62 protein-coding genes and 1 tRNA gene (2 of these 63 running past the window's edge) are annotated in these 57671 nt (G+C 42.8%); 9 read left to right on the top strand and 54 right to left on the bottom strand.

Annotated features, from left to right (window positions below; genetic code table 11):
- Window positions 1-795: the 3' end of a hypothetical protein gene (locus tag ACRN9H_RS02170; protein ID WP_432312263.1), read on the top strand. 900 nt of this gene lie to the left of the window's left edge; the window shows 795 of its 1695 coding nt (coding positions 901-1695); the start codon falls outside the window, past its left edge; it ends in the stop codon at window positions 793-795.
- Window positions 796-849: 54 nt separating this feature from the next.
- Window positions 850-1158, top strand: coding sequence for an EscU/YscU/HrcU family type III secretion system export apparatus switch protein (locus tag ACRN9H_RS02165; protein WP_220775088.1), 309 nt, complete (start codon window positions 850-852; stop codon window positions 1156-1158).
- Between the two features lie 67 nt (window positions 1159-1225).
- On the opposite strand, the gene ACRN9H_RS02160 is transcribed toward ACRN9H_RS02165, so the two are convergent.
- The 50 genes from ACRN9H_RS02160 to ACRN9H_RS01915 form a co-directional block, all read right to left on the bottom strand.
- Complete coding sequence (locus ACRN9H_RS02160) at window positions 1226-1624, bottom strand: DUF2802 domain-containing protein (RefSeq protein ID WP_220775087.1); 399 nt, start codon at window positions 1622-1624, stop codon at window positions 1226-1228.
- Window positions 1625-1843: 219 nt separating this feature from the next.
- Window positions 1844-2338, bottom strand: a complete 495-nt coding sequence (locus ACRN9H_RS02155) for a chemotaxis protein CheW (protein ID WP_432312262.1) — start codon at window positions 2336-2338, stop codon at window positions 1844-1846.
- Between the two features lie 7 nt (window positions 2339-2345).
- The gene (locus ACRN9H_RS02150; protein ID WP_432312261.1) at window positions 2346-3347 is read right to left on the bottom strand and encodes a chemotaxis protein CheW; all 1002 of its coding nucleotides are present in this window, start codon (window positions 3345-3347) and stop codon (window positions 2346-2348) included.
- Complete coding sequence (locus ACRN9H_RS02145) at window positions 3331-4122, bottom strand: ParA family protein (RefSeq protein WP_263189583.1); 792 nt, start codon at window positions 4120-4122, stop codon at window positions 3331-3333. The genes ACRN9H_RS02150 and ACRN9H_RS02145 overlap by 17 nt, the downstream gene beginning before the upstream one ends.
- 61 nt (window positions 4123-4183) lie before the next feature.
- Window positions 4184-4681, bottom strand: coding sequence for a membrane anchored protein in chemotaxis locus (locus ACRN9H_RS02140; RefSeq protein ID WP_432312349.1), 498 nt, complete (start codon window positions 4679-4681; stop codon window positions 4184-4186).
- 13 nt (window positions 4682-4694) lie between these two features.
- Window positions 4695-5822 carry a protein-glutamate methylesterase/protein-glutamine glutaminase gene (locus ACRN9H_RS02135; protein WP_432312260.1) on the bottom strand — a complete coding sequence of 376 codons (1128 nt, stop codon included), beginning with the start codon at window positions 5820-5822 and terminating at the stop codon, window positions 4695-4697.
- A 20-nt stretch (window positions 5823-5842) separates the two neighbouring features.
- A complete protein-coding gene (locus ACRN9H_RS02130; protein WP_432312259.1) occupies window positions 5843-8020 on the bottom strand; it encodes a chemotaxis protein CheA in 2178 nt (725 codons plus the stop codon).
- A 15-nt stretch (window positions 8021-8035) separates the two neighbouring features.
- Window positions 8036-8773: a protein phosphatase CheZ gene (locus tag ACRN9H_RS02125; protein WP_220773025.1), complete on the bottom strand. Its 738-nt coding sequence runs from the start codon at window positions 8771-8773 to the stop codon at window positions 8036-8038.
- 13 nt (window positions 8774-8786) lie between these two features.
- Window positions 8787-9170, bottom strand: a complete 384-nt coding sequence (gene cheY / locus ACRN9H_RS02120; protein ID WP_076496686.1) for a chemotaxis response regulator CheY — start codon at window positions 9168-9170, stop codon at window positions 8787-8789.
- A 47-nt stretch (window positions 9171-9217) separates the two neighbouring features.
- Window positions 9218-9931: an RNA polymerase sigma factor FliA gene (locus ACRN9H_RS02115; RefSeq protein ID WP_432312258.1), complete on the bottom strand. Its 714-nt coding sequence runs from the start codon at window positions 9929-9931 to the stop codon at window positions 9218-9220.
- Complete coding sequence (locus ACRN9H_RS02110; protein WP_432312257.1) at window positions 9924-10805, bottom strand: MinD/ParA family protein; 882 nt, start codon at window positions 10803-10805, stop codon at window positions 9924-9926. Before ACRN9H_RS02110 ends, ACRN9H_RS02115 begins: the two co-directional genes overlap by 8 nt.
- Window positions 10806-10809: 4 nt before the next feature.
- The gene (flhF, locus tag ACRN9H_RS02105) at window positions 10810-12195 is read right to left on the bottom strand and encodes a flagellar biosynthesis protein FlhF (protein ID WP_432312256.1); all 1386 of its coding nucleotides are present in this window, start codon (window positions 12193-12195) and stop codon (window positions 10810-10812) included.
- A gap of 11 nt (window positions 12196-12206) precedes the next feature.
- Window positions 12207-14306 carry a flagellar biosynthesis protein FlhA gene (flhA, locus tag ACRN9H_RS02100; protein WP_263189592.1) on the bottom strand — a complete coding sequence of 700 codons (2100 nt, stop codon included), beginning with the start codon at window positions 14304-14306 and terminating at the stop codon, window positions 12207-12209.
- A 263-nt stretch (window positions 14307-14569) separates the two neighbouring features.
- On the bottom strand, window positions 14570-15700 hold the full coding sequence (gene flhB, locus ACRN9H_RS02095; protein WP_432312255.1) for a flagellar biosynthesis protein FlhB: 1131 nt from the start codon (window positions 15698-15700) through the stop codon (window positions 14570-14572).
- Between the two features lie 18 nt (window positions 15701-15718).
- Entirely contained in the window at window positions 15719-16516 is a 798-nt protein-coding gene (gene fliR / locus ACRN9H_RS02090; RefSeq protein ID WP_432312254.1) for a flagellar biosynthetic protein FliR, read from the bottom strand.
- A 4-nt stretch (window positions 16517-16520) separates the two neighbouring features.
- Window positions 16521-16790: a flagellar biosynthesis protein FliQ gene (gene fliQ / locus ACRN9H_RS02085; protein ID WP_076496679.1), complete on the bottom strand. Its 270-nt coding sequence runs from the start codon at window positions 16788-16790 to the stop codon at window positions 16521-16523.
- A 16-nt stretch (window positions 16791-16806) separates the two neighbouring features.
- A complete protein-coding gene (fliP, locus tag ACRN9H_RS02080) occupies window positions 16807-17553 on the bottom strand; it encodes a flagellar type III secretion system pore protein FliP (RefSeq protein ID WP_220773032.1) in 747 nt (248 codons plus the stop codon).
- Window positions 17550-17978, bottom strand: coding sequence for a flagellar biosynthetic protein FliO (gene fliO / locus ACRN9H_RS02075; RefSeq protein WP_432312253.1), 429 nt, complete (start codon window positions 17976-17978; stop codon window positions 17550-17552). The genes fliP and fliO overlap by 4 nt, the downstream gene beginning before the upstream one ends.
- 30 nt (window positions 17979-18008) lie before the next feature.
- Entirely contained in the window at window positions 18009-18389 is a 381-nt protein-coding gene (fliN, locus tag ACRN9H_RS02070; protein ID WP_220773034.1) for a flagellar motor switch protein FliN, read from the bottom strand.
- Window positions 18390-18400: 11 nt separating this feature from the next.
- On the bottom strand, window positions 18401-19429 hold the full coding sequence (gene fliM / locus ACRN9H_RS02065; RefSeq protein WP_432312252.1) for a flagellar motor switch protein FliM: 1029 nt from the start codon (window positions 19427-19429) through the stop codon (window positions 18401-18403).
- Window positions 19430-19478: 49 nt separating this feature from the next.
- Window positions 19479-19994, bottom strand: coding sequence for a flagellar basal body-associated protein FliL (gene fliL / locus ACRN9H_RS02060; RefSeq protein WP_432312251.1), 516 nt, complete (start codon window positions 19992-19994; stop codon window positions 19479-19481).
- A 101-nt stretch (window positions 19995-20095) separates the two neighbouring features.
- A complete protein-coding gene (locus ACRN9H_RS02055; protein WP_432312250.1) occupies window positions 20096-21478 on the bottom strand; it encodes a flagellar hook-length control protein FliK in 1383 nt (460 codons plus the stop codon).
- A 245-nt stretch (window positions 21479-21723) separates the two neighbouring features.
- Window positions 21724-22170, bottom strand: coding sequence for a flagellar export protein FliJ (gene fliJ / locus ACRN9H_RS02050; protein WP_432312249.1), 447 nt, complete (start codon window positions 22168-22170; stop codon window positions 21724-21726).
- 29 nt (window positions 22171-22199) lie between these two features.
- Window positions 22200-23537 (bottom strand): flagellar protein export ATPase FliI, encoded by a 1338-nt coding sequence (gene fliI, locus ACRN9H_RS02045; RefSeq protein ID WP_263189605.1) that lies wholly within the window; start codon window positions 23535-23537, stop codon window positions 22200-22202.
- 13 nt (window positions 23538-23550) lie between these two features.
- Window positions 23551-24534: a flagellar assembly protein FliH gene (gene fliH / locus ACRN9H_RS02040; RefSeq protein ID WP_432312348.1), complete on the bottom strand. Its 984-nt coding sequence runs from the start codon at window positions 24532-24534 to the stop codon at window positions 23551-23553.
- The gene (gene fliG, locus ACRN9H_RS02035) at window positions 24521-25567 is read right to left on the bottom strand and encodes a flagellar motor switch protein FliG (RefSeq protein WP_432312248.1); all 1047 of its coding nucleotides are present in this window, start codon (window positions 25565-25567) and stop codon (window positions 24521-24523) included. Before fliG ends, fliH begins: the two co-directional genes overlap by 14 nt.
- Entirely contained in the window at window positions 25560-27239 is a 1680-nt protein-coding gene (gene fliF, locus ACRN9H_RS02030) for a flagellar basal-body MS-ring/collar protein FliF (RefSeq protein WP_432312347.1), read from the bottom strand. The genes fliG and fliF overlap by 8 nt, the downstream gene beginning before the upstream one ends.
- 45 nt (window positions 27240-27284) lie before the next feature.
- Window positions 27285-27620 carry a flagellar hook-basal body complex protein FliE gene (gene fliE, locus ACRN9H_RS02025; RefSeq protein ID WP_028761191.1) on the bottom strand — a complete coding sequence of 112 codons (336 nt, stop codon included), beginning with the start codon at window positions 27618-27620 and terminating at the stop codon, window positions 27285-27287.
- 230 nt (window positions 27621-27850) lie between these two features.
- Window positions 27851-29194: a sigma-54-dependent transcriptional regulator gene (locus ACRN9H_RS02020; protein WP_432312247.1), complete on the bottom strand. Its 1344-nt coding sequence runs from the start codon at window positions 29192-29194 to the stop codon at window positions 27851-27853.
- Window positions 29187-30269 carry a sensor histidine kinase gene (locus ACRN9H_RS02015; RefSeq protein ID WP_432312246.1) on the bottom strand — a complete coding sequence of 361 codons (1083 nt, stop codon included), beginning with the start codon at window positions 30267-30269 and terminating at the stop codon, window positions 29187-29189. Before ACRN9H_RS02015 ends, ACRN9H_RS02020 begins: the two co-directional genes overlap by 8 nt.
- A gap of 109 nt (window positions 30270-30378) precedes the next feature.
- The gene (locus tag ACRN9H_RS02010) at window positions 30379-31812 is read right to left on the bottom strand and encodes a sigma-54 dependent transcriptional regulator (RefSeq protein ID WP_432312245.1); all 1434 of its coding nucleotides are present in this window, start codon (window positions 31810-31812) and stop codon (window positions 30379-30381) included.
- Between the two features lie 284 nt (window positions 31813-32096).
- On the bottom strand, window positions 32097-32507 hold the full coding sequence (fliS, locus tag ACRN9H_RS02005) for a flagellar export chaperone FliS (RefSeq protein WP_076496663.1): 411 nt from the start codon (window positions 32505-32507) through the stop codon (window positions 32097-32099).
- Window positions 32508-32513: 6 nt separating this feature from the next.
- Window positions 32514-32834 carry a flagella biosynthesis chaperone for FliD, FliT gene (locus ACRN9H_RS02000; protein ID WP_432312244.1) on the bottom strand — a complete coding sequence of 107 codons (321 nt, stop codon included), beginning with the start codon at window positions 32832-32834 and terminating at the stop codon, window positions 32514-32516.
- A 27-nt stretch (window positions 32835-32861) separates the two neighbouring features.
- A complete protein-coding gene (gene fliD / locus ACRN9H_RS01995; RefSeq protein WP_432312243.1) occupies window positions 32862-34232 on the bottom strand; it encodes a flagellar filament capping protein FliD in 1371 nt (456 codons plus the stop codon).
- Between the two features lie 46 nt (window positions 34233-34278).
- Window positions 34279-34662, bottom strand: coding sequence for a flagellar protein FlaG (locus ACRN9H_RS01990; protein WP_432312242.1), 384 nt, complete (start codon window positions 34660-34662; stop codon window positions 34279-34281).
- Window positions 34663-34802: 140 nt separating this feature from the next.
- Window positions 34803-35621, bottom strand: coding sequence for a flagellin (locus tag ACRN9H_RS01985; RefSeq protein ID WP_432312241.1), 819 nt, complete (start codon window positions 35619-35621; stop codon window positions 34803-34805).
- Between the two features lie 213 nt (window positions 35622-35834).
- Window positions 35835-36656, bottom strand: coding sequence for a flagellin (locus ACRN9H_RS01980; RefSeq protein WP_076496658.1), 822 nt, complete (start codon window positions 36654-36656; stop codon window positions 35835-35837).
- 104 nt (window positions 36657-36760) lie between these two features.
- Window positions 36761-37972, bottom strand: a complete 1212-nt coding sequence (gene flgL, locus ACRN9H_RS01975) for a flagellar hook-associated protein FlgL (protein WP_432312240.1) — start codon at window positions 37970-37972, stop codon at window positions 36761-36763.
- 11 nt (window positions 37973-37983) lie between these two features.
- Window positions 37984-39909, bottom strand: coding sequence for a flagellar hook-associated protein FlgK (gene flgK / locus ACRN9H_RS01970; protein WP_432312239.1), 1926 nt, complete (start codon window positions 39907-39909; stop codon window positions 37984-37986).
- Between the two features lie 40 nt (window positions 39910-39949).
- A complete protein-coding gene (gene flgJ / locus ACRN9H_RS01965; RefSeq protein WP_432312238.1) occupies window positions 39950-41107 on the bottom strand; it encodes a flagellar assembly peptidoglycan hydrolase FlgJ in 1158 nt (385 codons plus the stop codon).
- A gap of 17 nt (window positions 41108-41124) precedes the next feature.
- Entirely contained in the window at window positions 41125-42216 is a 1092-nt protein-coding gene (locus tag ACRN9H_RS01960) for a flagellar basal body P-ring protein FlgI (protein ID WP_432312237.1), read from the bottom strand.
- 11 nt (window positions 42217-42227) lie between these two features.
- On the bottom strand, window positions 42228-42902 hold the full coding sequence (gene flgH / locus ACRN9H_RS01955) for a flagellar basal body L-ring protein FlgH (protein WP_220774620.1): 675 nt from the start codon (window positions 42900-42902) through the stop codon (window positions 42228-42230).
- Window positions 42903-42913: 11 nt separating this feature from the next.
- Entirely contained in the window at window positions 42914-43702 is a 789-nt protein-coding gene (flgG, locus tag ACRN9H_RS01950) for a flagellar basal-body rod protein FlgG (protein WP_432312236.1), read from the bottom strand.
- A gap of 10 nt (window positions 43703-43712) precedes the next feature.
- The gene (gene flgF / locus ACRN9H_RS01945) at window positions 43713-44456 is read right to left on the bottom strand and encodes a flagellar basal-body rod protein FlgF (RefSeq protein WP_432312235.1); all 744 of its coding nucleotides are present in this window, start codon (window positions 44454-44456) and stop codon (window positions 43713-43715) included.
- Between the two features lie 173 nt (window positions 44457-44629).
- Window positions 44630-46012, bottom strand: coding sequence for a flagellar hook protein FlgE (gene flgE / locus ACRN9H_RS01940; protein ID WP_432312234.1), 1383 nt, complete (start codon window positions 46010-46012; stop codon window positions 44630-44632).
- 89 nt (window positions 46013-46101) lie between these two features.
- Complete coding sequence (gene flgD / locus ACRN9H_RS01935; RefSeq protein WP_432312233.1) at window positions 46102-46836, bottom strand: flagellar hook assembly protein FlgD; 735 nt, start codon at window positions 46834-46836, stop codon at window positions 46102-46104.
- A gap of 24 nt (window positions 46837-46860) precedes the next feature.
- Window positions 46861-47277 (bottom strand): flagellar basal body rod protein FlgC, encoded by a 417-nt coding sequence (flgC, locus tag ACRN9H_RS01930; protein ID WP_076496648.1) that lies wholly within the window; start codon window positions 47275-47277, stop codon window positions 46861-46863.
- A 2-nt stretch (window positions 47278-47279) separates the two neighbouring features.
- Window positions 47280-47684 (bottom strand): flagellar basal body rod protein FlgB, encoded by a 405-nt coding sequence (gene flgB, locus ACRN9H_RS01925; protein ID WP_432312232.1) that lies wholly within the window; start codon window positions 47682-47684, stop codon window positions 47280-47282.
- Window positions 47685-47827: 143 nt separating this feature from the next.
- Entirely contained in the window at window positions 47828-48667 is an 840-nt protein-coding gene (locus tag ACRN9H_RS01920; RefSeq protein WP_432312231.1) for a CheR family methyltransferase, read from the bottom strand.
- A 98-nt stretch (window positions 48668-48765) separates the two neighbouring features.
- Window positions 48766-49686 carry a chemotaxis protein CheV gene (locus ACRN9H_RS01915; protein WP_076496646.1) on the bottom strand — a complete coding sequence of 307 codons (921 nt, stop codon included), beginning with the start codon at window positions 49684-49686 and terminating at the stop codon, window positions 48766-48768.
- A 205-nt stretch (window positions 49687-49891) separates the two neighbouring features.
- Here ACRN9H_RS01915 and flgA point away from each other — a divergent pair, with 205 nt between their 5' ends.
- From flgA to ACRN9H_RS01900, 3 genes are all read left to right on the top strand, one after another.
- A complete protein-coding gene (flgA, locus tag ACRN9H_RS01910; RefSeq protein ID WP_432312230.1) occupies window positions 49892-50599 on the top strand; it encodes a flagellar basal body P-ring formation chaperone FlgA in 708 nt (235 codons plus the stop codon).
- Window positions 50600-50672: 73 nt separating this feature from the next.
- Window positions 50673-50996 (top strand): flagellar biosynthesis anti-sigma factor FlgM, encoded by a 324-nt coding sequence (gene flgM / locus ACRN9H_RS01905; RefSeq protein WP_220773859.1) that lies wholly within the window; start codon window positions 50673-50675, stop codon window positions 50994-50996.
- Window positions 50997-50998: 2 nt separating this feature from the next.
- A complete protein-coding gene (locus ACRN9H_RS01900) occupies window positions 50999-51424 on the top strand; it encodes a flagella synthesis protein FlgN (RefSeq protein ID WP_220773858.1) in 426 nt (141 codons plus the stop codon).
- Between the two features lie 122 nt (window positions 51425-51546).
- Here the strand turns inward: ACRN9H_RS01900 and ACRN9H_RS01895 are convergent, their stop codons facing one another.
- Window positions 51547-51996, bottom strand: coding sequence for an LPP20 family lipoprotein (locus tag ACRN9H_RS01895; protein ID WP_076496642.1), 450 nt, complete (start codon window positions 51994-51996; stop codon window positions 51547-51549).
- Window positions 51993-52625 (bottom strand): FlgO family outer membrane protein, encoded by a 633-nt coding sequence (locus ACRN9H_RS01890; RefSeq protein WP_432312229.1) that lies wholly within the window; start codon window positions 52623-52625, stop codon window positions 51993-51995. Before ACRN9H_RS01890 ends, ACRN9H_RS01895 begins: the two co-directional genes overlap by 4 nt.
- A 270-nt stretch (window positions 52626-52895) precedes the next feature.
- Between ACRN9H_RS01890 and ACRN9H_RS01885 the strand changes: the two genes are divergently transcribed.
- The 4 genes from ACRN9H_RS01885 to ACRN9H_RS01870 all read left to right on the top strand — a co-directional run bounded on the left by ACRN9H_RS01885 (window position 52896) and on the right by ACRN9H_RS01870 (window position 55808).
- Window positions 52896-54062, top strand: coding sequence for a flagellar assembly protein T N-terminal domain-containing protein (locus tag ACRN9H_RS01885; RefSeq protein ID WP_432312228.1), 1167 nt, complete (start codon window positions 52896-52898; stop codon window positions 54060-54062).
- Between the two features lie 55 nt (window positions 54063-54117).
- Window positions 54118-54193, top strand: a tRNA-Arg gene (locus ACRN9H_RS01880).
- A 50-nt stretch (window positions 54194-54243) separates the two neighbouring features.
- A complete protein-coding gene (locus ACRN9H_RS01875; RefSeq protein ID WP_432312227.1) occupies window positions 54244-55548 on the top strand; it encodes a motility associated factor glycosyltransferase family protein in 1305 nt (434 codons plus the stop codon).
- On the top strand, window positions 55545-55808 hold the full coding sequence (locus ACRN9H_RS01870) for a hypothetical protein (protein ID WP_432312226.1): 264 nt from the start codon (window positions 55545-55547) through the stop codon (window positions 55806-55808). The genes ACRN9H_RS01875 and ACRN9H_RS01870 overlap by 4 nt, the downstream gene beginning before the upstream one ends.
- A 330-nt stretch (window positions 55809-56138) precedes the next feature.
- On the opposite strand, the gene ACRN9H_RS01865 is transcribed toward ACRN9H_RS01870, so the two are convergent.
- Both ACRN9H_RS01865 and pseI read right to left on the bottom strand, forming a co-directional pair.
- Entirely contained in the window at window positions 56139-56759 is a 621-nt protein-coding gene (locus ACRN9H_RS01865) for a pseudaminic acid biosynthesis-associated methylase (protein WP_432312225.1), read from the bottom strand.
- A 27-nt stretch (window positions 56760-56786) separates the two neighbouring features.
- Window positions 56787-57671: the 3' portion of a pseudaminic acid synthase gene (gene pseI, locus ACRN9H_RS01860; protein ID WP_432312224.1), read on the bottom strand. It continues 165 nt past the right edge of the window; the window shows 885 of its 1050 coding nt (coding positions 166-1050); its start codon lies beyond the right edge, outside the window; its stop codon occupies window positions 56787-56789.

Below are 57671 nucleotides of genomic sequence, written 5' to 3'. Positions count from 1 at the left end.
GCGGGCGCACTGCCTACGGAGGCATCTCCCCATCATAGCAGCTCAAATTTAGTATCAGAGCTATTTAAGAATATGCCACATTTAGGATTACCCCCCTTAAGTCAATTAAATGATTTAGATTTTCTTAAGGCAAATATTCTTGGGCTTGCGAGCCTAAATCTCGCCTCTCCGCAACTAAATCAAAATTCAACCTTTATGAATGCCAGTGCAATTAGCTCACTATTCCAACTCATCCTAGGTTTTACAGCAAATAATAATTCAGTATCAATGAGTAAAAAACTTGCGGATTATCTAGAGCAGTTACAGTCTAAAGTTGGTTTATCAACTAAACAGCTTGGCCAACTAGGCAAAGCCGGCGGTCTAGAGTCCATAGCGCAATTTGCTTCTAACTTACATCTATACCCACAGGCAAGTACTGAAAATACAGGTAATTTAGTTTGGTTTTTTGCATTACCCTACAGTATCAACCAACGGCATGAACAGCTAGAAGGGAAATTTGAACAAGAAAGCGACCCAGATGATGCAGAAAAAAAATCGAGCTGGCGCTTACAACTCAAATTTAACCTAGCACAAGGCCCTTTACTGATCGCTGCACAACACCAGAAACAGAAATTGGATATTCAGTTCCAGGGCAACAACCAAATACTTCTCAATAAAGTGGATAATTATTTGATGCTTTTAAGTCAAAAGTTAACACAATTAGGCTTTACCCCTGGCGAACTAACGACACAAATAGCGCAAGTTCCGGCAACTTTACTGCCTGGAGATCACTTTCTGGTAAAAACAAAAGCCTAACCGTTACTATATGATTATAAATTTAGAAAGATGAATAAGCATGAGGGTTAAAGTATGAGTGAAAACAATGAGCCTAAACAAGCTGTAGCGCTAAGTTACGATGGTCGTAATGCACCTAAAATTGTAGCTACTGGCGAAGGTTTAATTGCTGAAGAGATCATTGCAATAGCCAAAGCTAACGGAGTATTTATCCATCAGGATCCACATCTCAGCCGTTTTTTACAATTATTAGAATTAGGAGAGGAAATTCCTAAAGAGCTTTATCTTCTTATCGCTGAACTTATCGCATTTGTGTATATGCTAGATGGAAAATTTCCCGAACAATGGAATAATATGCATCAAAAAATCGTAGAGCAAGCTTAACACTTAATAAAATAAAGCTAACTTGGATAGTTTAACTTTCACTCGATAAAGTTTAACGGCTTGCTGATTACTTTCGATGTAAACGGATCAACAACTCAGCCTCAGCTTTAGGTAGTTCGCACTCTTTAATCAGCTCATCAACACCAGCACCCAGCGCAACCATCTTCATCGCCCGCGTATAGAGCTTTGCCTGTGGGTCCTGTTGCGTTGACTCTTCTATTCGTTCAGATTGTTGTAGCAAACGCTTTTCTAATTCAATCACACGGCGGCCAACACCTATTGTGCCACTGCGTAATTCTTGCAACTCACGTTTAAATGACTCTCGCTGACGATCGCCTTCTTTAACTAAGACAGTTAATGCCTCAACTTTATTTCTTAGTTTACTCAGCTGTTTTTGTAAATAAAGAACTAATCCTAAGCACGCGATGACATAGACTAACGCTGCGATCAAGAATTCATCGCCCATTAAACATCCTTATACTCACTAATAGCCGTCAACTGACAGATATCATAAGTGAGATTTCAATCTCAAAGTGTTGCACTCGAAGTACTTTACTTGATTGGCCAATTGATGATTTATCGAATAAGAATAAATCCACATATATAAATCACAAAAAAACGAATACACACCAACTAACAAAAGAGCTGAATGCAATGATAGTATTCAGCTCTTTATCGCCATTGACTAGAGTTGAGTCAACTCGACCCACTCTTCATCTGACAATAGTTTATCAAGATCAACCAATATCAGTAATTCATTATCACGATTACTCACACCTTGAATAAACTTAGCGCTTTCTTCTGTGCCAACGTTGGGTGCATTGTCAATTTCAGAGCGACGCAGATAAACCACTTCGGCAACGCTGTCGACTAAGATACCAATAACTTGCTTTTCCGCTTCGATAATTACAATTCGAGTTGAATCGTCGACTTCAGCAGGTTGCAATCCAAAACGCGAGCGGGTATCGATAACCGTCACAACATTACCACGTAAGTTTATGATACCGAGTACGTAATGCGGAGCGCCTGGCACCGGAGCAATTTCCGTATAACGTAATACTTCCTGTACCTGCATCACGTTGATACCGTAAGTCTCATGATCCAACTTAAAGGTAACCCATTGTAATACTACATCATCTTTACTTGCAGCGACTGCTGCTACATTTCTTGTATCTTTCATGTTTACCTCAACCAATTGAGTCCTGACAGCCTAAACCCGCATTGAGCATTTCAACTAAGGCTTGTACGTGTAAAATGCCACACATCTGTTCTTTCACTACACCTGCCAACCAAGGACGTTTACCTGCTTGACTACGCCAATTGACCTGCGATTTATTAATTTTTACCGCATTAACTAAAGACTCACAAGTTAATCCCCAGTTACTTCCTTCTAATAATACAAGATATTGATAATTTACCGATTGTGCCAGTTTATCAGTGTATTTTTCTGGCATAACCCACGCACAGGTATCGACGATATTTAATTGTTGTTCCCTATACGTCTGCACCCCTAAGAACCATGCCGGACGGCCAAAAATGTGGTTTATCCGTTCAAGCTTGACTATGCCACCAAGGCTAACCAAAGGCACCGCCAGAGTCAGTCCCGCGACTTGAAAAAAGAGCACTTGAAACTCATCATCGAGCACTTCTTGTAAGTCTTTTGTCACACTCGGTGGCGTAATACCTACCTGAGTTTCAGGTTCTATATTTTGCTTATCAACAGCTTCAATAATGACAGGCTGAATCGGCGTAATATCAGGTACCATTTTAGCTTTAAACTGTACAATATCTTCAGTCGTGGATTGTGCAACTTCTACAGCTTGTGGCGCAGAATCGAGCATTTTAGCTTTTAATACTGGTGCTAATAATTTCTCGAGCGCTTGCTTATTCACTTGGGAAGCCATAGCGCTTATTGGTGAAACAAACTCATTTTTTATTGGTAGAGTCTTTGATTGTAGTTGTATTTCAGGTGTAACTGTATGCTCTATATTTTTCAGAACAACACTGCGACCGTTTTCAGCCAAAATAGCAGCATCAAGTAAAACATTTTCTGTTTGATTAACTGCGGTACTCTGATTAGATTCTACGTTTATGGCGCTTTGAGGCGAAACAACGCAATTTGAATCGTCATCTTCTTGCAGCAATAATGCGAAAAAATCAAAAACAGTTTCATCAACCGATTTTGACATGGCCAAACTCCCCAACTAATAAGAAATCTAATAACCTTTCATAAGCTTTTACACCACGACAACCACTGGCATAATGCGATACGGGTAAATGCGCTAAGCTAGCATCTCTAAACTTAGTGTCTACAGGGATCACATCTTGCCACAAGGTCAGACTGTATTCAGCCCCAAGGACTTGTAAAGCGGCTGGAGACGCTTTAGTACGTTTATCGTACATTGTTGGCACAACCGTGTAGCTGTAGCGTGTGTTTTTCGAGCGGCCCATCAACTCCATTGTCTTAACCATTCGTTCCAGCCCTTTAATAGCCAGAAACTCAGTCTGTACTGGAATAATAATATGTTGACTAGCGGCAAGCGCATTGACCATTAACACCCCAAGTACGGGCGGACAATCCACAATAGCCACATCATAATCATCGGCAACTAGCGCTAATAAATTACGTAGAACTAATCCCATTCCCTCTTGATGACCTAAGGCCCTATCTAAAGTGGCAAGCGCCATCGTAGCCGGCAATAAATCTAAGCCATCAACGAGAGTAGGCACAATATGAGATAACACCAGTTCTTTGGAAAGACTTTTATGTGCAAGAAAAACATCAAATAATGATCCTGCAACCTCTTCAGAATCAATACCTAAGTAATAACCTAATGAAGCATGTGGATCTGTATCTATCATCAGAACACGCTTACCGCGCTTAGCTAAAGTGCCCGCTAAGCTCGCAACCGTTGTGGTTTTACCGACGCCACCTTTTTGATTAGCTATAGTCCAGACTTTCAAAAAATGCTCCAAAAATTATATTCAAATTTTTATTAAAATCTTTAAAATGAGTGCTTAATCGCTATTGGCCCTCTCTGGTTGTTACTCGAATACCACCATTGGGTAGGCTAATCACTTTAACACCATCAACATTTTCAGTAATAACAATGGCGTTATTGGGTTCGGCTTGCTTTAACTTTACGTCAGGTATTTGAAGCTGTTTTGGAACTGAAAACTCTTGAGTAGAATTCCCCTTGCCTGCTTCTACTTCTGAAGTATGCTTTTCTAGTAAAGATGGAACCGCATTCTTTGCAATAGGTGCTGGCCCTATTGTCATTGCTTTATGTCCATCTGACGCGGCTTGTAACATCAGCTGAGTTTGCTCAGGATGAGAAGCTAGCCAAGTCGCAATCGTTTCTGCTTGACCGTCGGGCACCATTAACAGCACCTGACTCGATTCTAATCGTGTCACATCTGCACGCAACAAACTATTTTCATGACGATAATCTAGACTTAGCGCACTAAGGCATAAAATAACAATGCCCATTAACACCATGATGAGCACAATATTTGTGCTCATCGGGGCTTGATTCTTAGCCACGAGCGGACTCTTTTAAAATTGATTCAGCCATATTATCTAAAGCAATAGATTGGGTCGCTATGCCTGCACTAGCAACAGCCTGCGGCATTCCATAAACAACGCAACTGGCTTCATCTTGAGCCCAAATGGTGGCACCTGCAGATTTCAACATACGAGCCCCCTCTCTTCCGTCCGCTCCCATACCGGTTAACACCACGGCAAGTATATCGCCACCAAAAGCTTTAGAAGCAGAAGCAAAGGTAATATCAACACAGGGTTTATAATTCATATCCGCACTACCAGCGAGTATTTTTAATCGACCAGTTGCCCCTGCTCGTTCAATCATCATTTGCAAACCGCCCGGCGCTAAATACGCGCAACCAGGCTTTAAAACGTCACCATTAACGGCTTCTTTCACTTCAATGTTGCATAAGCCGTTTAGACGACTCGCAAATGCTGGAGTAAATGCAGCAGGCATATGTTGAATTAATAAAATAGGATGTGGGTAGTTTGCTGGAAATTGTGTGAGTATTTTCTGTAACGCAACTGGCCCGCCAGTAGATGTGCCAATTAATAACAATTTATACTGCTTACCACTGGCTCGAATCGATGCCGTAGGTGAAGTACGCACTGGCGGTGTAACAGGTACTGGAGCGGCGATGTTTGAAGTCCTTAAACCGCTTGTTGCCGGACGTGAGGCTGGCATTGGTGCCACCACGGCTCGTGCGACTGGCCGAAATATTCTGCGGCGTCCAAGGGCTTTAACTCTTTGTTGCAGCAATAAAATAGCATCATCTTTATTGGTTGCGATATCTTCAAAACGTTTAGGTAAAAAATCTAACGCTCCCGCATCTAAAGCATCTAACGTCGCCCTCGCCCCATCATGGGTCAGTGAAGAAAACATCAAGATAGGTGTAGGGCATTTAGCCATAATCTCACGAACCGCTGTGATGCCATCCATGACGGGCATCTCAATATCCATAGTGATAACTTGAGGATTGAGCTCAGCCGCCATCTTCACCGCTTCAGCCCCATTTGAGGCCGTCGCGATAACTTCCAGTTCAGGATCTTGGTTGACTATTTCACTCACTCGTCGTCTAAAAAAACTTGAGTCATCAACGACTAATACTTTAATGGTCATTCCATTCCTTAGCGTGGAAATTAATTTCTACTTTTCGCATAATGCTTTAATAAACCAGGCACATCTAAGATCAGCGCAATACCACCATCCGATGTAATCGTCGCGCCTGCCATTCCTGGCGTGCCTTGTAACATAGCACCAAGAGGTTTAATAACAACTTCTTCCTGCCCAATTAAGCCATCAACCACAAAGCCAATTTGCATCATACCTAATTGAACTATTACTACATGGCCATGGGTTTTATCGCCATGTTTAAAAGTGGTCTTCTTTTTATGTAACCAGTGCTCCAAATAGAACAATGGTACCGCTTTATTTCGGACGATGACGGTCAGTTGCCCATCAACAATATTAGTTTTAGTCAGATCGAGATGGAATATCTCGTTAACACTAGATAAAGGCAGTGCAAATACTTGTTTGGCAACATCGACCATTAACGTTGGCATAATCGCCAATGTTAACGGCACCTTAATCTCAAGTATTGTGCCTTTGCCTTTCATCGAATCAATATGCACCGTACCGTTAAGCTGAGTAATGCGCGTTTTGACCACGTCCATACCCACACCACGGCCAGAGATATCGGATATTTCGACTTTAGTTGAAAAACCAGGTGCGAAAATCAGATTATAGGCTTCATTATCGGTCATGCGTGCGGCAGAGTCCTCATCAAGCACTCCACGAGTTATCGCAATTTGTTTCAACTTTTCAGGATCCATACCTGCACCATCGTCTTCGATTTTCAGCAGTATATGGTCACCTTCTTGGCTTGCAGATAAAGTAATAGTTCCCGTTCTTGGCTTACCACTGGCTTCGCGCTCATTTGGCATTTCAATGCCATGATCGACCGAGTTACGCACTAAGTGGACAAGTGGATCCGCAAGCGCTTCTACTAAGTTTTTATCTAGGTCGGTTTCCTCTCCGACCATGATCAAATCAATTTCTTTATTAAGTGTCCGTGCTAGATCGCGTACTACCCGTGGAAAACGACCAAACACTTTCTTGATCGGTTGCATACGCGTTTTCATTACCGCACCTTGTAAATCGGCGGTAACGAGATCTAAATTCGCTAAAGCTTTCGACATTTCCTCATCATCACGACTGATGCCTAAACTAACGAGACGGTTTCGCACTAATACCAGCTCACCGACCATATTCATGATCTGGTCAAGCCTTGCCGTATCGACTCGTACAGTCGTTTCACCTTGGGACACATTCGATGATGCAGCTTTGGCTGGTGCTTTATTGACAACGGCTATTTCAACTTTAGGCTTTACCGCAACAACACTTGCCATAGCAGAAGCCGCTGGTGTGATTACCGCTTTCACTTCAATTGTTGCAGTTTTTGTTTCAACTTTAGTAGGAGTGCTACCTTTACCGTGCAGCTCATCGAGTAACCGCTCAAACTCTTCATCGGTGATTTCATCCGCATCAACAATAGATTGAGGGGAAGGTGTAGAGGCAACCTTTGGCGCGATAGTGACTTCCGTTTCAGCTTTAAATTTACCAGAACCGTGTAACTCATCTAGCAATGCTTCAAACTCATCATCAGTTATGTCACTACTTGATACGGCTGATTTAATTGAATCATTAGACTTCACCGCAGTGGTGGCCACAGCATCAACTGCAGCGGGGCCTTTGCCTGAACCATGAAGAGCATCTAACAATGCTTCAAACTCAGCATCATTAATGTCATCAATAGAAGATGAATGAGAGGAGATATTAACAGCTACATCTTGAAGAACAGTCGACTCAACGTCAACTACGGCCTCTGGCTCTAAGGTTGCTGCATAAGCGACTTCAGAGGCCAAAGGAGCTCCAGAACTTAGCATTTTCAATCTTGCCAACAAACCAGATTCTGCAGGGTCTTGTTGCTCACCCTGCTGGGTTTGCGCAAACATAGTATTAATGGCATCAACAGCTTGTAAAATAATATCCATCAGCTCGGCATTAACACTACGCTTGCCTGTTCTCAATAGATCGAAGGTGTTTTCTGCTTCATGACAAACGTCAACCATAGGGGTTAAACTGAGAAATCCTGCGCCGCCTTTGACAGTATGAAATCCTCTGAAAATGGCGTTAAGTAAGTTAGTGTCGTCAGGATTATTTTCAAGCGCAACAAGCTGCTCTTGAAGCAGCTCTAAAATCTCACCCGCTTCGACTAAAAAGTCCTGGAGTATCTCTTCATCTACATCAAAGGCCATCAAATTGACTCCCAGTTAGAAACCCAGACTAGACAGAAGATCATCCACTTCGTCTTGACCCGTTACGACATCCTGACGAAGCTCGGCATTCATTATCGGGCCTTCTGCTTCAATATTATTTTTATGAGCAATCTGATTATCGATCATAGGCTGTTCACCAAATACCGTCAGCATAGAAACCAGATTACTTTCTACTTCCATAACCAGATCAATAACACGGCGTATCATTTGCCCAGTTAAGTCTTGAAAATCTTGTGCCATCAAAATTTGATTAAGCAACTCACGTAATCGAGTAGAGTCATTCTCGCTGCGAGTCATCAGATCTTGTACGTCATAACAGAGAACTTTAAACTCATTTAATGCTATCTCGCGACGCATTAATCGATCCCAAGATGGCATAACCTGTTGGATATTTGCAGTCAGCGCGTTTGCTAAAGGCAAACACTCTTCTACCGCATCCATCGTTTTATTAGCCGCTTGTTCGGTCAAATCAATAACGTAATTTAAACGTTGTTTCGCATCGGGAATTTCTGTACTAGCTAATTCAGCAAGACGATTATCAACTTGAAAATCCATCAATGCGCTATGAAGTTGTCGAGTGAGTTTTCCTACCTCCTCAAACAATTCCCTTTGCAGTGGAACAGCAAGCTCCCGAAATAAATCATCAGCCTGACTTTGCTCACCTGCACTTAATAATTCAACAAAGTGCTGAGCTTGTTCGAGCGTAATGAGCCCTGATGTTTGTGACTTCATAGCTCATCCTTGCTCAAGCGAGTCGTTCGAATATTTTATCTAACTTCTCTTTCAGCGTTGCCGCAGTAAAAGGCTTAACCACATAACCATTCACACCCGCTTGAGCGGCTGCAATGATTTGTTCACGTTTTGCTTCAGCAGTCACCATTAATACGGGTAAATGCTTAAGCGAATCATCTGCGCGAATTGCTTTTAACAGGTCAATCCCTTGCATGCCGGGCATATTCCAATCTGTAACAACAAAATCAAAACCTCCCTTTTGCAACATAGGCAAGGCGGTTGAGCCATCGTCTGCTTCTTGGGTGTTATTAAACCCCAAGTCTCGCAACAAGTTCTTGATGATACGCCTCATTGTTGAAAAATCGTCAACAATAAGAATCTTCATATTCTTGTCCAAGGTTTCCTCCGGTGAGCCGACATAATGTGCTCAATTAATAATTATATTTATGTCCACTGCTTGAGCTTAGCTTTCAATCGCAGCATTGCCTGACTTAATATCTGGCTAACCCGTGATTCGCTAACCTCAAGAATGGCGCCAATTTCTTTTAAATTCAATGCTTCATCGTAGTACAGGGATAACACTAATGCATCTCTCTCTGGCAATAGTTTAATAGCCTCAACTAACGCTGTATGAAATTGAGTCTTAGCTAATGTTTCAAATGAATCATCATCAGACCAATCAGTGTCGGTCAGTATATCCTGAGATACACCTAAATCTTCTATCCCTATGATTTTACCAACAGAAACATCGTTAAGAATATGATGGTATTCATCGAGTGTCATATCAAGTTTTTCTGCAATTTCCGTGTCGCGTGCATCACGCCCCAGAGATTGTTCTAACTCACCCATTGCCTGTGCGACCATACGATTATTTCGATGAACGGAACGCGGAACCCAATCGCCACGACGAATTTCATCGAGCATAGCCCCACGGATCCTTATGCCGGCGAAGGTTTCAAACTTTGCACCCTTGTCACCATCAAACTTGGACGATGCTTCTAATAACCCCATCATCCCAGCTTGCAGTAAATCATCTAACTGCACGGATGCAGGTAGCCTAGCGAGTAAATGATGCGCAATTCTTTTAACCAACGGAGCATACTGTTCAACGATAGATGATTTATTGTCTAAACAAGTATACGCTGCGGCTTTATTCACTCGTTTTTTCCTCTTGAAAATCTGGTCGTTGTACTAAACGTTCAACGAAAAACTCCAAATGCCCACCAGGTTGCTGCGGAACGGGCCAGCTCATAATTTTATTCGCTAATCCTTGATAGGCAATTGCCGATGGTGACTTAGGATAAGCTTCAACCACAAGCTTTTGTTTACGTACTGATTTACGAAGATTTTCATCAAATGGAATCGTTGCGACTAACTCAAGTGCGACATCTAAAAATCTATCCGTCACTTTGCTTAGTTTAGCAAATAATTCCATACCCTCACGTAAACTACGCACCATATTGGCAACTATTTTAAAACGGAATACGCCATGCTCACGACTTAATATTTTAATCAGAGCATAAGCATCGGTGATTGAAGTAGGCTCATCACATACCACAACTAATACATCCTGCGAAGCACGTGAGAAGCTGAGTACCATATCTGAAATCCCTGCGGCAGTATCCACAACCAGAATATCAAATTGAGTTCTCATCTCGCTAAAGGCACGAATCAATCCCGCATGCTGTGCGGGACTTAATTCTACCATTCCTTGCATTCCTGATGTTGCGGGTACGATCCCAATTCCCTTAGGACCACGTACAATAATATCGTCAAGCTCAGCATCACCAGAAAGGACGTGCGATAAATTACGCTCGGCGCGAATACCTAGCATGACATCGACATTGGCGAGGCCAAGGTCAGCATCAAGCACCAATACACGCTTGCCTTTTTCGGCTAATGCCACTGCAGTATTAATGGAAACCGTGGTTTTACCAACACCACCTTTACCACCGGTTACTGCAATTACTTTCACTTTTTCGTTGTAGGGTTGATTCATCATACGTAAACCACTTGCTTGATCCAGGGTCATAAATCTACTCAAATGCACAGGCCATATTATCTGACCACGCTGTGTCTTGTAATAATTGTTGTTCTGTACTATCTAACGCTTCGAGCGCCTGCTGGGCTAAAGTCAGGGTATCCGCCACTTTCATATCTTCAGGAACTCTTTGTCCATCAGTAACGTAACTTAATGGCAATCCATTTTGGATCAACACGCTTAATGCCCCTGCGAGTGACACAGATTCATCAAGCTTTGTAAGAACGACACCAGATAAAGGAATGCGTTTAAAATGATTAACAGCATCTTGCAGCACACGGCGCTGTCCTGTGGCTGACAGTACCAGATAACTGCGAATTGGTATCCTGCTATTTGCAGTTAAATTATCAAGTTGCTGGTAAAGGCGCATATCTCGCTGCCCCATGCCAGCCGTATCGATCAAAACGAGCTTGCGATTACGAAATTGATAAAGAATTTGTTCTAACTCATTTAGATCATGAGCTTGCTTTACTGGACAGCCCATTATTTTGCCATAAGTTGCTAATTGCTCATAGGCACCAATACGATAATGATCAGTGGTGATCAAGGCGACATGCTCTGCGCCATGGTGAGCCGCAAAACGTGCAGCAAGTTTAGCTAAGGAAGTCGTTTTACCAACACCTGTTGGTCCAACTAATGCAACAACCCCGCCCTGCCTCACAATATCATCGCCTTGATTATCTAACATATTGGCTAGGCTTTGAGGTAAGGCTCTGACTAATTCTGCTGGCGTATAATGTTGGCTGAGCGCCGCTAATTTATTTGCTACGGCTGGAGAAAACTCGGCCTCGAGTAACTTGGCCTCAAGCATAGCACCAACGGGATCAATACGCTTTTTATGCTCCGTCATTAAAGAAGACACCTGATGCGTCAATAAATTACGCAGTGATGCTAATTCGTCACGCATAGCCTCAATATCAGCGGTCTGCTTTTGAGAGGTTTGTGGTTTTTTATCAAACATAGCAGGTGGTTCACGCCGCTCAGGTTTAGTCGCTGTTGCTGGCGCTTGTAAGCCTTTTGCCCATGCGGGTAATTCAGCGTCAGCTTGCTGATGTGACATTTGTTGATTCAAACGGCTTTGTTGTTTTTCTAATAAAGCCTGTAACGAATCTGCCGGTGCAGCTGGCTTAGCACGGGTTTCAACCCGAACCGGCTGTTTAGCCCCTAATGAGACAAGATCATCACTCACGTCCATAAAGGTCGGCGCTGGCGCAGTTAACGCAGCCTTAGCTTTAGGTTCGTCATAGTCAACTGCGGCGACAATTTCAATACCACCGTTAACTTTTTTATTCGACATAATGACGGCATCTGAGCCGAGTGTTTCTTTCACTTGGGCCAGTGCAGCGCGCATGTCTTTGGCAAAAAATCGTTTAATCTTCACTTATGCGTCCTCTACTGACCCACTGCAGATACAATACGTATTTGCTTCTCATCAGGTATTTCTTGGTAAGAAATGACTCTCAGATTAGGAATAGTATGTTTAACAAAGCGTGACAGCGTCGCGCGTAACATACCTGACGTCAACAATATGGCGGGTTGTCCGACCATTTCTTGCTTCTGAGCAGCATCAGCAAGTGACTGCTGCATACGCTCTGCAAGACCAGGTTCGATATTTGGACCATCTCCACCTGTCGCTTGCATTGACTGATGCAACATCTGTTCCAACTCTGGCGCCAACGTTATGACGGGGATTTCTAGCTCTGGGCCTGAGATTTCCTGAACTATCATGCGTTTCAATGCTATACGCACTGCAGCAGTTAACACTTCCGTATCATTACTCTTGGTGCCGTATTCTAACAAAGTTTGTACTATTGTGCGCAAGTCTCTGACCGAAACACCTTCATTTAATAGGTTTTGCATCACTTTTACGACATGTCCTAACGGCATAATGTCGGGGATAAAGCCATCAACAAGTTTAGGTGAGTGTTTTGCAAGCATATCCATCAGTTGTTGGACTTCTTCATAACCGAGTAACTTAGCAGCATTATTTGTTAGCAATTGACTAATATGGGTTGCTACAACCGTTGCGGCATCAACTACGGTATAACCTAATGTTTGTGCATGCTCACGCAATTCTGGCGCTATCCACACCGCCTCTAAACCAAATGCTGGATCGCGCGTTTCGATACCATCCAGTTTTCCATACACTTGACCAGGGTTGATGGCTAATTCGCAGTCATGGCGAATATCAGCTTCTCCTACGACAACTCCCATTAACGTAATGCGATAGGCATTGGGAGATAAATCTAAATTGTCACGAATATGCACAGCAGGGACCAAGAAACCCAATTCTTGAGAAAGTTTTTTACGCACACCTTTGATGCGGCTAAGTAACTCGCCACCCTGTGCTTTATCGACTAGCGGTATAAGACGATAGCCAACCTCAAGACCTATAGTATCAACATGATGTACATCATCCCAACCCAGTTCCTTCGGTTCTGAATTTTGTCTTTCAATGGGGCCTGATTTAACCTGTTCTAAAGCGACAACGCGTTTAGTCTCATTTCGCTTATAGACAAAATATGCAGCACAAGCCGTTAACACCGCGAAGCTTAAAAATGCCATATGCGGCATACCTGGGACAATTCCCATGACAAACAGTACACCTGCAGCGATACCCAATGACTTATGACTGTCAAACATCTGACTCATCATCATTTGGCCCATATCGCCGGATTCATTTTGACGGGTAACCATTAGTGCCGCGGCAATAGAGAGTAAAAGGCCCGGTATTTGTGCGACGAGTCCATCACCAATCGTCAACAAAGTATAAATTTCGACGGCTTCAGTGAAACTCAAATCATGCTGCACAATCCCGATAATAAAACCACCTAAAATATTGATCACAAGAATCATGATCCCAGCGATTGCATCACCTTTTACAAATTTTGAAGCACCGTCCATCGCACCGTAAAAGTCGGCTTCACGAGTCACTTCTGCCCGGCGAATTCTCGCTTGTTCTTGGTTTAAAGTACCGGCGTTTAAGTCGGCATCAATTGCCATTTGCTTGCCAGGCATAGCATCCAAGGTAAAGCGTGCACTCACTTCAGCAATACGCCCCGCACCTTTAGTGACAACGGCAAAGTTAATAATAATGAGGATAATAAATACAACTAAACCAACTGCATAGTTACCACCAATCACGACAGACCCGAAGGCTTCGATAACCTTACCGGCCGCATCACCACCATTATGGCCTTCGAGTAATACCACTCGAGTTGAGGCTACGTTTAGCGCAAGGCGTAATAGAGTTGCAACTAATAGCACTGTCGGAAAAGCAGCAAAATCTAACGGTCTATCGGTATAAATAGCTACAAGTAAGACGATAAGTGCGAGTGCAATATTAAAAGAGAAGAGTATATCGAGTAAAAATGGGGGAATGGGCAGCACAATCATGGCTAATGAAGCAAGCACAATCAAAGGCGTACCAATGCCTTTGAATGAACTCAGTTTCATTTGTTTTACTTGACCAAGAGTCGCTTTAACATCCATTCGCTATAACCAAAATTTTGACATGTAACAATCGAAAAGCAAAAAATGAGCCAACAAAAACACCGACTGAGTTGAAATTGATATAAACATAACTGACAGACTAAATTATCGGCAAAAATAGATGGGTAGGCCCGCAGAAATAGCTTTAAAAACAGTGCAGAGAGTCATACGACACATAAGGCTTAAGCATTGGTAACGCTATCGACATCTTGAGTGTTACAACTCACCCACTATGAGTTATTTGCGCTATTCACTTCAAAAAATTAATATTTTAATTCATCAGGAATAGGCTGATTAAGTGGAATAGGGATAGGTTTACGGCCACGGCCTTTCTGATACTGTCGTAACTGGAATACATAAGCCAAAATCTGTGCAACCGCGGTAAATAAGCCTTCAGGAATTTGCTGATCTATCTTAGTGGTATGGTAAATTGCTCTAGCAAGCGGCGGCGCAGAAACAATGGTAATATCATGTGAACGCGCAATTTCGCGGATTTTAAAGGCAACATCATCAACACCTTTAGCAATCACAAAAGGCGCTGCTGAACGCTTCACATCATATTTAATAGCCACAGCAAAATGCTCAGGGTTGACCACAATAACATCGGCATTCGGCACTTCAGCCATCATGCGTCGTTGCGCTAATTCACGCTGCATTTGTCGAACTCGTCCTTTAACCTCAGGCTTACCTTCGGTATCTTTATATTCATCCTTGACTTCTTGCTTGGTCATTTTAAGCTGTTTGTTGTGATTCCAAATTTGGAATGGCACATCAATAACAACAATAAATAAAATCGAAGAACATAACAGAATAAACATCCAAATCAGTAAATCTAAAGCATGGTAGACGTTGCCCGGAAGATGGTCACTAGACAACAACATAATATCGTTAAAATAGTAACTTAATAAAAAGTATGCCGAAAAAGCCACGACGGAAAACTTAGCAATACCTTTAGTCAGTTCAACTAATGCTTGCACACCAAACATACGTTTAAAACCCGCTATAGGGCTCATTTTACTGGCTTTAGGCATCATTGCCTTAGTCGAAAAATTAATTCCTCCGAGTAAAATATTCCCGATAAATGCCACAACAACAATCAATAACATAATTTTAGCCATCGGCCAGGCTATTTCGCTTGTAACCACGCCCCATACATTGAACATTTCATTTGTATCAAAAATTTGCGCCCTATCCATGGTAAATACGGTTTCAAACACCCGAACTAAGCTGATGGCTAGACTTGGGCCCAACATATAAAAGCCACTGGCAGCCGAAATTAATACTGCCGCAGTTCCCAGTTCTTTTGAGCGAGCAATCTGGCCTTTTTCCCGCGCCTGTTCTAAACGCCTCCCTGTGGGTTCCTCACTACGTTCGCCACTTGATTCTTCAGCCATTTGCAGCTCCTAATATCATCAGATAAGGCCATCGGCGTTACATTGCAAACTGAGCATATCGCAGAGCAAAAGCTGAGCGGTAGACCAAACCTCATCAAAATGAGCCATGACAGGCGTTAAGGTTAACCAAAGAATAAATAGCCCGCCGATCATAGTGATCGGAAAACCAATAGAGAAAATATTTAATTGCGGCGCGGCGCGGGTCATCACACCAAAGGACAAGTTCACTAATAATAAGGCAATGATTGCCGATATCGACATAGTTAACGCTGCGCCAAACATATACGAACCCCAGTCAGCTAATGCCCGATAACTGGTAAGAGTTAAACCTTGATTGGAAATAGGTAGCGTTTCAAAACTTGCGACCAACATACGGATCATTAACAGATGACCATCGACGGCTAAGAAAATCAACGTCGCAAGCAATAGAAAAAAGTTACCAATGACAGGTGTTTGCTGCCCAGACCCAGGATCAACCATAGAAGCAAAGCCTAAACTGGTTTGCATACCGATAATCTGCCCTGTTAATACAAATACTTGCATCACCATCTGAGTAACAAACCCCATAGCGACACCAATAATAATTTGCTGAGCCGTAATAAATACAGCTCCTAAAGAGAATAATTCGACGTTCTCAACAGGAGGAAGAATAGGAGCAATAGAGAAGGTAATCGCCATGGCTAATAATAAACGCACACGGGCAGGTGTGGTTGCAGCGCCAAATACCACCATCACCATCAGCATACTCGCCACCCGAAATAAGGGCCAAATATACGCTGCAATGGTTTGGGTTATGGTATCGAGCAACACCTCCATTTTATTAGCCTATCACTTGCGGAATGCGATTAACCATCTCGATAAAAAAGTCCATTAGGGTTTGAACCAACCAATGACCCATAAACATTAAACCGAACAGAGTGACTAATAATCGAGGTAAGAAACTTAAGGTTTGCTCGTTAATTGATGTCGCAGCTTGGAATACAGCAACGATAAGCCCAATGCCGAGTCCTGGTAGCACAATAGCCGACACCATCATTACAATAACGGCGAGTGCCTCGCGAAAAATATCAATTAGGGCTTCTGGACTCATGCGTATTTCCCTTTGGCTACCCGAAACTATTGGCTAATGTCCCAAGGACTAAGCTCCAACCATCAACGAGAACAAATAGCATTATCTTAAACGGCAGAGACACAATCATAGGAGAAAGCATCATCATACCCATGGCCATCAGAATACTCGCAACTACAAGATCTAATACCAAAAACGGCACAAAGAGCATAAAACCAATTTGAAAAGCGGTTTTTAGCTCACTGGTTATAAATGCAGGAATAAGCACACTCATAGGCGCTTCTTCAGGGGACTTAATCCCTTGATAACCAGAAATTTCAATGAACGTTTTTAAATCCGTCGTTCTGACTTGACCTAGCATGAACGCCCTAATGGGTTCTTTACCTTTATCAAATGCTTGCTGTAACGTTAACTGCTCTTCGATATAGGGCTTTACACCTTCGTCATAAATTCGGTCAAACACGGGCGCCATAATAAAAAAGGTCATAAACAAACTCATACCAATTAAGACCTGATTAGAAGGAGTTTGTTGTAAACCAATGGCTTGACGCAAAATAGAGAGGACAATAATAATCCGCGTGAAAGAGGTCAACATAATCAGCATCGCGGGTAAAAAGCTTAGCGATGTCATCAGCAGTAAAATTTGCATGGTAACCGAATATTCGGTTGAACCGTCTGGCCCCGTTGTGACAGTCACTGCGGGTAAAACACCATCAGCAGCCCATGCCGATGGCATAAAGAGCAAAATGATGAACCCAACTAACGCCAGAATACGTGTTGTCATTGTTTTGATTTCGCCTGACGTAGCCGACTCGCAAAAGAGTCTGACTCGATGTGGATTGGCTCAGCCAGCTTATCTATCAAATTGACCTGCTGTGCACTAACACCAATTAAATATTGTTGTGCCCCCAGTTGCACCAACACTATCCGCTCTTTCTGTCCAAGAGACGTCACTGCAAGCGTTTTTAAAACACTATTATTGGCAGGAACAAGATTAAAACGTCTTAATAAATATGCCAGAGTAAAAATTAACAACAAAACAACAATTAAGCCACCTAACATACTCGCCAAGGTCGCTATCTGCGAAGGCTCATGTAATGATGCAGCAGAATTAGCGATATTAGTAGTATTTGGCGTGTTATCAGCCAGTAAGCTAGTTCCTTCAGCCTGCGAGGCTACGGCTAAACTCAGTATTACCGATGTATTCATCAAAAAATCCAACTCGATTTATCTTCACTATTATTTAAGCTTTTTAATGCGCTCAGTCTGGCTGATAACATCGGTTAAGCGAATACCAAATTTATCGTTTACCACCACCACTTCACCATGAGCAATCAATGTTCCGTTGACCATCACATCCAGTGGCTCACCAGCAACCCTATCTAGCTCGACTACAGAACCTTGATTCAACTGCAATAGATTACGAATACTGATATAACTACGACCCACTTCCATCGAAATAGTCACGGGAATATCTAAAATCGTATCTAGCTTTGCTGCCTCAGCTTGACTAATCGGCCTTGAATCGTCTACCAGCTCATCAAGCTTAATTGCGTTAGCTTCTTCTAGTGCTTGTTCTGCCATTGCTGCAGCCCAATCATCGTTATCTTCTGTGCTCATCTTACTTCACCCTATAATTCTGATATATCACGAGTTTTATTTTTTCGTGTCACTAATTGCAACTCGGATTTGACGGTTTCTGGACGCGGGATTTTTTCACAAATCTTAAGAGCTAGATTATCTCTAGAACGCCCCATTTTACAACGGTACGTTGGTAAGTCTTCGATTCTCATCATGATATATTCTGGTAACTCAATTGGAATAATATCACCCGCTTTAAAATTCATCACATCCTTAAGAGTCACTTCATGTTCAACAATGTTGGCATCAAATCCGACCTTAACATCCATTATTTCATCGTGTAGCGCTTGGGACCAACGCATGTCAGTATCTTGTTTATCACTCTGTACCCCCGCATCGAGTAACTCTCGAATGGGCTCAATCATAGAGTAGGGCATGGTTATATGAAAATCCCCCCCGCCGCCATCGACTTCAATATGGAATGAATTGATGACCACTACTTCTGTAGGACTGACGATGTTTGCCATGGCTGGATTAACTTCTGAGTCCAAATAATCGAACTCGACATCCATTACTGGCGCCCAAGCTTCTTTATAATCTTCAAAAATAATCTTCAGTAATAATTGTACAATTCGTCTCTCTGTCGGCGTGAATTCTCGACCTTCAATTTTTGCATGGAAACGTCCATCACCACCAAAAAAGTTGTCGACGAGAATAAACACTAATCGCGCTTCCATAGTGATCAGCGCAGTCCCTTTTAGTGGGCTAAAACGCACCATGTTTAAGCTTGTAGGAACGAATAGTGTATGAACGTACTCTCCAAATTTGAGCATTTGTACGCCGTTAATGGATACTTCAGCAGCACGACGCATCATATTGAACATACTGATCCGTAAGTGACGGGCAAAACGCTCATTAACGATTTCCAACGTGGGCATACGCCCACGTACTATTCGATCTTGCGAAGAGAAATCATAGGACCGTGCATCCTCAGGGGAGATGTCATCTTCATCGTCATCGACGTCATCGACTCCGTGTAAAAGCGCATCAATTTCGTCTTGGCTTAATAAATCACTCACTATATTGCCTTCGCCTCTTTAGATTTCTTACCGACTGACAGTACAGTTGTTACTGCATAACAAAGCCGGTGAATAATACTTTTTCGACCACTTTACGCCCCGTCACTGACTGCAGGGTATTTTGCACACTCAAAAGTGCTAGCTGGCGTAATTCATCTTTACCCGCTTGCGTACTGAGCCTCTGAACGTTGGAACTACTAAACGTAGTCAACAGTGCATCTTCAATTAACGGAATGTGTTTTTGTGTCAGCACTTCATCTTCAGTTCCGCGTACCATAAGTTGAACCTTAATCTCAACTAAGCGGGCTCTATCTGAACCGGGAAGATTGAATAAAAAGGGACGTGGCATAGGAACATAAGCGGCAACCCCTGCCCCACTTGGCACTTCTGTTTGTACAGCACCCTCTGCGGGAATGGCCACATCTTCTGAACTGCTTCCTAGAAAAAACCATAATACGGCAGCGATAATCAACAGAACAACAAGTCCCGCGCCTACGATAAAGAGTTTTTTCTTGCTTTTCGATTTTTCAGTGCTTTCCAGCTCTAACGATTCTTCCTTAGGCATTCACTATTCTCTTCAATTTAGGCGAAAACGTATTACGTTTTACTATCTTTATCAAAACGTAACTACATTATTAGTGCGAGTCATCGCTATAGGTTACCTGCTTAAGCGTAATAATCTATACCTGAATTTATACTCGTGGTTTGATTTAACACTAAATTAAGTTCTTCTGCTGAGATTTCATCCACATCAGCATGATTTGAACCTTCTCCATCGCCAAAACCACCTTCTCGACGTTGGCCTTGGTCCCCTTGGAAAACATGACTGTCAGCTAATTGCATACCTTGTTCTTGTAATAATTCACGTAGTCTTGGCATGGCTTGTTCAACCAAATCGCGAGTTTGTGACTGAGTTACATGAAACTGCACTTGGGTTTGATCGCCATGTACTTGTATTTTCACCAGCATATGGCCTAATTCTGGCGGATCGAGTCGGATCTCGGCGTGTTGAATACCTTGGCTTACCATAGTAATCAACTGCTGTCTCATGACGGGTGAAAACCGTTGAATCATCTCTTGCATTTGATTCTGCTGTTCAACACCTTGGCGTAAGGACAATTGTACCGGCACAGTTTCTTGACGGCTCAACTGCGAAAGTGATAATCCCTGGGTTGATGATGTAGGCTTAAGATCTGAGAAAGCACTGTCATCGTCCATGGAGTTGCCGTCTCGTGGAGTCTCCATAGCAACAATCAATTTAGCATCTTTAAGTAATAAATTTGCCGCTGCATCAGTATTCATATCCGCATCAAGAGATTTTTTTGGTCCTGTCTCCGTTTTGGATACCTCAGATGCAACGGGAGAACCTAAGGTATCAAACTCAAAAGTATTTGCCGATGTAGTGCTATTAGCGGATTTGAGACCAGTAAGTGCCGAGTCATTAGCCATTGGTTTTGCGATAGTGACTTGATTAATCAGATTGTCTTGAGACTTATCAATAGCACTATTGATATTTGTTGCCACTGACTGGTTTTTCGTATATTCATTGCTTAATATCATCGAGTCATCGATTACATCACTTATATTCTGGGTATCAGCAAGCGCATTGGTGCCTAATGGTGATATCAATGAAGGATCTGCTGATAACGCCAGTGACTCATTAATATTTTGATCATCAGAAATTACCGTTTCAACATCAATTATTGCACCTTCACCTTCAGTGTTCAAAAACGCTAACGGCAACACATCTCCCTCTGCTGCCGTTTTCTTCATGTCATTTGCCATACCGATTTGAGCAAAGATGAGGCTAACATCGTCACTATCCGTTAATTTATCTTCATCTAGGGATTTATCTTGAGATGTAATCTGCGAAGACTCATCTAGATTGACCGATGTTTTTTTAGATGACAAAACAGCGTTCGAGTTAGCAGTAACGGAAGAGAGTGTAGATGAAAAGTCTTCATTATTAGACTCTTGTGAAGATATCTTCGCGGAGTTGGCCGCAGCATTTCCTGTTTTACTCAACAGGATATTGGTCATTTGTTGCATAAGCACTCCCAAACATTACCCATGCTTCACTGAAAACAGCTAGGTAGAAACGTCAATTTATCGCTGCGATTGCAGAGGTATGGCATAGACCCAAGCAAATAAGATGCCAAAGCGTTAACGTTTACGGTGCATATCGTATGATTGGAGACAATTCATTCGAAGTGTAAGTTTATAGCCTGATATAAACAACAGCTTGGCTCAAAACCAGAGTTAGCACTCACTGAATGAGCAAGCGTAAAATAAGCCTAGCGCTGATGACGACGGAAAAACTGTTGAGAAGCAAATTCATCAGTCATTTTTTGTTCGCGTTTTTGCTCAACAACTTGGCGCTTTTTCTCTTTACTGGCTAATAGTAATTCCACCGCTTTACGTTTTTTCTGTTTTTCTAACCAATGCTGTTGTCTATATTCCTTTTGCATTTCCCCATCGGCAACGACACGATTTTGCTGAATAATAGCATCGTCAATCTGTCGAATAAAACGATGAAATTGGTGATAGTGATTAGCGCTAATCGCCTGCCCTTGCTGGGACTGCATTTGTTTCATGTAGTCTAAGCGGTAGTTATTGAGTGCACTCAGTTGATTCAGGCGTTTTTGACACTCTAACTGCGCTGATTTAAGCAACAAGGCCGCTTGTTCTTCGGCATCATTGGCTAACTTTAACACTAACAACAACGGATCGGCGTTAGCCATAATTCACCTCAATTAGTTCAAGCTAGCCATTATTTACATTGCGCGGCAAGTTGCCCGAGCATGAGTTGGCTATCGGCAAAACTGAATGCATCGCGCATGGTTTGTCGCAAAAAAGCATTCATTGCCGGCTGTAATCGTATCGCATTATCGATGCGGGGATCGCTACCTTGAGCGTAAGCCCCAATGGAAATCAAATCTCGATTTTGCTGATACAAAGAATAGGTTTGTTTAACGCGGCGCATCGCTTCCAAATGCTCATTGGAAATGACCATAGGCGCGACTCGGCTAATGGACGCTTCAATATCTATTGCGGGATAATGGCCGGAATCGGCAAGTGAACGTGATAATACAATATGACCGTCGAGAATTGCGCGAGAAGCATCGGCAATGGGATCCTGTTGATCGTCACCTTCGGTCAGCACAGTATAAAATGCCGTAATTGAACCTTGGCCAGGGCCACCGTTTCCGGCGCGCTCAACTAAACGCGGCAGCTTAGCAAACACTGACGGCGGATAACCTTTCGTGGCAGGCGGCTCACCGACAGCCAAAGCAATTTCGCGCTGCGCTTGGGCATAACGAGTCAAACTATCCATGAGTAACAAAACGTTATAGCCTAAATCCCGAAAATATTCGGCAATTCTAGTCGAGGTTTCACAGGCACGAAGGCGCATTAACGGCGAGGTATCTGCAGGTGCTGCGACAACAACGGATCGCGCTCGGCCTTTTTCTCCGAGGATCTCTTCAATAAATTCTTTGACTTCGCGGCCACGCTCGCCCACCAGTCCAACCACAATAATGTCAGCAGTGGTGCCACGGGTCATCATGCCTAAAAGCACACTTTTACCCACGCCAGAACCCGCAAATAAGCCCATACGCTGGCCTTTGCCCACGGTCAACATAGCGTTGATCGCACGCACACCCACATCGAGTGGTTCGGTAATGGCACGGCGAGATAAAGGATTAATCACAGCGCTATGTCGCGGTGCTTGTTGATCGGTTTGCAGCGCCCCTAAACCATCTAACGGCACACCGTTACCATCAAGCACGCGCCCTAATAGTGATAAACCTACATTGAGTCCGGTTTGCTCACCCAAAGGCACCACGCGCGCACCGGGCAATACTCCACGCAATTCTTCTATGGGCATTAAATACAAAAGTTCACCATCAAACCCAACGACTTCGGCAATTAATTCACCAGCCATGGTTTCAATAGAACATAAACTGCCCACCGGTGCCCGGCAACCACTCGCCTCTAGAGTTAAACCCACCACCCGCACTAACTGACCACTGGCCACGGCGCGAAACGGAGGAACTTTATCGGTATGACGATTGAGTTTATTCAATAGTTGATGTTGGCGATTTAGCATGTGCTCCGGCATCCTATTTGGTATCTAAATGCTCACCTGTGTTCGAGGCTGATAGCATATCCTTAGCGTCTTGGTTAACCGTATCGACAGTTTGGTTATCTGCATCATTTACAGTTTGATCATCTGTAGACTCCATCGCCTCAGAAGTAACCACTTGTTTAGCGGTATTTTCAGACTCAATAGTCTCCTGAAGTTGATGTTGTTTATCACTCAAATGCATATGTTGGTTGCGTAGTGACTCGAATACGGTATCAATGCGTGATGAAAGCGTTAAATCAACTAAAGAGCGATGACTACTAAGAATACAATCGCCAGCACTTAAAGTCGGGTCGACTTCAAGTTCCCATTTGCTACGGGTCAATTGAGCGGTGGAATAAAGTTGTTCAACAAGAGTCACATCGTCAGAATGCAAGCGAATGGTCACTGCTTGCTCCTTAATCGGAAGCGATTCTACGCCTAAGCGCAGTGCAGAAAGCACTTGTTCTGGATGGGTTTTTAATTCGTGACCTATGACCGATTTAGCTAATGTCATGCTCAAGTTAAGTAGGGAAAGTTCAATATCGCCATCGAGTAATTGCAATGGTTTTTCAAATTGAGTTAATAAGGCTTCAAACCGTGATAATAATGTTTTAGCTTGGGCTAAGCCGGTTTCTAATCCTTGCTCATGCCCTTGGGTGAGCCCTTCGGTGTGCCCCTGCTCTAAGCCTTCTAAGCGGCCTTTTTCTAACCCTTGTTCATACCCTTGCTGCTTGCCCTCGGTAAAGCCTTCTTCTTCTGCTTGAGCACGAATATCTTCAATCTCAGCCATGGTTGGCGGAGCCACACTCTCAACGGTTGTTGGCTTAGGCTGTTGATGATTTGAACGACCAAATAGATTTGATATTGAATCATCTTCAGCTTCAGTGACATCAGGCAGCGCCCAATGACTAAATTCGATATCACTATCGCTCACAATTTTATTCGACAATTTATTGTCACTTGGATTAGAGGAACTCATCGCCACCAGTGCCACCCAACATAATTTCGCCGCTATCGCTTAAACGACGGGCTATCGACAGGATTTCTTTTTGAGCCACTTCCACCTCACTAATACGAATAGGCCCCATGGCCTCAAGATCGTCACGTAATAGTTCAGCGGCACGTTTAGACATGTTGTTCAAGAATTTATCTTTCAGCTGCTCATCAGTGCCTTTGAGTGCTTTCATCAATACATCTTGTTGTACTTCCCGTAGCATGGCTTGAATACCGCGATCATCAACATCGAGTAAGTTTTCAAATACAAACATCAAATCTTGAATTTGCTGCGCCATTTCTTCGTCTGACTCGCGCATGGTTTCCATCAACTGGCTTTCAATGCCGGTATCTAAGTAGTTCATAATGTTGGCAGCCGCTTTTAGGCCACCCATTTTCGCTGCTTGTGCACCACCTTGGCCAGCAAACTGTTTCTCCATTATATCGTTCAGCTCTTGTAATGCCGCAGGTTGTACTTCTTCAAGGTTTGCGATACGCATCATTAAATCTAGACGGGTATTCTCTGGGAATTGACCGAATATCTCCGCCGCTTGATCGGGATCTAAATAAGATAAAACAATCGTTTGGATTTGAGGATGCTCATTTTGAATAATGGTCGCTACCTGACGCGCATCCATCCACTTCAACGAATCTAAGCCCTTGGCACCGCTACCCATGATGATTTGTTCAATCAAGTTGCCCGCTTTATCAGCTCCTAATGCAGCGGTTAAGGCTTTGCGAACAAACTCTTCGCTGTTAAAACCAATGGACGAATACTTTTGAATATCATCAAGAAACAGCTTGTGTACTCCGATCACTTTTTCTTGACCAAAATCCTCCATCGCGGCCATCGCCATGCCTACTTTTTGCACTTGCTTTGGCTCTAAGTGCTTTAAAATAGAGGCAGCATCGGTCTCACTCAGGCTAAGAAGTAAGATGGCGGTTTTTTCAACGCCACTGATATCTTGAATATTGAAGCCAGATGCAGCAGTGACGTCTTTCGTCTTATTCTCAGCCATTGTCTTGTAACCAATTTTTTATTACTTGGGTAGATAGCTCAGGCTCATTGGCCACAAGCGCACGAATAGCCTTAATCATATCATCATCTTTGTGAAGATTAGGGATATGAATTGAACCATCATCGGCATAACTGTATTCCGCCTCTTTGGTATTGAGCATCCCCAAAGTGTCAGCTGCATACTGATCCTCTATTTCCGCCAGTTCATTCCCGAGCCTCATATCCTCAGGCATATCCACACTGTCTGGGTAGATTAAACGCTTTAGCATCGGGCGCACTACCGCTAAAATCAGCACTAGGATAACCAATGCACCAATGCCTAACTTAACTGCACGCCAGAACCAAGGTTGCTCCCATAAATCGGGTGCGGGTAAATCATCAACTAATTGATCCATAAACGGAACTGTGACAACTTCCAGTACATCACCTCGTTGTGAGCTAAACCCCACAGCGCCTTCGAGCAAGCGACGAATATTACTTAACTCTTGCTCTGTGCGAGCTACACGTGCCACTTGCCCCGTTTCTCCGGCGGCGCCAGGTTTGAAATCAACAGCCACAGATACACTGATACGGCGAACAGAACCGACTTGTTGGCGAGTATGGCTAATAGTGGTATCCAGCTCAAAATTACGCGTCGCTTCACGGTGCGAATTACCCGCGATGACTGACTCTGTTGCTGTCGTAGCGTCTTCTGGAATATTTGATTCCATTGGGGGTTGGTTGGTTAATGCGCCTGGAATGCCACCTGAAGAGCCCGTGCTATTATTTTCAACGGTCATCTCGCTACGCAATGCTGGTAAATCAGGATTATAACGCTTTGATGTTTGCTCGACCGCAGTAAAATCCATGCTGACATCAACTTGCGAGGTGAAATTTTCAGGGCCTAAAATAGGTACTAAAATGGATTCAATCTTAGTACGGTACTCGGCTTCTTTTTGCTGCACTAACTCAAGTTCGCGGCGCGCTATTGCTGATGCGCCATCCTGACTACCTGAGTTTAATAAACGGCCGTTAGAATCGGTGACGGTAACACGTGCAGGCTCGAGTCCTTGAACCGCTGAGGCGACAATATCGACAATAGCATCAACTTCACCTTGGCCCAGACCGCCACGGCGAGTGTTGATAACCACAGTCGCACTCGGTTTTGAGGCGTTACGAGCAAAGACGTTCTCTTTAGGTAAGGCTAAGATCACTTTGGCACGGCTAACACTTTGCAGCTGTTCAATTGCACGAGCTAAATTTTCTTCTTGGCTGTGCTTAAGGCGGGCTTGTTCCATTCTTTGGCTCACACCAAAACCACTGTCTTGAGTCAAAAAATCTTTATTAGCGGTAGAATTGTCAATGCCAGCACGGCTCAACATCATTTTGACTTCTTGGTATTTATCTTCAGGAACTTTAATAACGTCTACATCAATCTGATACTTCACTTTATTTTTATCAAGCACATCTAGCACCTGAACCATTTCCTCGGTTTCCATCTTACCTAATGGACGATACTCAGGCTCTTGGGCCCAAAGCATCACAAATACGGCTAAGGCCAAACAAATTGCCAACGCTAAAATCATTGTAATCTGGCGCAGACTGTCAGCACTGCCAAGATTTGCCATCATTCCTGGCTTATGTTCTTGCTGGACACCTTGGTCAGTTAAGTCGGAATTAGATCCAACAATCATTTCTGTACTCACGATTCGTACCTGCTAATTGGGTTATTTATTGGCCTAGACAGGCATGCTCATGATTTCTTTATAAGCTTCTACAAGTTTATTGCGCACTTGCACCGTTGCCTCAAAGGCGACACTGGCTTTTTCACGGGCGATGACGGTATCAGATAAAGAAACCGTAGTATCCCCCATCTCTAAGCGCGTCGCTAGGTTTGATGATGCCGACTGTAAGCCGCTCACATTACCGACGGCTTGTGATAGCAACTGTCCGAAGTCTGCACCACTAGTGTTATTGACTTGCTGCATGATATTTGGCTGAACGCCGAAAGACGGCGTGATTTCGCCTTGGAGTTTCTGCATTTCCTGCAGGAATGAATTTGCGCCTATTTGCATGCTGAGCTCCCAGTCGTCGAGTTCTTGACGTTCAAAATATCTATATTGAGACAATGCAAAATAACGGCCAAGTTTTCAGTTGGTCGTTATTAACAAGAAACTGACGGATAAAAGAAGAAATCAATATTTAGGCGTTTTGAATTCTATGGTTAACTTGGGTAATTAATCTTTAGCACATAGAGCCTCACACATAAGGTGGAGGCGATGATATTGTTAATTGAATTTATAGGCTAATTTGGCAGTTGTATGCCCATATCACGCATCTTAGCCATTTTATATCTTAGGGTACGAGCACTGATACCTAATTTTTCAGCAACCAGTTTACGACTGCCCTGACATAGGTTTAGCGTTTCAAGAATAATCACGTGTTCTTGTGCTTTAAGCTCTTCACCTAAACCATCGGGCTCAGTCGCAAATGGATCTAAGTCTTCACTACCCAAAATCACGTCTTGGGTATCGATAATTATGTCATTCACAGTAATCAATTGACCCGTTCTTAATATCAAAGCTCGCTGGATCACATTGTCGAGTTCACGTACGTTACCAGGCCAGCGATGACTCAATAACCGACGACGCGCATTCTCATCCAATTCCGGCACATCGGCAACATTCAATGCTTTAGCATGCTTGACCAATAAATGACGTGCAAGCGGCAGTATGTCCGCTGGTCGTTGATTTAGTGCTGGCCAAGCTAAGGGAAACACGTTAATCCTATAATAAAGATCTTCTCTAAACCCACCTGCCGCTACGACAGATTTTAAATCACGGTTTGATGTGGCGAGCACACGCACGTCTAATTTGATGGTTTTACGACCACCTAAACGCTCAACTTCGCGTTCTTGTAATACCCGTAATAATTTAGCTTGTAAGCTCAAATCCATCTCAGATATTTCATCTAGCAGTAAAGTGCCACCTTGAGCTTGCTCAAATTTACCCGGACAAGCTTGATAGGCACCCGTAAATGCGCCTTTTTCATAACCAAAAAGCGTTGCCTCGAGCATATTCTCAGGAATAGCCGCACAGTTAATGGCAACAAAGGCTTGATCAGCGCGGCTGCTGTGTTGATGAATATAACGTGCTAATACTTCTTTACCCGAACCACTTGGACCTAAAATCATCACTGAAGCATCAGATGCGGCAACACGTTGAGCCAGAGCTAACAGCGCTAAACTTTTCTCGTCAGCAACCACCGGCTGATCTACATTTTGCTTTAACGGCAAATAACGCGAAACCTGATTGAGTAAAACTTCAGGGGCAAAGGGTTTGGCTAAATAATCAACAGCACCTAATTTAATGGCATTAACGGCACTGCCGATAGTCGCGTAGGCCGTCATCAACAACACTGGTAACTTAGGATGATGCTGCTGTAAATAGTTTAATAAACCTAAACCACCGATGCCCTGCATTTGTACGTCACTAATGACTAAATCAAACTGATGTTGTTTCAAGGCTAATATCGCATCTTCACCCGAGGCCACATCAATGCATTCATACTGAGCGAGCATTAGAGTATCAAGTAAAGCCTCACGCAATGATGCATCATCTTCAACGAGTAACAACTTGGCTTCAGACATGGGATGTCTCCAAAGGTAATACGCGCGCAGATTTAGCACGAGGAAAAACTAAAGACACTGTACAACCCTTATTAGGTACACAACTGAGTTGCAGCTGCCCACCATGATTACTGACTACAGATTGCACAACAGCCAACCCAAGTCCCGTTCCCTGCGCTTTGGTGGTAAAAAAAGGTTCAAGTACCTTATTTTGCATACTCGCGTCTAAACCTTTACCATTATCGATGACATCCAATAATAACTGCTCGCCCTCTTCTTTCGCTTCAATCCGAATTTCAGTCGCGCCAGCTTCAAGACTATTCATCACTAAGTTATTAATTGCTGAGCTTAATGCGTTCGAATTAGCCAACATCAAGCTGCTTGATACATCATGGAATGACAAGTCACATCCTTGCTGTGCAGCTATCGGTTCACAATTAGCTAAAACATTGTTGATAACATCGGTAAGCGAAATTAAGTCTCCGAGTTGATCCTGGCGCCCTTTAGCCATCAATAGCATGTCATTAACTTGACGTTCCAATTCATTAAGTCTATCAACAAGCTTCTGTTGAAACTTAGTTTTAGCGGCGTCTGACAACTTAGGGCTCGCTAAATTAGAGGCATACAACAAGGCCGCAGATAATGGTGTACGTACCTGATGGGCCAAAGTCGCGACCATTTTACCGAGTGCAGATAAGCGCTGTAGATGGGAGATGTTTTTCTGTAATAATCGAGTTTCAGTTAAGTCAGTTAATACGATTAACTGACCAGGCTCTGGTGTAAGGGGAGTAATAGCTAGTTTGACACGGCGACCATTGCGCAGCGATACCTCATGCCCATCATCATCCTGTGGGGCAAACGCACTGTGGATCACATCAATCCATCGAGCCCCGCACAACGAACGTTCAAGTAATTCAATCGCAACCGGATTAGCATCTGTAACGATACCGTCGCCATTGATAATCACCACGCCAGATGGCATAGCCTGTAAAATATGTTCCATACGATTGGACATATTTGCGGCCTCACGCAGTTGGTTCCATTGTTTGCTAGTGTGCTTGAATGACTCGATTTGCGCTAGTGGATTGGCTGACATAGTCACTCCGTCAATAAATTGCTTATGACGGAGTGACTGCAGAATCTATGCCAAATTAGAAATTAAAATCTAGAGGGTAAAACTACTTCAATAACAATGAAATAGAAGGTTAATCTTTCGTCATACCATACTTACGCATTTTCTCAACTAAAGTTGTACGACGTATTCCGAGCATTTCTGCGGCACGAGCCACGACGTTATCTTGCAGCTCTAGCGCCTGACGTATCATGTCGATTTCAAGCTCGGCTAATAAATCCTTAAGATTGACACCTTCAGGGGGTAATTCACTTGGGAAACGCGTTTCAGGGATGTCTACTGGCTCTTCATCACTAAAAATAGAAGCAAAAACATCACGTTCTTGTTGTTCTTCACTCATCTCCACACAAAATTCTGGCACATCAATATGGCGATACTTAACGGGTAAATCATTAACATCCACCAGTCCGCCCGGATACAAGATCGTCAGCCGTTCAACTAAATTTGATAACTCACGTACGTTACCAGACCAAGCGTGTTCTTTCAGTGATTCAATCGCGCGCTGCGTAAAACGTACTTTACCGCGACCTTCGTTATAGACTCGGCTAACCAACTCCTGTAATAACAAAGGCACGTCATCCTTGCGCTCACACAAGGCTGGCATTTCAATCGGAAATACGTTAAGGCGATAGTAAAGATCCTCTCGAAACTCACTAACGCTGATCATGGTTTCTAAATCTCTATGGGTTGCTGCTACGACACGCACATCAGCATTAATGGTCTTTGAGCCACCAACACGTTCAAATACTCGTTCTTGCAGTACACGCAGTAATTTAACTTGCATTTGTAAGGGCATATCACCTATTTCGTCCAGAAACAGTGTACCGCCTTCTGCTAGTTCAAAACGGCCTTTACGCGAAGATATCGCCCCAGTAAAAGAGCCCTTTTCATGGCCAAAAAGTTCACTTTCTAATAACTCTGGCGGTATAGCGCCGCAGTTAATAGGAATAAAGGGTCCATCGCGGCGTTCGGACAAATAATGGATATTACGGGCTACGACTTCCTTACCCGTACCTGATTGCCCCAGTACAAGCACAGTTGCCTCGGAGGTCGCGACTTGATTAATCAAGTGCCTTACATTAGCAATGCCATCACTGCGACCAACTAAGCTTCGAAATAACTTAGTTTGATTCGCACTAGTCGGTACTTGGTGACGTTTAACTTGACCAAAAACCTGGCAGAAATGCAACAATTCTGTCAGCTGAGGATAATTTAATGGCTCTTCAATACACCCAAGAATATTAGAGACTTGTAGCTCTCCCGCACTCCCAATTAACAATATGGGCTGCCACGGATATTGGATAGCAGTCTCTTTCAACGCTTCAAGTTCTATAGCATCAGCTAAAATAACTAAGGCACGAAAACGAGTATCTTTGAGACTTGCACTTAAATTTTCTACGACAATTTGCTCAACCTGCTCGCCTAAAAAATCAAAAATGCAACATAGGCGACTGAGTCGCTCTAATGGTGGTCCGACAAGTAAAATTCGTTGATCTGTTTGCATCATTCAGTAGACCGTAAAACGCTAATATTTATTAATTCGCATTAATTATTTATGGTTAGTTGCTGTAAAAGCTTAACAAATTCAATGTAAAAAATCTGTTCCACAATCACGACTACGATGAATATTGTATTATCAGCAGACGAGAAGCAAGCCTCTCATGAGGATTATGCCAAACTGAATTGATTTTAGTACATTTAAGACAAGGTCACAGTCACTTTGGTCAACAAATTGACGATGGACAATAAAAAGACGCACTAATTGCGTCTTTATGAAGCTATAACTAATCGTTAATTCGTTTCTGTATGAGCTGACATATGATGTTTATCAGCAGGGATAGCATCCCATCCTTCTTTTATATTACGTAAAATATCACACACGTCATCGATAGCTTGAACATCATTATTAAGATTAGCTTCAGATATTTTTCGCAACATAAAATCGTAAAGATCGCTCAAATTTCGAGCTATCTGACCACCGGTATCCATATCTAAGCTATTGTTTAAGCCGTTGATAATACCTATAGCTTTACCTATATAAATCCCTTTATTTGATAAATCGCGCTGCTCGATTGCAAGGCGACTTTGAGCAAGACGCTGCAATGCTCCAGCGAACATTAACTGTATAATTCGATGTGGTGAAGCGACTGTAATTTCACTTTCTAATGATACCTTACGATACGACTGTAATGACCCTCGCATAAACACCTACCTATTTGAATCTATTGTTTCGTAAACATTAATTTGGCGCTTGTTTTTACTGCTAGCATGCAGCAATGCTTGTCTATCTGCCATGATAACGTTTGATTGAATTGTAAACGTCTCATTTAAATCAAGCTGATATTGGAGATAATCTGCATCATCCATTTTGTCATCATTAAGTAGTAGACTTAGTAAAACTTGGCGCTCACCGACTAGTTTAAGCAAGTTTGATACCATATCGTCAGATTGTGGCTCTTCAGCAGGGGTTTTAATTAATTTGCTCAAAACCTCACTTAATTGAATATTAAGCTCATCAAGTTGTTTCATTGCGTTTATACCTTAGCTGATATTAAATTAACTTTTTCTAACCGCTCCTGGCAATGAATTTAAACGATCCATTAAACCTGAGCCCTGCTGATTAAGTTGTCCAACCACTAAGTCCATTTTATTAAACTGTTTTGATAAGCGAGCAGTTAGCTGATCCATTTTGAGTGTGAAAGCGACTCTTTGATCACTCAATTGTTTTTGCTGAGTGGTATAACTCGTTTGACGATCTGCGATCAATCCCCGAGATTTAACATAGCTATCGGCAACATCATTAAATCGATTTGCAAGCCCCTTCTCAGAGTTAGAAAACAAGGCTTCAACACTGGACATATCTTCCGAAAGCACTTTATCAAGCTTGGTATCATCTACAGATAATTTGCCATATCTATCAGTTTTAATACCAATATCATATAAAGCTATTGTCCCACCACTTTCGGTTGGTACTCTCTCACTTGATATACCACGTAGCTGTGATTCTATTGAGCGGATCATTGAGTCACCTTGCAATGCCGCTGCAGTTTTTGTATCTTGATTATAGGACGACATTTTATCAACTGCTGTCACCAAACTATTATAAGCATCTACAAACGCTTTAACATTGGTTTTAACAGCATCATTATCTTGAGTAATTTTTAACGTAGTCGTTTTAGCAATATCGGCATCAGTTAAACTCAGCGTAACACCCGTAATCGCATTTTTAACTTCATTACTTTGTGAAGTGACTTTTTGATCATCAATATAAATAATTGCATTTTTAGCATCTTGCAGCGTGGTAGTATTTCCTGCGCCAAACATATCCGTAAGCCCAGTACCTGCTGTATCATTCGCTGTTATAGTAATCTGATTATCTTCACCGGATTTATTTGAGCTAAAAACTAAGCGACTTCCAGCATCACTTGTGATAACCGTCGCAGTCACTCCAACATTGTCCGAAGCTTCATTTACTTTTTTTGCAATATCAGCAAGTGAATCTGTTGCTGATACATCAACAGAGAAGTTCTTGCCATTCATGCCAAAATCTACGCTTCCCTCGCCAGCTACTGAGGTCGACGAAGTAACATTGGTCCCAGCTACTTTATGATTAGCAGCAAGTTGCTCGACTTTAATGCCATAGCTACCCGCTTGAGCTGTTTTATCTGAAGTTGCTGATAAATACGTTGGGTTACTAACAGATATTTTACGTTGATTTAAGGCATCGCCAGTTTGTAATTTTTTTAAGGCATCTTGAAATTTAGACAGCTCGCTTTTTAACGTTCCCATGGCAGAAACTTTCGCTTTTATACTGTCTTCAGATTTATTAAACATCGATTCTTTAGGCATTTTTTCAGCATCTACTAATACTTTAACAATATTAGAAATATCCAAACCTGAGCCAATACCTGTCGCTGTTAATGCCATACAAACCTCTCATTCATCAACTATATACTATTAGTCAGCATGTGTTTTATGCCTCTGTTTTCATCAAAATGCCTGTCACCTCTGACAGTTTTTCAGCCAATGCCAAGGCTTCTTCACTCGGCATTTGCCTAATCACATCACCCGTATCCCTATCCAACACACTTACAACAGCTTGACCAGAATGCTCATCAACCCTAAACGCTAATCCCTTACGCATCATAGAGATCATATCAGAAAGCTCTGCTGCAACCTCATCAAGCTTATTTGGGTTAGGCTCATCAGTTGTCGTTTTTTCGGTTCGCTGCTCGTCCTTAAGTGTAACAGTACTTTCTTTGGGATCTGCAAATGGCGCTGCAGGTTTTAGTGACACGTTTAACAAATCTACTTTATTGTGCGCTAGAGCAGATGAACTAGCTATACTGATGTCCATAGAGATACCCTCACTCAGTAGGCATTTGTTTTCTATTACATACGAAATAAATGCACGATAAAATCAATCTATCGTCAATGTAATAAAGGGAGATCCGTTACCGAACCTCCCTTATCACTTTTAAAGATTAATATTGACCATTACAACAGTGATAAGGCAACTTGAGGTAATTGGTTCGCTTGAGCTAACATCGCAGAACCTGTTTGTTGTAACACTTGGTTCTTTGTCATTGTTGACGTCTCTTTGGCAAAATCCACATCAACGATACGGCTTCTTGCATCAGCAACGTTAGCTTGAGTATTCGCGCTATTGCTTACGTTATAGGCTAAACGGTTTTGAACAGCACCCAACGTTGCACGTTGCGCGTCGATATTTTTAATTGCTGCATCAATTTTTGATAATGAAGATGCACGGTTAGCAGATGTAGCGTTATTTAAACTACCTACAGACAATGAAGTTTTATTACTCGATTTCACGACAACTTTAATGTCTTCACCTTCTTGTGCTCCCACTTGGAAAACCTTACCAGCAGAAAACCCACCCGCCAGTAGTTTAGTCGTACCAAAAGCAGTAGTTTTACCGATTTCATCAATTTCTGTCGCTAAATCATCCATTTCAGCTTTCAACGCTGTTAAGTCATCAGCACTGTTTGCACCGTTTTCAGACTGGACGGTTAAATCACGCATACGCTGTAGCATGTTGGTTTGTTCTTGCATCGCGCCTTCGGCAATTTGAGCGATTGAAATCGCATCATTTGCGTTACGCATACCGACTTCAAGGCCACGCACTTGGCTATTTAGACGATTAGAAATCGATAAACCTGCCGCATCATCTTTTGCACTATTAATACGTAGACCGCTCGACAAGCGCTCCATTGAAGTCGCTAAGCCACCTGCTGAAGTATTTAAATTCTTTTGAGCTTTTAATGATGTGACGTTAGTGTTTACTGTAATGGCCATGATTCGTTTCCTCTTTATTCCTGGCTTATCAACTTGCCTGTCTACTTAAGCCAGGCGGGTCTTAATGGTTACAGTATATTTAACGGCAGCACTTTTTTTATCTTTAGGATTATTTTAAAAAATTTTTTTATTTGTAAAAAACTTTGCCCGCTTTCCACAAAAAACATAGAAAAACAGGCAAAAAAGAAGTCATCATTAGCTCAAGGTCATAAACTAACCGAGCAAGGATAACGCCACTTGTGGTAGCTGATTTGCCTGTGCCAACATAGCTGAGCCGGTTTGTTGTAATACCTGGTTTTTAGTCATAACGGATGTTTCTTTAGCAAAATCCACATCAACAATTCGGCTTTTAGCGTCAGCAACGTTAGCTTGGGTATTTGCACTATTACTAATGTTATGCGCTAGACGGTTTTGAATAGCACCCAAATCTGCACGTTGTGAATCAATGTTTTTAATTGCCGCATCAATTTTCGCTAATGAAGATGCACGGTTAGCGGATGTAGCGTTAGCTAAACTACCTACTGACAATGAAGTTTTATTACTCGTTTTTACTGTAACTTTAATGTCCTCGCCTTCTTGAGCACCTACTTGGAAAGTCTTACCAGTAGAAAATCCTCCCGTCAGCAGTTTAGTCTCACCAAAAGCAGTTGACTTACCAATTTCATCGATTTCGGTCGCAAGTTGGTCCATCTCAGCTTTCAAGGCTGTTAAGTCTGCGGTGCTGTTCGCACCGTTTTCAGACTGAATCGTCAAATCACGCATACGCTGTAGCATATTAGTTTGTTCTTGCATTGCACCTTCGGCAATCTGGGCGATTGAAATCGCATCGTTGGCGTTGCGCATACCTACATCCAAACCGCGAACTTGGCTATTCAAACGGTTAGAAATGGCTAAACCTGCAGCATCATCTTTGGCACTGTTGATACGTAGACCACTTGATAGGCGCTCCATTGAGGTCGCTAACCCACTGCTGGAGGTATTTAAATTCTTCTGTGCCTTCATCGAGGTCACGTTAGTGTTAACTGTAATAGCCATAATTATTTCCTCTTCTAAGAATCTTGCCAAGACTTCGAAGCTTGGCTATTTCCAATCTTGAAACTACTTGTAAATTTCTTGGCGGTGTTACCAGAAAAATACGCTTAAATATAATCAAACAGGGAAACAGAACCCACTTTACTAAACACACTGGAGACCGCGTTCAATGCAAGCTGTTGCTTTTCAAATTCCGTAATCGCTGATGCGTAATCGAGATCCTCCAGCAACGATAGTGCTGATGTATTCACCACTTTCTCTTCTGTATGAATCTCAGTGTAACTTTCGACAACCTTCAAATTATTCCCTGCCACACTTCTGGCTGAACTAATTTGATTGACGCCACTACCAATGCTATTCAATATTTGTGCCAACTGTGCTCTACCTTGAGGTGTGTTGGCAGAATCAGGTGTTTCAATTAATGCGATTGCACTGCTGATCGTGTCGAAAATACTGACCTCGGCCTGCGGCGCCATAGAGAAACTATCGCCAGCGCTAGGTTTTCCCTCGACTTTAACTTCTATTCCATTAAAACTAACAGGTTGAGTTGCATCAAAGTTCATCACATTGGCGACGGGATTATTGGCAGAATCGAGCACCTGTAAATTAGTGCCACCAGCACCGTTGTCGGTAAAGTTAAAAACATATGTATCAGGTACATAGGTTGCAGTGTCAGCAATTTTTGCTGTTTTAACGCTAAAGTCCCCCTGCTGACTGGCCAAATAATTGACGCTATAATCGCCAAGTCCATTAGCCGCTTTCATAAATGCACTATCGCCAGGGATATTTGTACCTAATGCAACACCAGCCTGTACTAAGCTATTTTTAACGCCCGAATCGCCGCTATAGACAATTTTCGGAGGTGTAGAGTTGTCAAAAGCGAAAGGTTCTTTATTAGTACTGAACCCAGAGAACATATAATTGCCAGATTCATCTTTCGTATTGGCAATGGAAAGGAGCTCTTCTAAGCTGCCTTTCATTTCATCGGCAATCATTTGCCGCTCTGATTCGCCTAGTGTGCCGTTTACCGCCCGTAATACTTGATCACGAATTGATGAGGTCAAATTTTCAGCACTACCAAGCTTGCTTTCGGTCACAGCTAATCGATTAGTCGCATAATCGATATTCTTCATAAACTGATCGACTAAGGCATTCTTCTGATTCAAATTGTCGATTCCCAGTGATGCCACAGGATCATCACCGGCCGTGTTCACTTTTTTACCACTACTGAGTTGTTCAAGAATTTTGCTTGTGGCTGTTTGTTTTTGCAGCACGCTGGTAATACTTTGATTAAATAGCTGTGCGGATGATAATCGCATGGTTAATTCTCCTAACGCACTGAGGTTATTAGCGTGTCAAAAATTTGTTGCGCTGTGGTCATGATCCGCGCTGATGCCTGATAAGCCTGCTGAAAACGCATTAAATTTGCCGCTTCTTCATCTAAGTTGACGCCCGACTCACTCTCTACTCGCGCATATGCTTGTTGATACACCGCCTCTGCCGAGCCAACTCGTACTTCAGCTGCTTTCGTTTTGCTGCCAATATCGAGCTTAGTTTTCTCAAAGACATCCGCTAAGGTCGATTCCCCTCCATTCATCAGCTTAGTTTCGCTCAACTTAGCCATAGCGACAGCATTAGAGTTATCACCCTCGGCGAAAGATAAATCGAAGGTAAAACGGTCATTGCCGGCCACAGCTTTGCTGTCAACTTCAAAGGTAAAACCGAAGGCGCTGATACTTGGCGGGGTATAAGGTGCAGCAGCACCTAGTGATGCACCTGCACTATCAAATGCTTCATAGGTTGGTGGTACCGCAGTGGTATCAAGCTTGATGGTTAATTCACTGCCCGTTACAGGGAAGTTTGCGGCACTGCGATTATTAATTTGAGTCAGCTTCACTTGGGTATTACCCGAGTTAGCAGCATCTGCGGTTATTTTTGGGGAACCGGCGGCAATACCTTTAGGATCTTTCATTACCACTTCAATGCCGTTTGATGCCCCGGCGGTAGGACGGATGGCAAAACGATCCCCTGACGCCATAGCGCCCGCTTTAATATCAATTGAAAATCCAGAACCGCCAGATAACGTTGAGCCAGACAAGGTCAGTGGTGTAGTGTTGCCCGTTTGTGTATCAATTAATTTGTAGCTTGCTGGTGCGGTAAATGACAATTCATAGGCGCCGCCGGTCAATAGGCTCGTGTCATCAATCGTGACACCTAAGGTTGCAGTGCCCGTATTACCCGATAAACCCGCTACACGCCCTAAAGACATCATTGGATCGTTGATATCTTTAAAGATATTAGCTCCAACTTGCCCATTAAGGTCGATGCCTTGCGCTTGCATTTTATTAAAGTTATCTGCGATACCTAGGGCTAATTGGTCGAGTTCGTGGCTGGCAGGAATTAACGTTTGATCGCGATAATCAAATATGGCGCCAAGCTGCCCACCCAGTTTACTCGGATCAACAGTGACACTCAGTGAACCAATGCTTGACGTAAGTTGGCGCTCATTTGGAAATGGGTCACCCGCTTTAGTTCCCATCTTCATAGCAACTTCACCGGATACCAACATCACCGAGCCACCGAGCATGACACTCTTTGCGCCATTTTCTAATGGGATCACGTTGACTTGGGCGTACTGGCTTAACTCTTGGACCAGTGCATCTTGTTTATCAAGCAGTTGTGCATCTTGATTGGGCGATTTCATTAACTCTAGGTTTAAGTTCGCCAGTTCAGTACCTATCTCGTTAATGCGCTGAGTCATACCAACAATTTGATCATTAGTCTGATTAAGTTGGCTATTTAAATGTGATTGCATTTGATTAAGGCTACTGGCGACCTGTTTTGCATTAGTTAAGGTCGAATTACGAATGCCTATATCAGCGGGCAAATCAGCAATGCTATTTAGCCCGGCAAACAAATCATTTAAGCTTTGCGGCACAATTTTACCAATCTGTGAAAATAGCTGATCTAGCTCACTTAATTTGCCATAGCTGGCTTCTGCAGCGCTTAAGGTGGTTTGACCAATGCGTAACTCACGGGCGGCGTAGTCATTGTAAATACGTTTAACGTCATTAACATAAGTGCCTGTGCCATAAAAACTGCCACCCAAACGCTGCGACTCTAACGTCGACTGAGTTGCCACCTGTCTGTGGTAACCGGCAGTATTGGCGTTGGCAATGTTATTACTGGTAACGCCAAGTTGTGACTGAGAGGCAAGCACACCAGTTCGCGCAATATTAAGTAGATCAATCGCCATTAGTTGACACTCCTATGAACAAACAGGGTTGTAAGCTTCATCATTTGTCTTCTCCTGGCAAAATTGATTTCAGCTCTTCGCTGATGGACTGCATCACTTTAATGACTTTTTCTGCATATTTAGGATCTGTTGCATAACCCGCATCTTGCAGAGCACGAATAAATTGGGTTGGGGATGCGGCAACTTTCTTCGCTCCTTGATAACGTTCGCCTTCAGCAATGAAGGACACAAAATCGTTAAAGCTATGTTCAAAATCACTGTAAACCCGAAAATCCGCTTTTTGCTGAACAGCTACACCGTGTTCAAACTCTAAGGTCTTAACGTTAGCTTTATCGCCCAGCCAGCGGCGATCGGCTTTAATATTAAAAAGGTTATGGCTTGGCGCGCCGTTATTACCGCGAACAATCTTTTGCCCCCAACCGGTTTCGAGTGCCGATTGGGCTAACAATACTTCTGGCTGAGTGCCTAATGCTTTGGCAGCTTTTTCAGCGTGGGGATATAAAGTTGCTAAAAACTCTTCTCGACTACTAAATCTGACAATTTTTTGAGTTTCTCTAAACGCAGTAGTCGGCAACACTTGGCCACTAATCACAGGTTCTACGACAGAAAGTGCCTGCTCGCTCCAATTTGGCTTTGGCGTATCGATGGCCAATAACCGATGGGGAGTATCAATATCCATTGATGAATTAGCATCGACGGCTCTATCTGGCTCAAATACGGGACGGGCGATAGCAGCAGGTACGCCATCATTAACCACTAACGTGGGCTCAGCATCTGGTGTGGGTGTGGGAGCTGCAACGCTTTGCGCTGGTAAATTAAGCGCTTTATCATCATGGAGCATTTTCATGCCACCATCGTCGCGTAACACCGAGGCTGGCGTAAAATTACTGGTTTCAGGGGAAAGTTGCTGCACCATCATATCAGCAAGGCCCAATACGCCTTTGTCAGATAAATCGACCGACAACTGCTGATCGCGCATCTGCTCGTAAAACTGTGTGTATTGGCTATTTAAAGGACTATCGGACTGAAAAACTGCGTTGGCATCACGCATACTTTTCATCAGCATTTGCACAAAAATACCTTCAAATTGCTGGGCAACCTTTTTCAAGGCGCCCTTCTCATCTTTCTGTGCTTGGGCGCGGAGTGAATCTAGCCCGCCCAAGTCAAGAAAATGTGATGAACTTGAAAGCTTTTCCATGATTTTCCCGACAGAAATTAGATGATGATAAGCTCACCATGCAAAGCTCCTGCCACTTTTAACGCTTCTAATATTGCTAACACATCTGAAGGAGCTGCACCGACTAAGTTTACTGCTCTAACCAGTTCATCTAGCGTGGTTCCGGGGTTAAACATAAACATGCGGCGGTCACTTTCTGTTGCCGTAATCGTACTATTACTGGTGACGGTTGTTTGACCATTTGCTAAAGCATTTGGCTGTGAAACTTGCGTGGCTTCAGCAATCGTGACTGTCATACCGCCGTGAGTTACTGCAGCAGGCAGTAAACGTACGTTTTGCCCCACGACAATGGTTCCGGTACGTGAGTTAACGATCACTTTGGCAGATTCCTCTGCGGGGATAACGTCAAGATTTTCTAGCGTCGCTAAAAATGAAACTCGCTGCGATACATCACGCGGCGCGTTGACCTGCACTGATGTCGCATCTAAAGGGCGAGCCATATCAGGGCCAAGTAAATCATTAATCGCATCAGCCATTCGTTGCGCAGTAGAAAAGTCAGAGCGACGGAGGTTAAACGTCAAATAATCACCAGACGCAAATGGGCTGGTAACACTGCGTTCTACAATGGCACCATTGGGTATACGGCCCACTGTAGGCGTGTTTTGAATCACCTTTGAACCATCTAAACCATCGGCACTAAAGCCACTGACCACTAAGCTACCTTGGGCTATGGCATACACATTACCGTCAACCCCTTTTAAAAAGGTTTGCAATAAAGTGCCACCGCGTAAACTTTTAGCCTCGCCCAAACTCGATACCGTAACGTCAAGATCTTGACCCGGTTTGATAAAGGCGGGCATATCGGCATGTACAGCAACAACAGCAACGTTTTTGATTTTCGGTTTGACATTGTCAGGCAGATTAATGCCAAAGTTTTTTAGCATGGTCATAAAGGTTTGTTCGGTATAACTGGTTTTCTCACCCGTTCCCGGTAAACCAACCACTAAACCATAACCAATCAATTGGTTACTACGTACGCCCTGTACATTGGCAATATCTTTAATCCGCTCAGCCTGACTAGGTAAAGAAAGCACTAGCATGGCAACCGCTAAAACGCGTTTATATTTCATGATAAGAATCCTTAGAAGGGCCACCAGCCGCTCATAAAGAACTGGCTTAGCCAGCCCACTTGTTGAGCATCTGCGAAAGTGCCTGTGCCACTGTATTGAATACGGGCGTTGGCCATTCGCGTTGAATCGATTGTGTTATCGGTATTAATATCTTGCGAGCGAACGAGACCCGTGACACGAATAAACTCATCACCATTATTAATTGAGATCCATTTCTCACCCCGGATCACTAAGCTGCCATTATTTAGCACTTGCATGACATTGGCCGAGATACTGCCATCTAAACTATTACTTTGATCCGCATCTGATTCACGTTTTGTGTTCATACTATCTTTGTAACGCAGATCGATGGGGATTCCACCAACAGAAACATTACTGCCACCGGCAAAGAGCGGGTCTATGCTCAGGTCGGAGCCTTTTTTAATCTGATTACCGGCACTTTTTTTCGCTTGCGTCGATTCCTTCAACACAATAGTGATAATATCGCCAACTTTGTGGGCGCGAATATCCGAATATAAGCTAGAAGATTGACTTTCTTGATAAATTGACCCCGTAGCCGCCACTTTAGTCGGCGGCGCCTCTGGATAAACAGGAGCATAAAATGGATCATCCGCAAGGGGTTTCTTTTGCGTCGAGCTACAGGCTGCAAGTAATAGCGCGACGGCCAACACAAGATATCTAGCCATGATATTTGCCTCTATAAATTCTGTGTCACATAAGACAGCATCTGATCTACTGCAGAAATCACTTTTGAGTTCATCTCGTAAATGCGCTGACTTTCGATAAGGTTAACTAGCTCTTCGGTCACGTTCACGTTAGAGGTTTCTAAGGCGCCTTGACGAATGGCCCCCATGCCATCTAACGAAGCCGTACCTTGGATAGGTGTACCGCTCGCGCCCGTTTCCGTATATAAGTTTTGCCCCATAGGATCCAGACCCGATGGATTAATAAAATCCGTCATGGTCAACTGACCAACCACTTGGTTTTCAGCTGTTCCAGGTATTTTTACTGAGACTTCGCCTTCAGCTGAGACCGTAATACTGGTTGCATTATCAGGGATAGTGATCGCGGGCTGCAGCAGATATCCAGAGCCCGGTGTCACAATTTGGCCGGTATCATCTAAGGTAAACTGACCATTTCGGGTATAGGCAGCAGTGCCATCGGGTAATTGAATTTCAAAAAAACCGGGTCCCTCAATCATCAAATCTAAAGAGTTATCCGTTGTCAGCATGTTGCCTTGCGTAAACATTTTTTGCGTAGCAACCACTTTAGTACCCGCGCCGATGTTTAAACCATTAGGCAATTTAGTGTTAGAAGCGCTAACACCGCCAGCTTGGTTAACGGTTTGGTAGAGTAAATCTTCAAATACTGCGCGACTTTTCTTGTAACCTACAGTACTGGCGTTGGCCACGTTGTTTGAGATCACCGCAATGTCAGTTTGCTGTGCGTCTAAGCCAGTTTTACTAATCCATAACGCCGGATGCATAGTCTATCCCCTAACTAATACGCATTAATGAAGATGAAGCGCGATCGTTTTCTTCCGCGGTTTTCATCATTTTGACTTGCAATTCAAACTGACGCTGTAGGCTAATTAACGACACCATTTCGTCGACAGGATTAACATTACTACCCTCTACTGCGCCACTTTCAAGACCGACAGTGGGGTCAGCTGGAGCATCATCACCAGACATAAGCCGAAATAATCCATCTTCACCACGCATCATTTGGGCATTACCTGGATTAACCAGCTTCAATCGACCCACTTCCTCAACTACTTCGGCAGTTGCACCTTGGGGACGCACTGAAATTATCCCGTCTTGAGAAATAGAAACCTTTTCGATAGGAAGTGGTAATACGATAGGACCCGCATCGCCCATCACAGGATTACCTCTGTCATTGTGTAACAAACCCGTAGAATCAAAACTTAAACTACCAGCACGGGTGTAAGCTTCTGTGCCGTCTTTTGTCTGCACGGCAAACCAACCATCACCTTTGATCGCAACGTCAAGATCTCGTCCAGTGGTTTTTATTGGGCCAGATTTGAAATTTGCTGACGGAGACTCAGTCATCGCAAACACCCTTGTAGGCAACCCTTCACCAAAGGCTTGCATCGATCTGGCTTGTGCCATATCGGACTTAAAACCCTCGGTATTTGCATTGGCTAAGTTGTTCGCACGGAGCGCCAGCTCATTCATATTTTGCTTAGCGCCGCTCATCGCGATATAAAGGAATTTGTCCACAGACGACTCCGTCAAATTTTCTACATGACAATAGCAAAGCAAGCATCATGCCAACAAAATATAACGTTTAATCTGCTGATAAAAATAAGAAATATATAAAGAGAATGGTTGGAGCAGTATAGAAAGGCTAAGTGTTGCCATAGGCGGCAACACTTAGTTGAGCAATATAATAATTAGCGGATTTGTAAAATGGTTTGTTGCAGAGTGTTGTTCACTTCAAGAGTACGAGAGTTCGCTTGGAAGTTACGCTGCGCCGAAATCAAATCAACTAGCTCAGTCGTTAAATCTATATTCGATTGTTCTAACGCTGACGAGCTAATACCACCAAATGTACCACTATTTGCCTCACCCGCTAACGCAGGGCCGGAGGCTAAACTGGCTTTCCACGAAGTATTACCGACTTGCGTTAGCCCTTGCTCATTAGCAAAACGAACTAATGCCACCCGAGCCAGGTTGACCGTCGAGCCATTACTGTAACTAGCTGTAATGAGACCATCTGTGCCAATTTCAACGTTAGTTAAACGCCCAACTGTCGTTCCATCTTGCTTCAACTCTGTTGCTGAGAAAGGATCCGCATATTGTGTGGGGGCATTAAACTTGACCGTTAAAGATTGAGTACCGTCAGCTCCAGGGCCGATTACATTAGCCCCCGTATTACCCAGCGGCTCAGTAGTAATCACGGCAGGATTACTCTCAATATATGCTCCCACTGAATTGAACTTCAAAACGGCGCCAGTCCAACCAGCCGCTGTTTGCGCTGAAACACCACCACCGCCAGAGACAAGTGGTACATCTGGAGAGCCATCACCATCGGCATCTACATCGTATTTCCCTGCTGGGCCACTCAAATTAACAGGCTTATTATCAACAGCATAATAAGCGACCCAATTATTCTCGCCGTTATATGCACCGTCTTTAGGCTTCACAAAATAGGTCGTCATGATATGTGACTCGCCAAGGGAGTCATAAATAGTCATTGAAGTGACATTGTTATAGGTTTTTGGGTCTGCTGGGTCAAATGCAGCGGGATCGAGCGTAGCAGCCTTAGCATCCAAGTTCATTTGCAGAGTGACATTTTCCGTTTTTACTGGGCTACCCGCAGTGTCAGGAATTTGCACTGGCTTAGCCGTCGTTAAACTCACTGATGTAGAGTTGCCATCTTTGTCTACTGGAAACGTTTGCAAATAGTTACCAGCTGAATCCACCATGTAATTATTGGAATCAACTTTGAATGCTCCCGCACGGGTAAATGCATGGTCAGAGGTGCCCAAATCAGAGGATGTGACAAAAAAACCACCACCTTTAATCGCCATATCGAGGGAGTTATTGGTTAGCTGTAAACTACCTTGATGAAATTGCTGAGCAACCTGACTCGTCGCAACCCCTCCCCCAACAGCTGTTTTCGCATTTGAGAAGATAGAATTAGCGTAAACATCGGCAAATTCAGCGCGAGACTCTTTGAAGCCAATGGTGTTCGCATTAGCAATGTTATTTGCGGTAGTGTTTAAATCTTTTTGTGCGGCGGCAATGCCACTCAATGCAATGTTAAACGACATAAATACCTCTACATTTGACTCAATTCAATTGCGGACGACTAACGTCCAATTCGGATCCTGCGATCACTCAAACTTACTTTTATGCGAACTTAAGTTTCAGATACCGCTAATACGTCGGTTAACTTAATACCCATTCCGCCTCTCAAATTGAGAATTGCCCCGGTACTCGCCGTGCCTAAAGACACACTGCTTACATGGGCATAAGTCGATACGGGTAATTCTTGAGCGTTGCCATCAACTAGACCGCTGGCTTTAATAGAGTAGTTACCCGCAGCAACCGGCTGGCCGTTTTTATCTAAACCATCCCAAGTGACATCGACGTTACCGCCTTCACTACCATCGACTTTAAAAGTCGTAATTACTTGGCCTTTTTCATCTTCAACGCGCACTGTCAACTCAGGTATTTTACTCGGGGTACTGATCACGCCTTTTATCGTAGGACTTTCAGCAGAGATATTGCCCGTATCTGTTGGGATTAATACCTTGCGGCCAACAAGTCCTGATGCCTGCAGTGCTTGGCTCGATGTCATTACACTATTTAAATTGACGATTTCTTTATTAAGATTAGAGATCCCATCAACCGTAGAGAACGAAGCCATTTGCGCAATCATTTGATCATTATCAACAGGCTTAAAAGGATCTTGCATCGACAGCTGTTGACTTAATAAAGAGAAAAAATCCTCTTGCGTTAAGTTCTGACCTTTTGCCTCAGGCACTATCGAGTCTTTTGGCAAGCGTATACCATCGAGAAACGGATTCCCTGTAGAACTGGTATTCTGAGATGACGGCACTGCCGCTTGATTTATTTGATTAATGAGGCTCACAACTGACCTCCTACATTACGCATGTTATTTACCCATCCCAAGTGTTTGTTGCAGCATAGACTTAGCTGCTTCAGAGACCTGAACGTTCATTTGGTATGAGCGCGAAGCAGAAATCATATCTGCCATTTCTTCCATAACATTAACATTGGGCTTATAAATAAAACCGTCCGCATCCGCCATTGGATGATCGGGCGAATATTCTTTAAGCAGTGGTTTATCACTCTCAACAATACCTTTCACTGCAACGCCTTGAGTGGTTTGTTGCTGGCTTTTAGCCTTAGCCATTTCAGCTTCAAAAATAGGATGACGAGCACGATAAGTCTTATCTATGCTACTAGAGACTGAATCTGCGTTAGCTATGTTACTCGCGGTAGTATTTAACCTCACCGATTGGGCTGACATTCCCGAGCCAGCAACATCAAAAATGCTAAATAAACTCATGATTAATCCCCTCGCAACGCTTTCTTCATGCCACTGAATTTACTATCTAAAAACCCTAGAGACATTTGATATTCAAGTGCATTTTGCATAAATGCTGATTGTTCTTGCTGGATATCAACAGTATTACCATCGCCAGTATCAGGTTGATTTGGTACGCGGAACTTAACATGCTGACCGGTCAATTCTGCCAGTCCAAAATGTTTGTCAGATTCTTGCATATCAAGACTACGACGCTGCTGCTGTTGACCACGTGCGGATTGCATCGCCGCTGAAAAATCGACGTCGCGGGCTTTATAATGTGGCGTATCAGCATTAGCGATATTACTCGACAATACTTCGGCTCGTTGAGCTCTAATACCAAGAGTATATTGATGCACACCGAGTGCATTATCAAAATTGATCGCCATAAAATTGCCTCCTTGTATCACTAATGGAAACAAAGCAATTGATGTGCCAACATAGATAAAAAGCAGAAAAACAATAGAATAAACGAATAAAAGATAAAGGATTGCCGACTCTACTGTCGGCAATCCTTATTTAAGCAGTTAATTTAAGTCTTTTTCTGGTAATAAATCCCTGGATTACAACGTACCATATCAAATTCGTCAGTTAATCCAGCAATTGATTCAGAAGCCCCGAGGAATAAAATCCCTTTAGGATTAAGAGCGGCAGCGAATTGCCGCAAAATCTTTGCCTTTGCCTCCGGTGCAAAATAAATAAGCACATTACGACAAAAGATAATATCAAACTTACCAAGCAGGCTATAACTCTCAAGCAGATTATGTGCTCTGAAATTGACTAGACGCTTCACATTATCCTTTAACTTCATATTTCCAGAAGGTAATGCATCAAAAAACTGGCGTTTTCGCTCTTCAGATAAACCACGTGCTAATGCCAAACCGTCATATTCTGCATTTTTACAACGCTCAAGCATCGAGGGCGATAAATCTGTCGCTTGAATAGAGGCACTCCCCGCAAGCGCACCAGGCTTCTTCTGTTGATATTCGAGTATCGTCATCGCTAAAGAATAAGGCTCTTGTCCAGACGAACACGCGGCAGACCAAATTTTAAGAGGACGCCCCAAACGGCTATACTCGGGTAATAATGCGTTGTTTAATAATTCAAACGGATAACGATCACGGAACCAGAGAGTTTCATTCGTCGTCATAGCATCGATCACTTCGGCTCGCAGTGCTCGCTCTGTCGGCTTCATCGAGTGCTTAACCACGTCAGACAAGGATGGCAGGTTATATTTCCCCATCAAAGGAGCTAAACGGCTGCGCACAAGATATTGCTTATTCTCACCCAGTACGATGCCGCTATGTTGCTCTAAGAACAACCTAAATTGATTATATTCAGCTTCAGCGAGTGATTTATTTGGCACATTCACATCCTAAATCTTATAGCGTGCACTAAAATCAGTGCAAAACTATTATGTTATGAATCGAGATTATAGCGTAAAGCTTACCGAGGTACTAACCCACAAATTTATAAGCTCAAATGCTTATTCACCGCAGCCGCGAGCTCGTCGGGGTTAAACTTAGCAATAAAGTCATTTGCGCCGACTTTTTGAACCATTGCCTGATTGAACACCCCACTTAATGAAGTATGTAGCACTACTTTGATATGTTTTAATTTTGGATCATCTCTAATTTCAGCGGTCAAGGTATAGCCATCCATCTCTGGCATCTCAATATCTGAGATAATAAGTGGAATTTCATCAGCAACATTATCCATCTCTTTGGCGATTTCTTTAAGCTTATTTAATGCTTCTCGACCATCTTTTGCTGTATCAATTTGTAAATTTAATGATTCAAGTGAGCGAATAATTTGTTTACGTGCTACGGCAGAATCATCGATTACCATAATATGGTAGTGTCGATTTCTATCTAGAGTTAGCTTCTCATTTACCTCTTCACTGATAGCCGTTTTTACGGGTGATATCTCATATAGTATTTTTTCCACATCGAGAATTTCAACTAATTCACCTTCAATTTCAGTCACGGCTGTCAGGTAAGAATTGCGGCCTGCGCCTTGTGGTGGCGGCATAATGGCTTCCCAATTCATGTTGATAATACGCTCAACTGAACTGACTAAAAAACCCTGAACGCTACGGTTATATTCCGAAATAATAATAAAACAGTTTTCAGTGCTGGTTAATGGCCGACCGCCAGTTGCTGCACTCAAATCGATAACAGAAATAGTCGTACCGCGAATATGAGCGACACCTTTTACATTCGGGTTAAGTTTAGGCAAAGTGGTCAGTGGTGGACACTGCAGTACCTCTTTAACCTTAAAAACGTTAATCCCAAAACGCTGACGACCATTTAACTTAAAAAGCAGCAGTTCTAAACGGTTTTGACCAACGAGCTGAGTTCGCTTGTTGACTGAATCAAGAATACTCGACATAACTCTGCCTTGTTGTTCTGTTTATGTACGGCCCTATGACTCAGGTGAGTATAGGCATATTAATTGCTTACGTCTTATCTATCGATAAACCTAGTTGAAGTTGAGTCAATCTTCTGGCAGTTGTCTAAATAACTCAGACAATGACCAGCTTCGAACTTTATAAAAGTATAGGTGTATTCTAGCGTTACGCGCTAGTCTCTTCATTATGAAAGTAAATTTAGTCTATTTTTTGTGTATTATTGCCATATTAACGCCCGCCTCTGCGAGCGCAGAGTCGATTGTCCCCACCATATCGGCCATATCAGAATTAGCTAAAGCGCTTATTGTTGAAAAAGTATCAGCGCCAGCCAATGCTAGGGTCAGTATTACGCCGCAAATAGTTGACGCAAGAATGTTACCGTCACAATGTTCGTCGCCTATTAATATCGAAATGGCGAGCGATAGAGAAATTAGTCGCAATAACACTCTCAAAGTGAGCTGTGACACGCAAGACTTAGCCTACCCATGGCAAATATATATATCGGTACGTGTCGATATATTATTTCCCGTTGTTGTTTCAACAGAAACCTTAGCTCCCGGTGAACTCATCTCACCCAGTCAGGTCGAAGTACGTTACATCGAGCAAAATAGTTTAAGAGGGGCTGAATTTGATGACCCTAATAAATTAGCTGGAGTACGCGTAAAGCGACGAGTAGCAAAAAATTCTCCTATATTGAGCAACAACTTATGCTTCGTTTGTAAGAATGACTCAGTATCTATCCATGTGCGTTCTAACTCTTTCGAACTTAAAACAGCGGGAGAAGCTCTGCAAGATGGGAATAAGGGCGATCGGATAAGAATCAAAAATAGCAGTTCAAACAAAGAACTCGATGCTATAGTCACGGGCATTGGCGAAGTTGAAGTAAGAATGTAAAATAGTCTAAAGCTTTCTTATAAGCTGCCGATACCCAGTTAAGAAATCCCGAATACACACGCTGGAGCTAAAAATGGCCATAGACATTAGCAAACTCAATACTGCAACCACTGCACAAGTTCGAGCTGGGGCAACTAAAGCCAGCAATGAACAACCGGCTCAAGTTGCAACAAAATCAACAACACCGCAAAAAAGTGATTCTGTGGTTATTACGGCCCAAGCACAACAACTACAAAAAGCTCAGTCTAAAATGGCGAGCCTTCCTGAAGTTGACCAAAAGAAAGTCGCTGAAATTAAACAGGCTATTACCGAAGGTCGTTACAAGATTGATCCTGAAAAGTTGGCTGCTAATATTGCAAGTTTTGAAGCCGAACTTAATGACTTAAATAAAGAGTAACTATGACAGCAATAGCTAAACTGGTAGATCAACAACACGCCCATTTGGCTGTACTTAAGCAAATCATACTCAAGGAAAAGGGCGCTTTGGCTGACCAAAACGCCGATTTACTGCTGTCACTAGCTAGTGAAAAATCACAATGCTTGAAAGATCTAAAAGCTAATGATGACATTTTAGCCGCACACAGTGATAAAACACAGCTCACCCAGCAGGCAGAACTTATCCATAAAATGGATATTATTAAAGCAGCATTGACTGAATGCAAAGAGCTTAACGAACAAAATGCCAGTTTAATTGAGATGAATTTAGCCAGTCTAAATCGTTTTGCACAAGCTTTACAAGCAAGTAGAAATGCGACTAGTCTCACTTATAACGACAAAGGTAAAACCTCAACTATTTCGAGCTTAGGCAATGATTTAAAAGCCTAGCAAGCGTATTCCCTTTAATATTCATTATCTTACGCTCAGATTATAACCCTCGCGATTTGTGTATAAAGAAAAGCCGCGTAAATACGCGGCTCAATCGTTCATGTTAGGAAGACTCTAAACAGCTAAAAATAAGTCACTTCTTTCACCTTTTGTGGACGACTCTGTTGCTGGTAAAGTGCCCAAACCTGAGAAAAATCAAGCTCTAACTCTGTGACATAATGTTCACCCGCCGGATAGCTCTTAACCACTCGCGCACCGCGTATCACCCCAGAAACAGAGGCTTTAACATTATCGTCGGTCAACATCCAATCACTTACACTACTATTGGCGGTGATTTTTTGGCCATAAACCTGTTCAGCTAACTCTCGATACGCCACAATTTTTGAGGCTTGCATCGCCATTAATACCCGCTGCGATTGCTCTTTAGCTGGCTGAGTCGCTAACGGTGCATAACCAATAGCGGTTAACTTTGGAAAATTAGGCGGTGGCACGTCCTCCCACTGAACATATTTATCCTTTGCGGCGCAGCCACTCAATAAAAGCGCAGTAATGAGTACCAAATAACGTTTCATTTTCCATCTCCTAAGACTCGCACTTCATTCATACCTGGGCTGGCCTGTCGGTAAAGGATGCCGTTTTGTGACACGATTTGCTCCGAAGGCTGCATATAGTTAGCCAATTCTTTTTGAGTCACAAACGTTTGCGAAGCCGACACCACACGATTGTTACTCAAACTCACAATACGCGTATTAATTGCCATGCCATTGGTAACAGCGCTCATTGTCGATACCAAAAGATGCTCTACGGGTAAGTCTTTCGAGAGTTTTTGCCAATCCCGCGTCAAAATAAAATCACCATCAGTAGTGACTTGTAAGCCATCCGCTAGATTTAAATCCACAACATTAAATTGAAAACTATGCAGCGAGGTCATTAACCCCTGTTGTAACTGCTGCGCCAGCGCATTAGAGCTATGCATATCGCCAACAAGTACGGGTGTTGTGACTACAATAGGCTGATCAGAACGTAGAGCATCATTTTGCTTAACTAATTCAGTGACTATTCGCTGCGCCAGATGGTTAATCATGGCTGTTGGCGGCAAACCATTGCCATCCACTAAACTGGGCTTTAGCGGTGTAACTGGTTTAGCAACGCATCCACCTAACATTAAAAATGTTAAGGGAATTATTACGCGCTTTAGCATTGAATGTACCTCATTGATGGTATGGGTTTGTTGACAATAAAGTGACTCACCCTATTGTGGTAAACTAATCAAGCAAACTTTAGACCAAGGTTACGTCCGAACCAAAAATATTATTTTTCATATCGACTTTATCGGCCGTTACAGATAAAACCTTATCAAAACACTTAGCTAATTAGGCATGGAAATTGCTTTCCACAATATTAGATAGGGTGCCAGAAAACTGGCTTAATAAACTGTATCGCCATTAGCTTAGCGATAAGGATTGAATTGATGCGTATATCACGTTCAGCTTCGCTCATTATGCTGAGCTTTGCACTATTGTCGTTACCGACTCAAGCCGAATGGATAGAGGCCAGTGGGGAAGCCGCTATAGTAAATGGCAACATAGCTCAAGCAAGAGAAGAAGCGATTAATCAAGCTGTGAGTTATGCGACTTTAAACGCTGGTATTAGAATATCCAGTGAGCAACAAACAACCAATGGTAATCTCACGCAGAATAAATTTGCATTAAACCGTTATGCTCAGGCAAGTAGCATTCAACTCATTAATGAGAGAATTCAAGGAAATAAAATAAATGTTTCCCTAAGAATCGATCTAAATGATGATCAGACACCACAATGCCCTAACGCGCATTTAAAAGCCGCTATATTAATTCCACAATCGCAAATTAAAGATCGTACTCAACTAAGATACGGACAGCTTTCAGGTTTTGAAGAAGCTATCGCCGAAAAACTAGGTAATACAATAGAAGATTACTCATCCACAAGTTTTAGCCATCTCCATGCTAAAGAGCGGCTCGATATTACACCAGATCTTGTCGATATTCGTGGTTATCGACTCCCAAGTTGGCTCAGTGAAATTACCGACAGCCAGTATATATTGCAGCCCCAAATTATCGATATTTCAGTAGACCCTGTGCAAGCGACCTTTCTTGGATTATGGGATGAGGCTCCGACAAGACAATTTCATTTTAAACTAAGTCTCTACCATGGGATAAGTGGAGAAGAAGTTTGGAGCAAAAGCTACAGTACATCAGCACCTTGGGAATTTGAAGAACAAGCCATAGTGACACCTAATAGCGATAGATTCTGGCGTTCGTTCTACGGTAAAAGTATCACCCAATTAATACAACAAGCTACTCAAGACTTAGACAGCACGCTCAATTGCAGACCATTACTAGGCCAAGTGGTGAGCCGCCAAGCTGACAGAATTATTTTAAATCTAGGTCGTAAACATGGCATTCGTGTTGGTGATAAATTCCAAGTCGTACTACAACAAAATTTACCCGATCGACTTAACGAAATGCGCGCTATCGCCACTAAGAGCCGAGCAACTGTAAAAATTGAACAAGTGAGCGAAGAAAGCTCAACAGCAGTACTTGAAGATCAAAATGCCACCTATAATGTACAGATAAACGACATAGCGATTAAGATTTAAGCAACTAAATTTTAAGCCTTTTAATCAAGGATAAAACCAGTATAATTACGCTCGTCTCTCTATAGCTCAACAGGATAGAGCAGCCGCCTCCTAAGCGGCCGATCGGGGTTCGAGTCCCTGTGGAGAGACCAGTTAACAGACTTATCTTGATAAACTATAACGACTTTCAAGGATACAGTTAATGACTGTGCTTTTTGACGCCAATTTAGACATCATAAACCAACGCTGGCCATTACTAGGTCTAGTGCTAAATACGGCTTCAGTCTTAGATTTAAATGCCCATTTAGTGCAAGGTACTGAACAAACAATTAGCGTTAATGGTATTCAGTTAAGCAGTCGTCATAATCGTATTGCAGAAGCACAGCTTTTAATTAATCAACTGCCAAGAAACTGTAGTGAAGCAACTGTTTATGGCGTCGGCATGGGGGATGTTCCTACAATTCTCGTGCAAAATCCGGCTATTAAACACATTCGTATCTGCCTACTCAACGTGAATCTATTGGCCTTATTATTGACTTATACCGATCAACGACAATGGTTAAGCGATCAACGCCTAGAACTGGAATATCAGCTTCAACATCACAGGCTAGCACAACAATATATAGCTATTACATCTGAACTATTACTGAGCAGCGATGAAAATGCTAGGCTGCGTGACTTAATCGTATTTAATAATAACCTGACCTATGCGAATAAAAGTCACGACAATCGCAATATTGATATAAAGCTTAAGCAACGGATGATAGAAAATCTTGCTACAATAAAACAAGACAGTGATGCTGCCGATTTAAGCTCTTACTACCAACCAAATAAAACCTTAGTCATAGCCACAGGCCCAACACTAGAGCTACATTACGCATACCTCAGAGTACAACGGGCATTACCAGAGTCAACTCGACCATTAATGATTAGCGTCGATACCGCATTAAAAGCGTTACTCAATGAAAATATTATCCCTGATATCGTTGTTAGCATAGATCAAAATATATCCCGACAACTGTTACCAGATAATATTCCCATGAGTGTGAAATTGGTCTATTTCCCCAAATTAAAACAAGAAATATTGCAATGGTGGCCAGGACAACGTTTCGCCGCCTACTCACTCAGTAAAACCTATGATGAGTTACACCAAAAGTTCCCTAAATTGCGTTTATTTGCTAATGGCAGCGTAATCCACCCAGCTATTGATTTAGCGGTATACCTAAACAGCCCAGCCATCACTTTATTTGGTTGCGATTTTAGCTATCCCCATAATAAGACGCACGCCTTCTGGGAAGATGGTAAATTAGGTCCATCTGTAACCAATGCGAAACAACATTGGGTTATGAATGGTCTTGGAGAAAAGGTGGCGACAGACCTTAATTTTCGCGGATATCTACTTGCATTAGAACATTACATTCATTCTAAACCACATGTGATATTTTATAACGCAAGTTTAGATGGCGCCGCTATTGATGGTACTCAATATCAGGAATGCAAGTCATGAACAATAAAGCGACTGACGAACTCATCATGAAACTGATAACGACTGCGAGTAAGTTTAGATTAGGTTATGAGGCCGATGGCTCACATGACTTTGCTGACTGTATCGACCTACTCAAACCTCTGTTGCCTGAGCTAAAAAATGCCGTGACGGTTGTAGCGTTATTTCGTGACATGCTTGCGGCGCAAGAACGTCACGATTGGCTTTCTTTAGCAGACAGTCTTGAATATGACTTACCGCTACTATTAAATAGTAGCCTTTAAAAAACATAACTGTAAACTAACCTTTCATTTGTAGCGTTTTTCAATGTTGTATACCTATTCAATTAGCCATGTTCACATTAACTGTGACATAACTAACGCACTTTTTTATTCTGTTTCTCATACGTTTAAAAGTATTTAAATAACCCGAACAAACAAGCCGCTACTTAGTCGTAACCATATCGAAACATACTTCACTATTAGTCGCACCTAAATTCTGCTGTTCGACATCCATTGATGTGAGTCAAAAAGCCATCACTATAAAATAACAATGGCTCAATTCGTTCGCGATCTCACTAACTTCATGTTGCTCTATAATATTGGGCAACTCAATCAAAGTGTCTTTTCCAACAAAAACCAGGTTAAGTCATCTTGAGGGAAATTATTATCTCTATGGTAGATAAAACCATAATCCACTAGCTGTAAGTCAGAGAACTTATCCAGCATTTCGCCAGCGAAATCCCGCTTGAATAATTTTCCACTGTGCCCACGATACGGCACTTCAATCGGAGTAGGATTGTAGTATTCGGCGATACAGATATAGCGATGACTAACTTTATAGAGTGAGTTATACACACCTTGCAACTCATCTGGATGAATGTGGATCATCACGCCTTTTGTTAATACAAAATCATAAGTTGATGCGGCAGTAAAATCCAAAATTGACGAATGATACACGTTCAAATTAGAAAATCGCTCGAGGCTTTTAGCTGCATTATCATTAATCTCAATTGCCGACATAGTCGCATGAGGCAAGATAGATTTTAACGCCTCGATGTTCATACCTATATTGGCACCAAACTCAATCACACTCTGCACATTTTTAGTCTGTTGTAATACTTTGGTAAAAAATGCAATATTGGCCACTACAGTGTCAGCCTCGTGGTTACGTTTGAGATATTCATCACCAAACTCCCCTACCCAAAATCTTTCTTGTTCAGTTTTGTACGTCACTTTATGCTCCTAAGTATGTTGTTATTTTTATTCCAGTAGAGTAAAGGCTAAGGCTGTGCCGCTCGGAATTGCCCATTTTGCCTTACGACCCAATATGTCCTCATAATGCTTAGGCGCCAGGCCAAAACCTGGGCGTATGCTCTTTACATTATCAGGAGTCAAAGACTCTCCCATGGCAATATCTTTGACGACATATAAGGAGCGCCGAAACTTAACATTATCTTCTTCGGCCTCAGTTCTTTGGTAATTCACGTGACCTAGTGCCGACCACGCTGTTTTAGCATCTTTACAAAGTTGAGCAAGTTCAGCTGGTTCGATAGAAAAACTATCATCGGCGCCGCCACCTCGTCGGTCTAAGGTGACATGCTTTTCAATTACACAGGCTCCTAAAGCTACTGATGCAACTGCGGTGGCATTATCTATAGTGTGATCAGATAGACCAGATAACACACTAAAACGTTGGCTGATATCCGCTATCGTGCGTATATTATATTCGCCTGCTGGAGCTGGATAACCACTAACACAGTGCAAAATTACTAACGCCTCGCAGCCATTATCTCTCGCGGTAGCGATTGCCTGCTCGATTTCTTCTTCATTCGCCATACCTGTAGACATGATCATTGGTTTACCCGTTTTAGCGACACGCTTAATTAAAGGTAAATCAACCAGCTCAAATGAAGCTATTTTATAGACGGGGACATCAAGCGACTCCAATAAGTCGACGGCGCTAAAGTCAAATGGTGAGCTAAATATAGTGATTCCTAACTCTTTAGCTCTGTCAAAAAGTGGTTTATGCCACTCCCATGGCATATGTGCCTCACGATATAACTCATATAAAGACCTACCGTCCCAAAGGCCACCATGAATTTGAAATTCATCCGTATTTGAATCTAACGTAATGGTGTCTGGAGT

Source organism: Shewanella sp. MF08487, assembly GCF_050848685.1.
GTDB classification, from domain to species: Bacteria; Pseudomonadota; Gammaproteobacteria; order Enterobacterales; family Shewanellaceae; genus Shewanella; species Shewanella glacialipiscicola.
This window is presented reverse-complemented; position numbering and strand designations above follow the sequence as displayed.

Excerpts from the sequence above, each read along its gene's own strand:
- ACRN9H_RS02165 (WP_220775088.1), top strand. The coding sequence starts at position 850 with ATGAGTGAAAACAATGAGCCTAAACAAGCTGTAGCGCTAAGTTACGAT.
- ACRN9H_RS02160 (WP_220775087.1), bottom strand. The coding sequence starts at position 1,624 with ATGGGCGATGAATTCTTGATCGCAGCGTTAGTCTATGTCATCGCGTGC.
- ACRN9H_RS02155 (WP_432312262.1), bottom strand. The coding sequence starts at position 2,338 with ATGAAAGATACAAGAAATGTAGCAGCAGTCGCTGCAAGTAAAGATGAT.
- ACRN9H_RS02150 (WP_432312261.1), bottom strand. The coding sequence starts at position 3,347 with ATGTCAAAATCGGTTGATGAAACTGTTTTTGATTTTTTCGCATTATTG.
- ACRN9H_RS02140 (WP_432312349.1), bottom strand. The coding sequence starts at position 4,681 with ATGAGCACAAATATTGTGCTCATCATGGTGTTAATGGGCATTGTTATT.
- ACRN9H_RS02135 (WP_432312260.1), bottom strand. The coding sequence starts at position 5,822 with ATGACCATTAAAGTATTAGTCGTTGATGACTCAAGTTTTTTTAGACGA.
- ACRN9H_RS02130 (WP_432312259.1), bottom strand. The coding sequence starts at position 8,020 with ATGGCCTTTGATGTAGATGAAGAGATACTCCAGGACTTTTTAGTCGAA.
- ACRN9H_RS02125 (WP_220773025.1), bottom strand. The coding sequence starts at position 8,773 with ATGAAGTCACAAACATCAGGGCTCATTACGCTCGAACAAGCTCAGCAC.
- ACRN9H_RS02110 (WP_432312257.1), bottom strand. The coding sequence starts at position 10,805 with ATGACCCTGGATCAAGCAAGTGGTTTACGTATGATGAATCAACCCTAC.
- flhA (WP_263189592.1), bottom strand. The coding sequence starts at position 14,306 with ATGGATGTTAAAGCGACTCTTGGTCAAGTAAAACAAATGAAACTGAGT.
- flhB (WP_432312255.1), bottom strand. The coding sequence starts at position 15,700 with ATGGCTGAAGAATCAAGTGGCGAACGTAGTGAGGAACCCACAGGGAGG.
- fliR (WP_432312254.1), bottom strand. The coding sequence starts at position 16,516 with ATGGAGGTGTTGCTCGATACCATAACCCAAACCATTGCAGCGTATATT.
- fliQ (WP_076496679.1), bottom strand. The coding sequence starts at position 16,790 with ATGAGTCCAGAAGCCCTAATTGATATTTTTCGCGAGGCACTCGCCGTT.
- fliP (WP_220773032.1), bottom strand. The coding sequence starts at position 17,553 with ATGACAACACGTATTCTGGCGTTAGTTGGGTTCATCATTTTGCTCTTT.
- fliO (WP_432312253.1), bottom strand. The coding sequence starts at position 17,978 with ATGAATACATCGGTAATACTGAGTTTAGCCGTAGCCTCGCAGGCTGAA.
- fliN (WP_220773034.1), bottom strand. The coding sequence starts at position 18,389 with ATGAGCACAGAAGATAACGATGATTGGGCTGCAGCAATGGCAGAACAA.
- fliL (WP_432312251.1), bottom strand. The coding sequence starts at position 19,994 with ATGCCTAAGGAAGAATCGTTAGAGCTGGAAAGCACTGAAAAATCGAAA.
- ACRN9H_RS02055 (WP_432312250.1), bottom strand. The coding sequence starts at position 21,478 with ATGCAACAAATGACCAATATCCTGTTGAGTAAAACAGGAAATGCTGCG.
- fliJ (WP_432312249.1), bottom strand. The coding sequence starts at position 22,170 with ATGGCTAACGCCGATCCGTTGTTGTTAGTGTTAAAGTTAGCCAATGAT.
- fliI (WP_263189605.1), bottom strand. The coding sequence starts at position 23,537 with ATGCTAAATCGCCAACATCAACTATTGAATAAACTCAATCGTCATACC.
- fliH (WP_432312348.1), bottom strand. The coding sequence starts at position 24,534 with ATGAGTTCCTCTAATCCAAGTGACAATAAATTGTCGAATAAAATTGTG.
- fliG (WP_432312248.1), bottom strand. The coding sequence starts at position 25,567 with ATGGCTGAGAATAAGACGAAAGACGTCACTGCTGCATCTGGCTTCAAT.
- fliF (WP_432312347.1), bottom strand. The coding sequence starts at position 27,239 with ATGATTGTTGGATCTAATTCCGACTTAACTGACCAAGGTGTCCAGCAA.
- fliE (WP_028761191.1), bottom strand. The coding sequence starts at position 27,620 with ATGCAAATAGGCGCAAATTCATTCCTGCAGGAAATGCAGAAACTCCAA.
- ACRN9H_RS02020 (WP_432312247.1), bottom strand. The coding sequence starts at position 29,194 with ATGTCTGAAGCCAAGTTGTTACTCGTTGAAGATGATGCATCATTGCGT.
- ACRN9H_RS02015 (WP_432312246.1), bottom strand. The coding sequence starts at position 30,269 with ATGTCAGCCAATCCACTAGCGCAAATCGAGTCATTCAAGCACACTAGC.
- ACRN9H_RS02010 (WP_432312245.1), bottom strand. The coding sequence starts at position 31,812 with ATGATGCAAACAGATCAACGAATTTTACTTGTCGGACCACCATTAGAG.
- fliS (WP_076496663.1), bottom strand. The coding sequence starts at position 32,507 with ATGCGAGGGTCATTACAGTCGTATCGTAAGGTATCATTAGAAAGTGAA.
- ACRN9H_RS02000 (WP_432312244.1), bottom strand. The coding sequence starts at position 32,834 with ATGAAACAACTTGATGAGCTTAATATTCAATTAAGTGAGGTTTTGAGC.
- fliD (WP_432312243.1), bottom strand. The coding sequence starts at position 34,232 with ATGGCATTAACAGCGACAGGTATTGGCTCAGGTTTGGATATTTCTAAT.
- ACRN9H_RS01990 (WP_432312242.1), bottom strand. The coding sequence starts at position 34,662 with ATGGACATCAGTATAGCTAGTTCATCTGCTCTAGCGCACAATAAAGTA.
- ACRN9H_RS01985 (WP_432312241.1), bottom strand. The coding sequence starts at position 35,621 with ATGGCCATTACAGTAAACACTAACGTCACATCATTAAAAGCTCAAAAG.
- ACRN9H_RS01980 (WP_076496658.1), bottom strand. The coding sequence starts at position 36,656 with ATGGCTATTACAGTTAACACTAACGTGACCTCGATGAAGGCACAGAAG.
- flgL (WP_432312240.1), bottom strand. The coding sequence starts at position 37,972 with ATGCGATTATCATCCGCACAGCTATTTAATCAAAGTATTACCAGCGTG.
- flgK (WP_432312239.1), bottom strand. The coding sequence starts at position 39,909 with ATGGCGATTGATCTACTTAATATTGCGCGAACTGGTGTGCTTGCCTCT.
- flgJ (WP_432312238.1), bottom strand. The coding sequence starts at position 41,107 with ATGGAAAAGCTTTCAAGTTCATCACATTTTCTTGACTTGGGCGGGCTA.
- ACRN9H_RS01960 (WP_432312237.1), bottom strand. The coding sequence starts at position 42,216 with ATGAAATATAAACGCGTTTTAGCGGTTGCCATGCTAGTGCTTTCTTTA.
- flgH (WP_220774620.1), bottom strand. The coding sequence starts at position 42,902 with ATGGCTAGATATCTTGTGTTGGCCGTCGCGCTATTACTTGCAGCCTGT.
- flgG (WP_432312236.1), bottom strand. The coding sequence starts at position 43,702 with ATGCATCCGGCGTTATGGATTAGTAAAACTGGCTTAGACGCACAGCAA.
- flgE (WP_432312234.1), bottom strand. The coding sequence starts at position 46,012 with ATGTCGTTTAACATTGCATTGAGTGGCATTGCCGCCGCACAAAAAGAT.
- flgC (WP_076496648.1), bottom strand. The coding sequence starts at position 47,277 with ATGAGTTTATTTAGCATTTTTGATGTTGCTGGCTCGGGAATGTCAGCC.
- flgB (WP_432312232.1), bottom strand. The coding sequence starts at position 47,684 with ATGGCGATCAATTTTGATAATGCACTCGGTGTGCATCAATATACTCTT.
- ACRN9H_RS01915 (WP_076496646.1), bottom strand. The coding sequence starts at position 49,686 with ATGTCGAGTATTCTTGATTCAGTCAACAAGCGAACTCAGCTCGTTGGT.
- flgA (WP_432312230.1), top strand. The coding sequence starts at position 49,892 with ATGAAAGTAAATTTAGTCTATTTTTTGTGTATTATTGCCATATTAACG.
- flgM (WP_220773859.1), top strand. The coding sequence starts at position 50,673 with ATGGCCATAGACATTAGCAAACTCAATACTGCAACCACTGCACAAGTT.
- ACRN9H_RS01900 (WP_220773858.1), top strand. The coding sequence starts at position 50,999 with ATGACAGCAATAGCTAAACTGGTAGATCAACAACACGCCCATTTGGCT.
- ACRN9H_RS01895 (WP_076496642.1), bottom strand. The coding sequence starts at position 51,996 with ATGAAACGTTATTTGGTACTCATTACTGCGCTTTTATTGAGTGGCTGC.
- ACRN9H_RS01890 (WP_432312229.1), bottom strand. The coding sequence starts at position 52,625 with ATGCTAAAGCGCGTAATAATTCCCTTAACATTTTTAATGTTAGGTGGA.
- ACRN9H_RS01885 (WP_432312228.1), top strand. The coding sequence starts at position 52,896 with ATGCGTATATCACGTTCAGCTTCGCTCATTATGCTGAGCTTTGCACTA.
- ACRN9H_RS01875 (WP_432312227.1), top strand. The coding sequence starts at position 54,244 with ATGACTGTGCTTTTTGACGCCAATTTAGACATCATAAACCAACGCTGG.
- ACRN9H_RS01870 (WP_432312226.1), top strand. The coding sequence starts at position 55,545 with ATGAACAATAAAGCGACTGACGAACTCATCATGAAACTGATAACGACT.